This is a genomic window from Paenibacillus sp. OT2-17 (assembly GCF_009827695.1).
Classification (GTDB): domain Bacteria; phylum Bacillota; class Bacilli; order Paenibacillales; family Paenibacillaceae; genus Paenibacillus; species Paenibacillus polymyxa_B.
This window is the reverse complement of record NZ_WUDQ01000013.1, coordinates 1-45,236: the sequence shown is the minus strand read 5'-3', so window position 1 is coordinate 45,236 and position 45,236 is coordinate 1. Positions and strand designations below refer to the sequence as shown.

Here is a 45,236-nt window from a genome sequence, read left to right as displayed (position 1 = left end):
CCTCCTGTACTGACTCAAGCTATTGAATCCACTAAAATTAGCGGACAAATCATGATCGTCAGCATTTTTGAAAAAGAAGCTCCGATCAAGCCTAACAATATCGTTATGAAGGAACGCAATCTGACTGGTATTATCGGCTACCGTGATGTATTCCCAGCTGTCATCAGCTTGATGGAAAAAGGTTATTTCCCTGCCGACAAGCTGGTTACCAAACGTATTAAGCTCGAAGAAGTGATTGAGCAAGGTTTTGAAGGTCTCCTGAAAGAGAAAAATCAGGTTAAAATCCTGGTATCTCCGCAAGCCTAATTTAGAAAACAAACCAGATGTCTGCTCTGTGCAGACATCTTTTTATAAAAAAACGCTCTCCTTCCTGCGACATGTTGTCGTCAAGATGAGTAGCGTTTTTTGATTACCATTTGGATTACTTAGTTACATTTTTCAGAACATCATCAATCATTTGACTGTTTGCAATTGTACCTGTATACAACCAGCTGGAATCCTTACCAAAATCGTATACGCGGCCTTCTTTAACGGCTGGAATTCCCGCCCATACAGGATCTTTTACAATATCTTCTTTACTCACGTTTTTGCTGTTCACGATAAAGATATAATCCGCATCCAGCTCGGCCAGCTTCTCCAGCGATAAATTACTCCAGTTCGCCTTAGCCGTTTTGGAAATCTCCTGTACGACTTGTGGAATCTTGAATCCCAAATCCTTATACAATACATCACCGCTGGATAGATTCTGGTTTACGACATACACGTTTTTATCCGTTACCCATAAAGCCGCCGCAGTTTTTTGTCCCACCGTCTGACTCAGCTTGGCTTTAGCCTCTGCTGCTTTTTTGTCGTAGTTGCTCAATGCCTGCTTCGCTTCATTGCTCTTATTCAGCACCTCACCCACGGTCAGCAGCTCTTCACGCCAATCATTGTTCATATTACTGCCTACCACGTAGGTTGGAGCAATTTTAGAGTATTGATTATATTTGTCGCCTTCCACCATGCTCGCACTGTCCATAATGATCAAATCAGGCTTGAAGTTCAGAACCGCCTCAAACGGAAGATCTGAAGCAATGGTAGGAACGTCCTTCAGTTCTTTTTGCAGGTAACCTTGAACTGAATTTTTGCCTACCGACCATTGGGCTACGGGTTTAACACCTAGGGCCACTAGATGATCCTCCAGATAAGAAGCGATCACACGCTGAGGCTGAGCCGGAACCTTCACCTCATGCCCAAGTGCATCCTTCAGCACCCTTTCCTGTGATGTTGGTTCCGCTGATGTATTATTGTTCCCTTGGGAAGCGCCATCGGTTGCCGCAGGACTGGATGTGCCTGAGCACGCGCTGAGCAGCAGGGTAAAACTAAGCAATAAAATAAATGCCATGGAATGCTTTGCGTTTCTATTCATTCGTAAAATCCCTTCATCATGATTTTGATAATGATTATTATCCTCAATAACAGTATGCAGGGCGCCACTTGCCGAATCAATGGAACATTCGGACATGCTTAATGGATTATCCAGACTGGTATCTCTCACAAAAGCAGATGAATATAGGCTGTCCCGGTAATGAACCGGGGATACCCCCGTATATTTTTTGAATGCCCGGCTAAAGAAATAAACATCCGGGTACCCCACACTGACAGCGATATCCTGTAAAGTCGCATCCGTCTTCCGCAAAAGCTCCTTTGCCTTGTCCATTCGCAGTTGAATCAAGTACATAATCGGGCTACAATCCGTTTGTTTTTTAAATAACCGAGTCAGATGTCTCGGACTGCATTCCAACAATCCGGCCAAACGTTCCAGCGTTATGGACTCCGCGTAATGATCCTGCATAAATCGAATCGCCTGTGTCACGATATCCCGCGCAGAAGTTCGAGCCTTCGGTTCCTGCAATTGCCGCATACATTCATATGCAAAATCATAGAACCGACCCTGAGCCTGAATCTTGGATAGCGCCTCATGATCCTGCCATGCGTACTCCAGTAGTTGCAGCTTTTGGTACAGTATAACCGGATAAGGCGGTACAAAACCATGAGCTATCGAAGGATGATTATACATCGTGTGTCCCGATAGAGAAGTCGCTTTATATAGTACAAGGATATATTCTATCCCGTATTGCGAGGGTTTCATATTCAGTTCAAAGCCTTTGCTGCCATGCAGTACGTACCCTGAATGTGGCGTATCCTTCCAATCACCATCCAAACGCACGCTACCCTGCAATACAAATACAAAAGCCTGCGCTGGAAGACGATACGGTTGAAGCAACGCTTCCGGCTCCAGTCGAATATGCCGGACATCCATGACACGGATCGACGAATGAAGCCATAGGGACAGCAGTTTGTTTAACTCATCAGCTTCATGTCCCTTGCTCATCCCGGTATGGGAACCTGCCTGCTTTTGTCGATCCTGCTTCACGTATCAAAGCCTCCGCTTCATAAATATCATACTTTTTTTCCACACCAACCTTATTATATATCATCTTTTACTGCGTCTACCATGAGACAAATATTCCTGCACGAAACAAGGTGAATATACCATTTCCATGGTACAATTTGTATAAATACAAGATTTAAAATACATAGGGGGTTTGACAGCATGAGCGGTCCCAACATTGCATTGAGTACAGGAGCTAATGCACCATTCGGTAAGGAAGATACGGTGCGGGTCACCATTACATGGAAGCATGCACCTGCCGAACTGGATGTTAGCTATTTTATGGTAGGAGCAGACGGAAAGGTTTCCTCAGATGACTACTTCATTTTTTACAATCAACCCGCTGACCCGCACGGCCATGTACGGTTACAGCGTCCAAATGACAGAACCACTGAGTTTACTGTAGCGCTCCAGGAACTGGAACGAACCGGAGTGGAAAAATGTGTGTTTGCGGCCACACTGGACGGCCCGGGTACTTTTGCCGATGTGGTCGGCTGCTCACTTACTGCTCAAGGCAAGCAATCCCATATCACCTACAGTATCACCGAAGCCACCAAAGAAACGTCACTCGTATTCGCTGAAATATACCGCCATACGTCTGGCTTCAAGCTTCGCGCAGTTGGGCGTGGTTTCAATGGAGGACTAAAGCCGCTCGCCGAAGCTCATGGTGTCACCGTAGAAGAAACGGAATCGCCAGCAGCACCGTCAGCGGATAAAGCCGGCGTGAAGGAGCCTTCTCCTGTGAATAGAAGAATTAATCTGCTTAAACAGAAGGTACAAATTTCACTCCAAAAGAAGCAGATAGACCGTGAAAAAGCACGAGTAGCGGTTGTATTAGACGCTTCTGCTTCCATGGCGAAACTGTACTCTAAGGGAACCGTGCAAAAAGCCTTCGAACGTGTTCTGGCTGTATCGGCCTGCATGGATGACGATGGTGAAATGGATGTATGGTTTTTTGCGGACAAAGCCAAACGTGCTCCAAGCGTCACAGAGAGGAATTTCGAGAATTACGTAAAACGAAATTTCCCAGAAATCGGATACGGAAATATTGGATTTGGTAACAATGAGCCTGAAGTAATGGAGGATATTATTTTAAAATATACAAAAGAGGCACCCAATGAAACAATCCCGACCTACATTATCTTTTTCAGTGACGGCGGCGTATATGAAACGAAAAAAATATCAAAATTGCTGATCAAGTGCTCGGAAACTCCTATTTTCTGGCAATTTGTTGGTCTTGGTAATGCTGATTTTGGAGTCCTTCAAAAGTTGGATAATCTGCGTGGTCGCGTAGTGGATAATGCAGATTTCTTTGCCTTGGATGACATTGAGTCCGTGACAGACGCAGAATTGTACGACCGTCTGCTGAATGAGTTTCCTGGTTGGCTCAAGCAAGTGCGGGCTAAAGGAATATTGCGGAGCTAATTCTTCACCGCAATGCGATACTCCTACATGATCACTTAAATATCCGCCGAGCAGAACAATAAAGGCAGAATGACCGCAGATAGAGCAATCATCAGCGCCAGCATGCTGCCTCTGTTTTCCTCAGTTTGTTCTCTAGCGATTTCAATCTCCCTACCAGATCCTATTTATTTCATTTCCTAATTGGATATTTTCATGTAGTATAAGTCTAATTGAAGTAACCCTGTTTGGGCCATGCTGAAGCTATACACTATATGAAGGAGGATTTCATATTGAAATCAAATGAAGCAACTTTGCACAAAAAGCTGCTCCCACGGCACATTACCTTTATGGCTATGGGTGGAGTTATCGGAACGGGAATTTTTAAAGGAAGTACCGAAACGATTAGCTTGGCGGGACCTGGTGTTATTTTATCCTATGTCTTCGCAGGACTCTTGCTCTTAGTCGTTATGGGCGCAATTGCCGAGATGGCTACCGTCTACCCCAACATGAATATGAAGGATTTTATTCGCAAAGCTTTTGGAGAACGTCTGTCCTTTATTATCGGCTGGTTGTATTGCTTTATGTGGCTGGCCGTCTGTATCATTGAGGTCATTGCTGCGGGGAGCTTCCTGCAATATTGGTTGCCAGATGTTCCTCTATGGGTACTCAGTTTAGTGAGTGCGGCTTTCATTATTGTCGTCAACATGCTGAGTGTCGGCGGTTTTGGGGAGCTGGAATTTTGGCTTGCGGGTATTAAGATTGCCATGATTATTATCTTCATCGCCTTGGGTGGCTGTATACTGTTCGGGATTATTCCCACTGAAACTCCACCTTATCTAAGCAACTACGCGCAGCACGGCGGATTTCTACCTAATGGCTGGTTAGCTATCTTTTCAGCGCTGCTGGTCGTTACCTTTTCATACGGAGGGTCCGAGCTGATTGGACTGACGTTGACGGAGACAGAAAATCCGGAAAAGGTACTACCTAGAGTGGTTAAAAGCTTTATTCTTCGCGTTGTTTTGTTCTATACGTTGCCCATTCTCATCATTTGTGGCTTGATTCCATGGAACCAACTGGATGCGAATACCAGCCCGTTTGTACAGGTATTGTCTTCTGTAGGGCTTCAAGGCTCGGCTCATGTTATGAACTTTATTCTGATCACTGCTGTACTGTCTGCCGCCAATTCGGGAATTTACGGGGCTACACGTATGCTGCATTCGCTGGCTATCAATGGAGAAGGTCCCAAATCACTCGCCCGCTTATCTTCAAACGGGGTTCCGGTAAATAGTCTCAAATTGTGTGCTGTAGTCCTGATTGTCGGTTCCATGGTTGCTTATGTCGCTCAGGACGGGCTGTTCCGTATTTTGATGGCTGTACCTGGCTTCGTCGTGTTGCTCGTCTGGAGCTGCATTTGTCTGTCCCAATTGAAATTGCGCAAATCTTATCCAGTGGAGCCTACTTTCAAGATATGGGGATTCCCTTATGTAACGGCGGTTACAGTGGGATGCCTATGGGTCATTGCGTTTCTATTCTTGCTTGACCCGCAAAATCGCATTAGCATTAGCGTGTGCGTGGCTTTCATGGCATTTCTGGTCATCTGGTCTTTGGTGAAATTCCGGAGAAAGCAGGCGTAAGCAGCACATGATTCAATCTTACCTGTTTCCTGTTTCATATGCCTTTCTTGCGTTTCCTTTTGCTGCCTTATTGTTCACACTGCCTTTCCTAATCGTGCAATATCGAAGGCATGGCTATATTCACAAGGCTAGAGCATGGCTGCTTTACTTGATGCTGTTATACTTAATGAACGCCTTCTTTCTGGTCATACTCCCGCTTCCGGCATCGCGTCATAATGCTGCATTAGCCGGGGGAGCGTTGCAGTTGATGCCATTGCAGTTCGTTCACGACATTATAAGAGAAACATCCGTCTCACCCGCCCATCCCTCCAGCTATGTTCATTTGCTGAAGGAGCGAGCTTTTCTGCAAGTCGTTTTTAACGTTGTGATGACCATGCCTTTCGGTATGTTCTTACGTTATTATTTCCGTGCACGATGGGGATGGTGTCTGATTCTGTCCTTTATCCTCTCCCTCTTCTTTGAGGTGACGCAGCTGACAGGACTGTATGGATTTTTTGACCATGCGTATCGTGTGTTCGATGTAGACGATTTGATGGCTAATACATTAGGCGGTATGCTAGGCTTTCTATTAGGCGAATGGTTTTCACGCTTCCTGCCCCGCTTGGAACATCTGGACAAGCATGTGGACATGGCAACGAAGCGAGTGTCCTATACCCGACGGGGCGTAGCCATTTTCGTGGATTCTATCATATGGACCGGGCTACTCGGAATCATGGAGTCTCTGCATGTGCCTGCTGCTTTCTGGGTTTCCAGTGGGGTATACTTTATGGTGGTTCCTTACCTAACGAATGGACGAACTCCAGGGAAATGGCTGGTGCGTATTCATCTCACAGGGACAGGACAACGGATTTCCCTATGGGAGCTCATAAAGCGTTACAGTCTCTTGTACTGGGTGTATTTTGGACTTAATTACGTACTGGGTGGGCCTGTCCTATGGTCTCAAGTGTCCCCTTGGCTAAGTGTTCTGATTAGCCTTTTGCTGTTAGTGATCAACGGATGGTTCTTTTTCCATCTGGTCATACGCCTATTTAAGAAAGACCCGTTATTTTATGAGGAGCTTAGCCATACTTCACACCAAATTATATGGCCCAAGCACTATCATCATCCTCAAAATGACACCGCTGACTCGGCAGAAACGTCGGGAGCGAATACCGTGAAATGATAACTGAAAGACTGACAACGTGATAAGCACCCGCGATCTACGTTGCATCTAAGCAAATAAAAAAACAGGCGAAGCAAAGGATTTCCTTTGTCCGCCTGTTTTTTATTTTGCGCATAGATATTAGTTCGTTTCCCTTATTTCCACTGTGCAATTTGATCAATAGGCAATCGTGTGGACGGATGACCATCGTTGATACCTTTACCCATGGAAATGAGCATAACAGGGACATAACGATCTTTTTCCAGACCAAAGGCTTCAGCAATTTGATCCTTTTCAAAACCGCCAATAGCGTTAGTATCATAACCATGAGCGCGCGCTACCAGCATAAGCTGCATGGATACCAAACCACCGTCAATCAGGACTGTTTCTTTGTTCACAACTGGATCAAGCGCTGCAAAATGAGCTGCCACTTTTTCCTGTTGCATTTCTTTAATGTCTTTTGGCATATAGCCCAGTTCTACAGCTTCTCCGAAAATTTGTTCGAAATTATCAAAGTTATTCAAATCCCCAAATACAGCGATCACTGCCGAAGATGTTTCTACTTGACGTTGGTTGAAACGGGCCAATGGTGCCAGTGTAGCTTTACCTTCAGGGCTGTCAATGACGAGGAAACGCCAAGGTTGCAGGTTAATGGAAGATGGTGCGCGTGTAGCTTCTGTCAAAATCTCTGTCATTTCCTCGCGGCTAATCTTTACGGACGGATCGTATACTTTGACAGAACGGCGACCCAGTGCAATTTCTTTAAAATCATTTGTTTTGACAATATTGGATGTGTTCGTATTATTCATTCCAATCTCTCCCACTATAAATTAATATTTTCTCATGTTTTCTCACTCATTCTTCGGTTTTCAGCCATTGATATATCGAGCACTGGAGAAGTGATGTAAGGATGTCATTATTTTCCGTAAGAGCCGGTGGCAGGATAGAGGTTGAGACATTTTTCCCAATCTATGGATCGACTTCTATGATCGCACCTTGGATATCCACTCCTGACTCTTGACGGCTTACCCTCCCATATCACGCGGGGTCGTTTCCCTTATGGAAATGATTCCTGCGGCTGCTCCGTGCTTCCTTTGTCTCTGCTTATTCCTGTCCGATGAGAAACATGAATCCGTTTTTTCTTAAGCTGTCTTCTGTAACTGGGCCTCACGTACTGGCCCTAAAACGTCGTTTGCATCAATACCGAACTTGCTTGGTGCCGAGCGTGTGAAGAACGCGAATCAGCTTCACGCACAACGCTACAATCGATTGCTTTTTCTTCAGTGGATTCTGGCTTCTTTTGGTAAAGTATTGGTGCAGTGCCTTAAACTCCGCATTCTTCGCCACCATGAGCATCACGACCAAAACAGTAGCGCTCTTAGCCTTGCGCGTCCTCGTTTAGTTATACTGGATTTTCCTTTTTTCTTCCCCGAGCTGTTCTCTTTGAGATTCAGTCCGGCCAGCCGTATAATCTGCTGTCCATGCTCGTAACCCCTTAGATCCCCCACTTCATCTTCTGACATTAGCGATCAGATAATAATTTTCCTCCCAAACCAATGTTTTCTTTTTCGCTTTCCTTAATCAAAACAATAAAAGCCGACTCGGGTACATTCATTATGGTTGAAGCTGATGTGGTAAGTTCAGTGACCAACGATCTTTTTTGTTCTTTATTTAATTTGCCTGCTTCAATAGTAATTACTGGCATGTAAATTCCTCCTTGATTCCTCTATGGGTATAATGTAATTGGGGTCAGTCCATATCGGATATATGACTATTCATCACTTGCAGCATATCAGCTAGTTGGTGCCGCTGGGTCTCGTCGAAGCTCTGTAGCAGCTGAGCTACAAACTGCGAGCGCTCCTGCTTAAAGATGACAATGCGTGCACGCCCATAATCGGTCAGGCTTACCAAGGTAACCCTGTTGTCCTCTGGCTTCGTTCGTCGTGTGACCATCGCTATCGCTTCAAGCTGCTTCAAATGGCGCGTTACGGCTGCAGCGTCAATGCCAACCTCTTTTTGCAGGAGAGTTTGACTAATCTCCTCCACTTGATACAACTTGCACAATAGCTGCAATCTGGATGCGCTGACTCCTGCGCAACGCTCAAACTTGGAGCTAATCTGCTTGTTCAGCAACAACAGCATGTCAAAAATATACTCAGGCTCGGATGGTGTCTGGGTGATATCAATCTCTCCTCCCTTAAGCATATCGCTGGGCTTCGTGATCCGACCTTTGATCCATCAATTATTGATCTATCAAGTAATATACATCCTCTTTAAAATTAAATCAAGTCCCTGAGAAAAATAAAGCGCTCTTTGCAAATAAAAGCTGAGCGACTCGCACAAGAGCCGCTCAGCTTCAATTTAACTTTATTATGTTCCGTTGTGCTAAATAATCCCGTGTGACAGCATTGCGTCGGCTACACGCACAAATCCTGCGATATTGGCTCCGACAACCAGATTGCCCGGCACGCCGTATTCCTCAGCCGCCTTCACGCTGTTAGCATAGATATTTTTCATAATATCATGCAGCTTGGCATCCACTTCCTCAAAGGTCCATGACAGACGCATGCTGTTCTGCGACATTTCAAGCGCCGAGACCGCTACTCCGCCTGCATTGGCAGCTTTCGCTGGTCCAAACAGAACTCCATTGTCCAAAAACACTTCAATGGCCTGTAGCGAGGATGGCATATTGGCACCTTCGCCTATAGCTTTTACGCCATTGCTTACCAGCAGCTGGGCTGCTTGCTCGTCAATTTCATTCTGTGTGGCGCATGGCAGTGCGATGTCGCATGGGATCGACCAGATCCCCGAACAGCCTTCTGTATAGATTGCGCCTGGACGCTCTTGAGTATACTCGCTAATCCGCAGGCGGTTCACTTCTTTCAGCTGCTTCACCAGCTTCAGATCGATACCGTCTGGATCATAGATGTAGCCATTCGAGTCACTACATGCCACGACTGTAGCGCCAAGCTGCTGTGCTTTTTCAATCGCATAAATGGATACGTTCCCCGAGCCCGACACGACGACGCGTTTTCCTTCAAAGGACGATCCCTGCGCCTGCAGCATCTCGTTTACAAAATAAACACAGCCATAGCCAGTCGCTTCCGTACGTGTGAGACTGCCTCCGTAATGAATCCCTTTACCCGTCAGGACGCCACCTTCATGTCCTCCGCGAATCCGCTTGTATTGTCCGAACATGTAACCGATCTCGCGGCCACCTACTCCAATATCCCCAGCCGGAACGTCGGCATCTGGACCAATATATTTATACAACTCAGTCATGAAGCTTTGTGTAAAACGCATCACTTCGTTATCTGATTTCCCTTTGGGATCAAAATCCGAGCCGCCTTTACCACCACCGATGGGAAGACCCGTCAATGCATTTTTGAAAATCTGCTCAAAACCCAAAAATTTGACGATTCCCAGATATACAGACGGATGGAAGCGAAGTCCACCTTTATAAGGCCCTATCGCACTGTTAAACTGCACACGGAAGCCACGGTTGACCTGTACAACCCCCGCATCATCCACCCAAGGTACACGGAAGGTAATGACTCGCTCCGGCTCCACTAGCCGTTCCAGAAGCCCCTGCTGCATATACTTAGGGTGCTTAGCCAATACCGGAATTAGCGAATCCAATATTTCCTTGACGGCCTGATGGAATTCATTCTCATGAGGATTGCGCGCGATAACCTTCTCAAAAACGGACTGCACATATTCGGCTGCTGCTTGTTGACTCTGCTCTGGACGGATCATGGTCATTATTTAATACACCCCTTTTATAATTAGCCCCTCTGTTAAATGACGGAACGACGTTATTCTGCACCTTCGAGAGTGGAACTTTATGTATTCATAAAATTTAGTTAACTATACATGATTTTTTATAATAATACATCTAATTCGCCTATAAAAAATTTTTGTATCCTTCATTAAATAACTCTATGAACCTCTCATTGTCTGTTAGTTTCCTAAAGCTAAATCCCTTGATTCATGGGCTTTTTTCACGATTTCTGAGGCCCTAACACCTTACCCTACATGGCATTATAATGTGAACAAATTGAAACTAAAACATACATTATGTCTGGAATATGGAAATAAGAAAAAGAGGCTGCGCGCAGGGCGTAGCCTCCTTTCCCATTCTTTTACACATAAAAGGCTTCAAGCTGACGCACAATTTCTGCCTCGTCATGCTCTACCACCTGCTGATGCTGCGATTTGGAGAACAATTGTTCAATTTGCGCTGGGAACTCCTGCTTGATGTCCACCAGACGGATGGCTTCATCAAATTTGGCCGGATGCGCTGTCGCAAAGGTTACACATACTTCGTCCGCGCCATTATACGCCTCATACGCGGCAATACCGCAAGCCGTATGCGGGTCGAGCAAATAATCGTATTCGGCCTTGTATTTCTTGATTAGCTCCAGACACTGCTCATTCGAAGCACCGAGCGCTTCAAAATCCTGCTGTACCCGTTTCAAATCCTCTGCACTGATCACAATCCGTCCCTCGGTTTTGAGGTTATTCATGTATTCAGATACCTTGGCTGCATCTTCTCCAAGGAAGTAATACAGATATCTTTCGAAATTGCTCGCCACCTGAATGTCCATCGAAGGACTGTATGTGCTTTTGAAGTCACCTGGCTTGTATTCACCTGTCTTCACGAAGCGCTCCAAAATATTATTTTCATTGGTTGCAATGATCAGCTTATGGATCGGCAAGCCCATTTTCTTCGCAAGAAAGCCGGAAAAAATATTGCCAAAGTTGCCAGATGGCACACTGATATTGATTTTTTTCGTACCCGCTGACTCTTGCGCCCGGAAATAAGCATAGAAGTAATATACGGTTTGCGCCAAAATGCGCACAAAGTTAATCGAGTTAATCGCCCGCAAATGATGTTTAGCTTTGAAATCCAGATCGGCAAACAGGTCCTTAATGACCTTCTGACAATCGTCAAAGTTCCCTTTTACGGACAGATTCAATACATTTTCATCGTCAACCGTCGTCATTTGCAGCTCTTGTACCTTGCTCACCTTTTGGTGTGGGTGCAAAATACAGATTTTAATGCCTTCCTTGCCACGCACGCCCTGAATCGCTGCCGCCCCAGTATCGCCCGAGGTTGCACCCAAAATGTGAATGATCTCATTCTGCTTTTTGGACACGTAGGAATAAAACTCACCCATAAATTGCAGGGCCACATCCTTGAACGCAAACGTAGGCCCGTGGAACAGCTCCAAAATAGACAGGGAATCGTTGATCTTCTTCACTGGCGTGACTTCCGGGTGACGGAAGCTCGCATAACTGCGCTCGACCAGCTCTCTGTAGCTCAATGTTGCCCATTGCTCCAGCGTAGCTGCCGACACAGTCGGAATCTGCTCCGGTACCATCAGACCTCCATCGTCAGCTAACCCCATGAGCACGGTATCAATAAATCCCTTGGCTTCTACTCGACCTCTAGTGCTTATATATCTCATATACATCCCCCAATAAAAATTCAATTCGAACCTTTTTTCGAATATATTATTGTCTATAATACCCTGTCGCGGTGCTGTAACCAAGCCTTTTTTTCATATTTCAAAGACTTTCTCCTACTTTACCATACCCTGATGCATCAGGCATCTGTAATCGCTAGGCAATCGGAACGTCAGAAACAGGCCGTGAGTCTGAAAAAAGAAGGCTGCTCCAGTCATTAGGAACCTGAAATCGAGAGTGCAGCCAGCTTGAGCGAAGGCGATGTGCAGCTTCCCGTAAAACGCAAATCATTGCCAACTTCCTCTATCTGCTGCAATACATCTAAGAAGTTGCCCGATACAGTGATCTGACTGACTGCTCTGACCACTTGCCCCTGTTCAATCCAGTATCCCAGACAAGCCAGCGAAAAATTACCGGACGCCGTATTCGTACCCGCATGCAGCCCCTGCAGCTCTACGATCATCAGCCCGCGATCCGTCTCGCGAATCATGTCCTCCAACGTAGACGTGCCTGGTTCCACATACAGATTATGATACGACACACCAATTTTGCCGTTATAGCTACCCTTGGAAGCATGAGAGGTACTTTCCACCCCAGCCTTGCGAGCCGTCTTGCGGTTATGGAAATACGTCCGTAGTTCTCCGTCCTTGATGATCTCATTACGATGCGTTGCGCTGCCTTCGGCATCAAACGTACTGCCTGCGGGAACGTTCTCCATCAGCGGATCATCAATCAGCGTAATACGCTCACTTGCCACCTTTTGCCCTAGTTTCCCAGCCAAGCGTGAAAAGCCTTTATCCACCGACTCCGCTGAAAATACCGACGTATACGCAGCCAGCAATTGCGCTGCTGCATCATGACGGAAAATGACCGGATAGTTATCCGATTGGATCGTGTGCGCACCCAGCTTGGAAACAGCCTCTTTTACGGCTTTATGCGCCACATTCGCGATATCGATTTCCTCCACGCTCCGCAGGGAATAATCATGCCAGCCCCCGGTAACGGTCTCGTCATGGTCTGCTGCAATCACATACACATAAGCGCTCGCCAGACTTTTTCGACGATGGCAGTGCAGTCCTTTTGTATTTACTATTAGAACCTCATTTTCACGAATGCTGACCGAGCAATGCCGAGCCATCACAATCCGTGGATCTGCGGCAAGCGCTGTGCGCTCCATTTCTAGCGCCGCTTCGATCAGAATCTCAGGAGCCGTGTCAGCCAACGCTGCGGCATAGGCAGGCTGCTCAGGGTAGCTCTCAGAGCCTGCGAACAACTCATCCTGTTCCTCACTCTCCAATATGTCCGCGTTGCTGCGTGCCTCTTCCAATAAAAAGTCGATCACGTCGGGTTCCAGCTTCTCTGTAGAGGCATAGCCCATTTTCCCGTTAATGACACCTCGGAAGGAAAGTCCACCGTTCTCCACGATGGTATATTGGTCAATTTCTCCCTTCAGTACCTTTACCGAGGTAGAACGTCCATTTACATAGTAGATTTCCATATCCGCGTAGCCGATTTCCCGCCCTTTTGTGAACAACGCTTCCTGAAATTGCTGAATATTCATCGCCTATTCCCCCTTCCGTCCGCCGACGGTCATCTCGGACACTCGAATTGTCGGCTGTCCGCAATTGACCGGAAGACTTCCGCTGACTGAGCCGCACATCCCCTGACCATGATCCAGATTGTTGCCGACCATATCAATATTTTGTAGGGTTTCAATCCCTTTGCCGATTAGCGTTGCGCCTTTGACCGGCTCGGCAATTTTACCGTTGCGAATCATGTATGCCTCTTCAACCGCAAAATTGAACTCGCTCGTCGAGGTATTCACCGAACCACCGCCCAGCGATTTGGCATAGATCCCGTACTCCGTATTGGCAATGATCTCTTCACGCGTAGAATCCCCGTTCGCAATAAACGTATTGTTCATACGGGACGCAGGTGCAAATTTATAGGATTGTCTTCGTCCCGACCCTGTCGCAGGTACACCCATCTGGCGCGAGCCCATGCGGTCGATCAGATATCCTTTTAAAATGCCGTTCTCAATCAGTACGTTGCGCTGTGTCTGCGCCCCTTCATCATCGATATTGAGCGAGCCCCACGCGTTCTGAATCGTTCCATCATCTATAGCCGTGACAAGCGGTGAAGCCACCTGCTGCCCGATCTTATTGGCAAACACTGAGGTTCCATGAGCCACCGCCGTAGATTCCAGCCCATGTCCACATGCCTCGTGAAAAAGAACGCCGCCGAAGCCATTCTCAATCACGACCGGCAGTCTGCCGCTAGGCGCATATCCCGCTTTGACCATCGTGGTCGCAATACGAGCAGCGTGTCTCGCATTTTCTTCGATGTTCAGGTTCTCCAGGAATTCAGTCCCTGCATACGCTCCCGGCCCACGGAACCCGGATTGTCTATGCTCCCCATCAGTCGCAATCGCGCTTATTCTCATACGTGTATACGTACGGGTATCCTCCACCAGTAGCCCGTTGCTATTGGCGATCAAGACGTTCTGGATCGAGTTGCTAATCCCTATGGAGGTTTGCGTGATGGAAGGATCGTATTGGCTTGCCGCCTCATGCGCCCTTCTCATCATGTCAATCTTGGCGCGTTTCTGTGAAGCGTCAGGAATGATCGCAATCGGATGTTGATTAGGGATCGCATGGGGATGGAGTGTAATGGTGTATGTACCTGGCGCTCCACCGCCGCGAATGGCCTTGGCAGCCGATTTGGCCAGTCGGATCAGGCTCTGGTCGCTCATATCGTTGGTGTAGGCGTACACCGAGAAATGCTCCTTCATGATCCGAATGCCAATCCCAAAATCCCGGCCTGACAGCGCCGTATCCACGACGCCTCCGGTCATGCCCAGTTGTCCATTGGTACGGTCCTCGACGAACACCTCTGCAAAGTCTCCGCCCGTCTCCAGCGCGGCTTGCAGCATATCCTGAATCTGTGTTGGATGTATCATCACGTTCCTCCTCGTTTTTGCCATGTTTCTTATTGTACGGTTATTCGTTCAAGATAATATGCGGGTTCATGTTTATTTCCCATAACTTTACTATACATGATGTTGGGAGTGGGTGTAACTATCTGGGTGGCAAGTGGTTTGGAGGAGGTGAAGATTTATGCGTGGGGATGGAGGGATTGAAATGAGAAAACCCGATCAGAACGTGAAGGGTCATGTCGGGTTATTTGAGCAAATTGATTACTGGTTGGGTTGAGCAAGTAAGTGCATCTAAGGACGCTACGTAGACGGATCATTCTTCCGATCGCTGTTGCCCCCCAAATTTTTTTGATTATATTTTAACGGTAAAATCCGGGTTCAAAGGCGAACGCTCCGCTTCTTCAGAACGATTCCGTCCCCTCCGCTGCTATGCTTGGGTTTGCTTCATTTTGTTTGCCAAAATACTTTTTTTCAAACGAACTTTAAATAGTTCTCTTCGTAAATCTAGTTCCATGATATGAAGATGGTCTGCTGCTTCTTTGACGGTTTCCATGTGCAGTACGCTCGCTTTCTGCGAAATAATAGCCAGCGCATCGAAAATGAGCTTTGTGCATGTTTTAAGTCTCTCTATGTGTTCGTCTTCCTGCTGTACCAAGCTCTCGTATTGCTCAGCCGTATTTTCAGATGGGTTTGTATGTTCCACGCTCTTTAGTTTCTTGGGTTGAGTATCCAAATTATCATCTCCTTTTTATTCAAAGTGTAGCAAAGGACGATACTGGATGTGGTACGTGGTTACGTAACAATGAGAGAATAATAGAGAGACCGAATAGAACAAACAGTATGTAAGATAAAATATACTATTACACGGGATCTTTTCATTTGGTATACGTTCTAAATTATGTAGTTGTTCCTTGATTGTTTTTCAGTTTGAAATATTCACTTGCTTAGCCTTTTCATTGGATTACAAACTTGCGCTTTTCTTTGATAAATGAAAAAAATTTCATTTTCCATATACCCGATGATCGTATCTCTCCAAAATCAGGAATTATGACAACGCGTGGAATGTACATGACTAAGAGACCCAGTATACTACTGGGTCTTAGAACTTGGAATTTAAGTAACTTCAAATCATATAAAAAATTTTCTCTCCGTTTCAACTACTTTTATTTAAGCAGTACTGTGTTTATCCCCTTACATCTTAGCAATGACGTTTGAAACTTAAGATATTTTGTGGAATACCTTGTCTCATTGATACTATTTGGCTTACTACATTCCTGCGCTAACGTACACAGTAGCGCTCAAGTAAAAAAAGTATGCCCCTACAAGGCAACACTTGTAATATTACTGTTTTTGAACTACCAAAATATGTTCCTGCATCATTGTCTTTATTTCACTATTTCTTGTAGCTGTGGAATTGATATGGTGTGGCATTCTTTTAAATGAATATTGTCTCTGCAAAGAAGTAATTTGCTTATAATTCAAATCTTTAAACCAATCATTTAGGATTTGAGCCATATTGACATTAATTTCACCTAATACTGTTCTATGCCCAACAATCCATGCTTGTAGTCCACCGATTAACAAGATTCTATCTGTCTCTATTACAACTTTGTATAAATCTTTGAAAAAGTTTATAACCTCAACTATTCTTTTAGGTTGAGATTTCATCTTTCTAATTATTGTTTCTTTAACATAAGGAAGCTTATTATTTAGCTGCTGAGTCCTCCGATAGCGTACTTTATGCCTACTATCAAGTAAATCCAGTATAAATTTAGAAGTCTCATATTTAGCAATTTGCTTAATTTTCTTATCTGAAAGGTGCTTAGCTGAGTTTTTTATTTTTCTATATATATCAAGCCTTACTCTTTCAGTAATCAATATTTTTAATTCTTCGTTATTAAGTGCTTGAATAATATATGAATATCTATTATTATTCTCGATCATCAGTTTTAAGCTATCGAGAGTTTCAGTTATGTTCTTCTTTCTTTCATTTGTAATTCTATTCATTTCCTCTATAAGATTCCTCATAGTTTGTGAGCTTAATATTCTTTCATCATCAAAAGTAAAATCAGATTTCTTCCCTCCTAAGAGGTGTTCGTCACAATTATCAGAATAAACCTTTATTCCCAAATGTACTTCCATTAAATCTTTCATCCATTGCAGTGATAACTTTGAATATTGACCATATGCTACTGTGCTTTTAGAATCCCCATAAGGAGGCGATGTTAGTACCAAGTCAACTCGCTTATCCTTTAAGTAAAATAAATCCTTTGCATTAGCAAGATGTATCTCTGAGATAGTTTGTTCTTTATATTGTTTATTTGCTTTTTCTAACAATTCCAAAAGATTTTTCATCTTTTCTCTAAAGACTTCAACTGCATCAACCTTAAATTTTTCTAAATCAGATGGGGATATTCTGTACAACTTAAATTCCCCATTTCTCGTTAAAGAAACTGTTCTAATAGTGGAACTGAAAGCAATTAATAAGATAAGTGCAAATGTTCCTTTGTGCTTTTTAGTTCTTTTTTTCAAAAATTGATTAATCTTATCCTTAATAAAAGACAGTTCCCTTATATTCTCCCCTTTAAACCAAAACTCAATATTTTCGAATTTTTCAATTATAAATGGAGTGTTTTTATTCAATTGTAAACTTGATAAATCCTCAAGGAGTATACTAATTTGTTGCTCAATGTACCCAGTATTCTCAATTAATAGTACTTTTACTTTAGATAGCATTACTGCAAGAGGATTTAGATCGGAACCAAAAAAATCTAATCCTAACACCTTTGATTCTAGAGCAACAGTTCCGCTCCCAACAAACGGGTCCAGTACAGTTGAAACATTGTAATGCTCTTTTAGGTTTAAAAGTAAAGAATGAACCATATCTGGAACAGCCTTAGCTGGATAAGAATGAATGTTTCCAGTTGAAGAAAAAAATGACGTGTAATTATTCTCTCCTGAGTAATTTAAATCTAAATTCCAAATATCAGATTTCTTACTTTCAACAAAACTTTCTCGATTCAAATTAAACCATCTCCTTGCCTGGAGTTCACTCCAGGATTAAGCCGTACACTTATTCCATATGTACGGCCATTCTACCAATAATTTTATCAAAGATAATTACTTTCTAAAAGCTATTTATGCTCCGGGAATAGATGTTAAGCCTATTCTACTCATGTGGTTAACTTTTGTTTGAATTAGCTGCAACGTCCTTCTAGTTTCTAATCTTCCAACTCTCTTTATTTCAAATTTCCTGTTTTCAAGACTAAGTCTCACTGTATATTTTAATCCAGCCATAATATTGACTAGTCGTTGTGTATGATCATCCAATTTTTCACCAGATAAAGCAGCTGCCACATCTGGTAACATTATATTATCAGGAATATAAGTTGTTAATTTGTCAACATTATCAATCCAATTAGATAAATTATTTTTATAGTACTCGTTAAAATAGTAGGTTTTAAAAGATTCGATATCCGTAATATCATCTGGTAACACAGCCCAACCCTGACTATTTAATGAACATAGATCCAAAATCCTAGAATCAATAGTTAGTAAGGTATTTTTTGTGTCAGGGATTAATAAACAATGTTCTCCATTAAGAAGTACTGGCCATAATCCTTCCCCATCTTCAATTTTCTCTTTAGCTTTTACGTCTGTTTTAGAAAATACTAGACAATCGCAAAGTAGTAACGTTACTAATTTTGCATTTCTACCACATTCTTTAATTTCATTGCCCTTTGGTCTAATTGGTAAATCACAATCAGTAGTCACTAATATCCCATATTTCTTATCACTAGATTCATAAGTGTCAAACACGAATACATCACCAGTCATTATATCAGTATAAGTAGCATTTATAGTATAGTTTATTAATCCATACTCAGGCAGCCCCTCAAAAATACTGGGATCTGTTTTCTTTCTGGCATTATTATTGCGGTATTTTTTAATACCTTGAGCTTTTATTTCCGTAGATATTTTCTCATTTTTTATTTTTGATACTGATAGTAAATTTTCATATATTTGTGGATTACTGCGAACAGCCTCAAATTCAACCTTATTTAAAACACTTTGATGGGTTCTTTCTAAAACATCAAGAAAAATTTCACCTTCAACAAACGAATCTCCATAAAGGACTTCAAAAGTTTCCTCAGGCAATTTTATTAAATTTAGAGTAGCCTTTTGAGTTATCTCATGCTTTTTCTCCAAATAATCATGTAGCGAATATCCAAATGCAGCTTTTTCAAGAGTAGATGTGATAGTTTTTATTAATTCACCATCAGCCTCTCCTTTACTTATGGCCCACAACTGAAAAGGTATTAAATATTTACTTGCTTCATTATCAGGATGAAGACTTAAATTATTCTGCTCTATATATGACTCAACGTAACTTACTTTTGTGTCATGTTTTTTATACATTTCAAGTTTTTCATGAGAATATACAACAGCAATATCATGACAATTAGGGCGAGATGTATTAATATCAATTATCGTTTTAATAACTACATCTTTTTCTTGATCACTTTCTCCCATGTTCATATCCAATAAGAACAAAATCCTTCCATCTACATCTTTAACGTTTGCGAGATCAAATCTATTAGCGAAAGTTTTAACTGAAACCTGTTTGCTTGACTCTACCTTATCAAGAACTGATTTTAACATGATCAAAGGATTACTTTCTCTTTCTTTGTTAATAACTTTAAGAAACATTTTTTTTAGTCTCTCTATTTCCTTTCCAGTGGAATTTAGTATTTCATTCACAGTTGAAAGGTCTTCATTCAATAAATAAGTTTCCTCTGAATCTAATATTTTTATTGCAAACTTAGTTGAAAATTCATTATAATTTAATGTTATTAATTTTTTCTTTTTCTCCTCCACTTCTTCTTCTAACCTTTCATTATTCCACTCATCGTCATACGAAAATATATGTTTAATATCTAGATTTTTCAATAATGTGTCTAGCTCATTCAAATATGGAACTTTCTCCACATCTTCTTTTTTTTCCATCCGATGGATCATCATATAAAAAACCACTCCTAATTTCATTTAAAAGCTAGTATAAACTTATAGTAATTACCGTATTTATTTTTATTAGTTTTATCTAAAGATATATTTGCATTAATTGAACTCATGAGTTCCTTAACTATATACAAGCCCAATCCTCTTCCATCTTGTTTCATACTTTCATATGGTTGGAATAGAATATCTTCTATGTCTCTATGAACGCCTGGGCCTGAGTCATAAACCACCACTGTTTTATTAGGATCATCTACTTCAAAAATAATTTTCTTTTCTTCTCCTCCCATTGAAACCCAGTATAATGAATTTAAAAATAAATTATCAAATATAGTGATTAATAATCCTTTATTAGCTGCTATAACAAAATCATTTCCTACCACATTTACCGACACCTTATTCATTGATGCCTTTTTCGCCATCGGATTATTTCCAATATACAAGTTCTTCAGAAGTTTAGTAATCTCAATTGATTCTAATATAAGACTATTCTTCTTATATGTTGGTTCAAGATGTTCCAATTGTTGTTGCAAATAAACAACTTCTTGTATAATACTATCTTGGTAATCTAATAATTCATCTTTATTATCATTATTTTTCATAATGATATCCTTAGAATTTTTAGCATAATAACGAATATTAGACTCAATACGATGTAATTCATGTGTTAAAGACTCAACAATCATTCCTTGGCCTGCCAAACCTACAAGTGCTTGTAAATCAATAATCCGCTGATTTATGGTGAAATTCTCTTGCTTCCGCTCTTCTTCGTCCTCTTCATTTAGTTTTTCAAGTTGACTGATTTTACCTTCAATTTCTTTTAGCTTTATCTGAAAAGAGTTATCATTCGATACACCCTTTTCACTCAAGTCAGTTGTAACTTGTTTAACATGTGATATGATATTTTGTTTAAGTTCAACCCTATTAGTTAATCTTTCAAAAATTATATTTTCATCAATTGATTCAACCTTCGTCGAGTTCTCTTTAATCTCTTGAACATTAAAATTAGCTCTTAACTTTATATCGTGTCTTGTAACAATTTCAGCAATAATCGAGCGTACTAATGTAAAAAAATTCTTTCCATATTCATCTTCTATAAGTCCAAAACGATTTGTCTGTTCAGTTAATTTTTCACTACTAATGCTGTCAAGTTGAACATAACCAGAAATTGTATGTTCTTTTAATGCATTAGCTTTTAATCTTTGTGATCTTGTAGTTACGCCTAACCAGTCGTAATCTGGACCATAAGGGAATATTCGGAAATCATTTCTAAACAAGTACACTCCTACTGCAGCTTGCCAAATCGACTTTAGTTCCTTAATTGTTTTAAAAGCCATATTATTTTGCTGCAATAATAATAGCGACTCATTATATGCTTCTCCTGATTGATCACTAATAAACAACTTACCATTAAAATCGCCAGGGTAGGCTAATTCCTCTATTCCTATTTTAATATCATAATGTTTTTTGAGTTTAATTTCTTTTAAATACGGGAATTCAATTCCAAACTCGTCAGTTTCTAAATTAATTTCGATTTTCTCATTTTTTTCAAAATATTCTTCTTTTATTTTATGTTTTGTAAAACCACGATCTATCATTCTATTAATAAAATCTTTTAATAATCGATCTATATACCGTTTTTTAAAAAGCAAGTTTATCTTAAGAATTTTATTTTCTAAAAAGAATTCAACCATAATGTCGCTCATTTTATCCAATACATTTTCATCAATTTTACTATTAGAAAATGGAATACCGTCAATCTCAATATTTATTTGGAACCTTTGTTTGTTATTTTGAACAAAAGGATTCACCATTCCAAATATTTCAGTATTTATTCTTGTTTGTAATTTTCTGTTGATATACCAAAAATCAAGATTTCTTATGCCCTCTATAATGATTTTTGTCCCATAACGAGGACTATCATTAAATAAGTATGAACATTTAGCTTTAATGCTGGATAAATCTCCTTCAGACTCTTTAAATTCATTCCAGTTTATTTCTAGTTTATATTGGTTATATTTTTTTGAAAACTCAACATCCTCTTCTGATACAATGCCTTTTATTCTCTCAATACGTGGCGTTGTCACCAAGCTAAGATAATTTCCTAGTCTTTGAATTGACAGCCTTCCTAATCCTTTTTCACCAAGTGTGCGTCTATTAAAATGTGGCGAATATTTAAAAACTTTTTTAAAAGAAGTAGAGATTCTCAGAAAGTTTTGAGTCATTAGACTCTTCGTCATCCCATTTCCGTTATCTTCAATCACTATACGACCTTGACCATGCGGAGTTTGTACAGTGGTATTTATATTAATTTTTACTGATGTACAATCAGCATCATACGAATTCTTAATTAATTCAGCTAGTGCCACAAACTCATCTGAAATTAGTTGTTCTCCCAATTGATAAATAATTCTAGCAGCGACACTAACACCATGTTCCTCTTCAATAGGATCAGTCTCCACTAATTGTACAAGATCATTATTATTACCAAACTCATCCATGGATATCACCGAACCCTCCAGTTTGCTAAATTCATAGAAAATTTTCTCATACCACAAGACTTTAGGTAAATACGAATACACTTACTTTACCATATTCAACCTAGATAGAGTATAACTTCCTTGATAAAATTTGAGACTAATTACCCAGACGAATAGACCGAACGAATTGATTTTTTTTATATTCATGCGATAGTTTCATACGTTCACAAAATACGATCAATGAAGAAATATGAAAAAGAAGTAATAAAAATGTAACACCGAAAATTTCCATAATAATATGATCTACATTAAATAATACAACTGTACTTGTTTGCTATGAAACTTTTTTCCAAACTATCTAACTTAACGTTTACATCTCAATATATTTCGTATATTGAGATGACGGAAGGGACATATGCCCTCTGCTCTACGTTTCCCCCAAATCTTCTACTTCCAACACATTGTAAAAACCATAACGAATGGATCATTCTGTAAACTAAGTCTCTCTTTTAACCGATAAATACATATGCTGGGTTGTTTATTAAATATCACCTCTCGCCCCTTTTTAGCGTACAAACCTTGTTATCATATTTATATTGACTCACTGTTATACTCATCTGCTGCTTCTATAACCAGAGGCGAATTCAAGATGACGTGCTTTACTTGGAAATACCCATCGCATCTAGAAAGGAGTTATGAACTCACTTGAGCGTATTATCAGATGGGATCGGATATGAAAGCCTCCGCTTTTATGGTCCCTTTCAGCCACTACACATCGAACAACTTCAAATAACACGCACCATTAATGATCATGCCTATTTACATATCAGTGGGTTGCTCTCCGAAGAACAAGGAGCTGCATGCATCGGACAGGATATGGAGCAAGAGCCCATTGTGATTCGTCAGTTGGATGATCAGGGACAATCACTGAGAAGGCTGTTCCATGGGATTGTTACGCGCATGTCCGTACATTGCGTGCGAGGCGTGTATACGTTTGAACTGGAGGCCGCTTCCCATTCGTACCAGATGGATATTAAGCGTAAAAGGCGTTCCTATCAAGATATTCATCGCACTTATGATGATCTGGTCACTGCGCTGGTTCGAAAATATCAATACGGAGATGCCATTGATACGGTAAGCAACTATGCCAAACTGGAGACATTTGTTTTACAATATGAGGAGACGGATTGGGCGTTTTTAAAACGTCTCGCTTCTCGCTTTGGCTCCGTACTTGTGCCAGAGGTAACCGCAGCCTCGCCCAAGGTTTTCTTCGGGATGCCTGAAGGCAAGCAGCATAAGGTGGAGCGAGATGTATTTTATCGAGTACGTAAAACATTTCATGAGCTGGATGCGGAAAAGTCAGGCGAACGTGCTGGCTCGTATGTCACCTATATGATCGAAAGTCTGCAATACTATGCGCTGGGCGACCTTATCACGTTACCCATTGGACAAGGCAAAGAACTGGTCGTGGTTCGAGCCGTGACCACACTAACAGATGGCTTGCTGCGTACCCGTTATGATCTTCAAGCCGAACAGGATATCCGGTATGCCCGGTATGAAAACGACCAGGCCACCGGGATTTCACTGACAGGAACGGTGCTGAAGGTACAACAGGATTTTGTACAGCTTCAACTAGAGATTGACCCGAAGCAAGATCCTGCCAAAGCCTGCTGGTTTCCTGTAGCGACTCGATATGTAGCAGAAGAACATAGTGGCTGGTACAATATGCCTGAAATCGGGGAACAGATCGAACTGTATCTGCCAACAAATCGCGAACAGGATGCCTATGTGACGGATTCACTGCGACAACAACGCCACACCAATGGACAGCCGAATGTGAAGGTATGGCAACATGTACAAGGTAGCGGCGTCGAAATGTCTGAGCATGAACTAACTCTATCCACCTCCGGTGAATTTTCCATTACACTGCATGAAGGTAACGGCATTACGATCGACAGTCCAGGGAATGTGCAGATTCAGGGTGGTCATGTGAAGCTCGATGCAGGCGAGGAACTTTCACTCGAAGCTGGAACGGCACTGTATCTAAAAGGCGGAGCCAGCAGCATGGTACTGGATGGTGAAACGGATACCAAAGCTCCGGTGATATATCAGAAAGGTACGGTGAAGGCTCCTGTTTTCGTGGCCGACCTCCCTCCTGTGCCTGAGCCACCATTGATGAGCATCAAAGCATACGAGGCGGCGCAAGCCCCATCAGCAGCTAAGACATCAAGCAGCACTCCTACCGCCAAAGTAACAAGTCCGGCTGCACTTCAACAGGCCAACTCTTTGTTGGGTACGGTGTCCAAGCTATTAGGCTCCATTCCAGTGATGGGAAAAGTGGCTGGTGTTGTTGCGGGAGCATTAAGTGGGCCTGCGGCGGGTGTCATTCTGAAAGCAACCGCAGCGATCCCCGTTCGGAGCAAAGGAACTCCTACGATTGGAGGCGGTAAGGGGAACGGTATTCATCCGTTAAAACACTTGGCTGGTCTAGCATTGCAAGGGTTGATTAATCAATACGAGCATGATCAAGCGAGACAAGCCTACTATAGCAAGTGGATTTTGGGGAAAGTGTTTACGAGCGCACGTCATTTAGCACATTCTGGTGGCCCATTGGAACTGGTGCAGAACTTACTGAAAGAGTCTAATGCCATGGCTCATGCGTATCAGCAGGTTCCGGTAGATCTTAGACAACGCTGGAGAGCCAATTATGACAGCTATATGGCTCAACAAGCAAAGCCAAAGCAAGAAGAGGAATCTCAGTCATGGTGGGAACAAGCATTAGAGAAGCAAGGTGAGGCTGAATTACTGAACGCACAACTACAGTTAGAAGGAGCCCGGATTAGCAGTGAAATGGCATGGGATGCTACACAAGGAGCATACCAAGCTGGTTTAAGAAGTGTATCACATGGTAAACATCAAATTGACTACAACCCAAAACATCCGATTGCAGGTAAAACAGGCGAAGTGATAGGAGATGTGTTCAGCACTGTAGCTGGAGTTGGAGAGATGATGATTGGTACGGGGGGAGAGGTTGGTGGTTTTCTCCTTGATGGATCGGTCGTATTATCTCCGGCTGGTGTGTTGGTGAACGTTGCATCTGCTGGTATGATATATCATGGAGGTGTGATGTCCTACCACGGGGCGTCGAATGCAGGAGAAGATTCTGCTGAGCTTTGGAAAATGATTAAGGAAAAAAATAAACAAGTTTCAACACCTCCTAAGTCCACGGGTACAAAGCCTGGTAAGGGTGAAGGAAACTCAGCACTGCAGAAACCTAGTAATGAAGTGGGCAATGCTTCTCCTCCTGCTACGAAACCTAAACGTCCACGTGAACCCAAAGATACTTATAGTCGTCCTTCTAAGTTCCGAAAAGGAGTTAAGGAAGAAACCTGGGAAAATGCAAAAGATGTTGATGGCAAAGTAAAGGATCCACTCACAGGTGATACACTTGATCCTAAAGAGCCATGGGATATGGGGCACAAACCTGGCTACGAGTTTAGAAAGCACAAAGAAAGTGCGAAAGAACGTGGTATATCAAGAAAACAGTTTTTAGACGAGCATAATAATCCAGATCATTATCGTCCAGAAAATCCAAGTTCTAATAGGAGTCATAAGGACGAAGATCATTCGGATGAGTATAAAGGACCTTAAGATACTAGGGGGACGGAACTAATTGAAAACGAATGCGGAACTTTATATAAATAAGCTTGAGGGAATATTTGGTCAGGAAGACGTTATAAGAAAAGTAGATCCTTCAGATGGGAGTACGCCAATACATGTGTTTTTTTACTATGATTTACCTGAAGAAGGTATGCTAACAGCGGTGACGTATGGTTTATCTGATGGTGAATTTACAGGCTGGAAGAACGCGAAACCAGAACTAATCATAAGTCTAGAAACGCAAGATGAAAGTTGGGGGCTGGCTGCTGCTTATTTTGCTGCTGAATATAGGGGGGTAAAAGGATTCTCTTATGCAGATTTGTTTACTTTAGATGAACCTATATCACAAGAGTCTGATATGACAGGTTATTTTGTTTTTGCCTCTGCAATATTAGAAAAAGAAGAATCGGTGATTGAACTGCCCGATAAGACAATACAGTTAGTTGGGATGTATCCTTTGTACAAAGAGGAATTTGATCTAATGAAAAGAATAGGGATCAAAGAATTTTGGCATAAAAAGGACTATAGCATATACAGTGTTAACAGGGCTAATCTAGCAAGATAATATTTTAAACGTCTTAGTTAAGGTATATTTAAAAGTCTCTAAGGGGATCACCATGGATAGTAGAATTTTTAATGATTTTGAGCTACATGAAAAGGCTTCTGAAAAACTGATTAATAAATTTGAAGGTAAAGTACCTGAGCAATTAATAGAAGTTTGGAAGCAGTATGGCTTTGGTAGTATCCTAAATGGATATTTAAAAATAGTAAACCCAGATGAATTTCATTCTTTGCTAGAAGAGGTGTATGTAAGAAGCAAAGAGGCTCTGGTTTTATTTACTACTTCCATGGGAGATCTACTTATTTGGGAAGATAATAAATATTTACTTTTACTTAATTTTAGAAGAGGAAAGATGCAAGGCATATCATCTGGGTTTGAATTTTTTTCTCTGACCTAGAGGATGATTCATCCCTACAAAACGATCTAGATTGGCTACCATATCCTGATGCCATTGAAAAATACGGAAAACCAGCATTTGATGAATGCTTTGGTTATGTTCCACTTCTAGGATTAGGCGGTTCCGAAAAGATAGAAAATCTAGAAAAGGTCAAACTAATTGAGCACATATATTTGATTACCCAATTCACGGGTCTTGTTGAGTAAGAAAATTGCTTTCAAAATTATTATACTCCTAAAGGCTCATTCCAACTTGATTTATAAGGTGGATAAGTCTTTTACCTGTTCAAGATCAGTAACAAAATAATATAGCCAGCCAATCCCCCATAAATAAACAATGACTTGCTATCCCTCCCGATCAGCGTTAACATACACACACTCAAAAACCACGGGAGGGGAAGCATAACATGTCAAATTGGCCGGATTGGTTTCTCAAGCATTACGCCAGCAGTTTTATCAACAACATGATTTAAACGTAGCAGAATGCCTACAAGCTTCACCAAACTCTGTACCTTAAATATCCCATGTCTACATTTGCTATACAATTTCGAATGATTAAAAGCAAAAACCCACTCAATGAGCGGATTTTCAGTGGGGAGACGTGGGGAGTCGAACCCCTATTCCAAACTTTTTCTGCTATGCATTAATTGTTATTATTGCTCCTCAAGCCTTATGTATCAGACTTGAAGAGCAATTGGTTTGTTACTCATTCCCAAACATTCAAGCATTATTTCTTAATGTCAACATGTAATGTTCCATTGATCGTAGTTGAATTTACTGTAGCTCCCAGAACTTCCGAAACAAATCTAAGAGGAACCATAACCCGATTTGGATATTCCGGCATATCGGGAGCACTTGGCATCATCTTTTCTTCATCGTTCACGTATGCAATTTTGCTACCCACGGTTAATCGTATAATTGTACCATTCTTCGATTTAATTGTAACTTCTTGTTTAAGTCTGTTCCACGAGACAGACTCTCCCAAGCCCTCAGATATGAATTTAATAGGGACATATACTGTGTTGGTGGCTCTCTCTATATACGGACTGACGTCTGTTGTCAAAATGCTATTATTTTCGTTTGTGGATTTCTCTCTAAATGGATCTAATGTCAAAGTGCTGTTATTTACAGAAACTTCAACATTATAACTAAATTTAGATCCCGCATGTGCGCTCTCAACTGAGACAGAAGAAAGGAACACAAAGATAAAAGCTAAGGGCAAAATTATACGTTTTAACATAGTGTATCACCTCTCTCCATTCATCAACCAGAACCTCTTCGCTATTTTTTAGATCAACTGCCCAATGAACTGAATTTCTAATTATTACACTAGGAATATTAAAATATTATATTTTTATCGGACATTGAATGAGTATTTCTCGACATTATTACTGTTCGTATAATCAATTCTTCCGCCATGATTCCATACGTCATCACTTAAATTGGTAACATTTTGAGGATATTTCGCACTGGCGCTGTTGTTAACTAGAAAGCGCATATTATTCCAAACGGCAGATGTGAAGCCGTGCTTAAAAGGAATACCACTATTTGATACTCCATTCATAGCTATGGCAGTCACTCTCTTAACAGACCGTCCAGTCGTCCCCAGTCCATTAAATTTAACCACATAAATATTGGAATAATTAATTTGCTCTCTAATGGTTAAAGTAGGCTCATCAGATTTTCCAGCATAGTAAAATACTTTGTATCCATTTATAGTAGCGCCATTATCAAATCTTTTAGATCTATAAACATAGGTTGTATCTCTAGAATTCGGCTGGCTATAGCCGTTGTCATCTCCTTCGTTGACAGTATGGAGTACCTTTGCATGGAAAACAGGATACCACCCGGCTGGAGTAGTCTTAGATCTCAAACCCTCAAACCCAACTTCCGCGACTCCATCTATTCCTGTATACATATAAGCAGCTTCATTATCATCATCGGCATTTGCAATATCGTAAGTTGGTAGGGTGATAGAATCTGCCATTACACCATTATATACGATGGACGAATTGCTTGCTGGCGTTTGAAGTCGATGAAATGCTCCCGTCTCCTTTCCAGCAGTATTGCCTCTATTCGATAAAGTAGATTGAAGGGTAATTTTATGGTCGCTCACTTTACTCTCGCCCAGCTCATCGCTTTTATAAGTTGCATCGGTAACTTTCTTTTCAAATTGGTCTTTAATATCTCCTTGTTTGGAAGAAGTAGCATCAACCAGATCGCCAGTTTCGTCAATATTCAATATAACCACTTCGGCATCCTGCAACTTTTCGATTTTTTGAATTGTATCCTGTTTAAGTACTCCTTTTTCCATAAGGCTATCAACAGAATGATCAAAATCTTTGTTGCTTAATGTTGATATTCCTTTTGCAGCCGCAGGAGCCGACAATTGGATTTCTTGCTCAATAGCGTCTTTAATGTACTGGCTAAATTCATTCGACGAAGGTTCTTGGCCTTGAGCATTTGCAGCCAAGCTTGGAATGGAAACAGCCATAAGTAGAATAGAAAGAGTAATCTTCGTTTTCTTCAACATAATAATAAATTCACACTCCACATTTTAATGTAATACTATAATCGAAAGCTGGCCAGCGTTTCTTCATTTATGGAAATTTATTCATAAAAATAACTCTATGTGCATTATAGTGGATAAGATTTACAGAATCAATATTTTTATTTTTTTCTTTTATTTGTAATATAAAGGAAACCAGTTTCTGTCATTCTATTCAAAGCTACTTAGTACTAGAGAGAGGCCCCTATAGCAGACATCCTTTACACAAAACAATGACTTGCCATCCCTCCCGATCAGAGTTAACATACACACACTCAAACCACGGGAGGGGAAGCACACAATGTCAAATTGGCCAGATTGGTTTCAAGATCAATTAGAACTAGCCAGTGAACAACAGGCTTCATATTCATCAGAGGGTAAAAATCTATTTACGCAAATGGATCAATTCAAAACCAACCAAAACGAAGATATTCAACATCTGCTATCTGAATGGGAAGAAGCAATAGGCTATCAATTAAGTCAGGACAAACAATCCATCTATATGGAAGGAGTAAAAGACGGGATTCGATTGATTCTTCCCGTCATACAACCCACAGCTATTCGTTAGCTTTTGATCACTTTAGTCTATGATTTTTTTAGTCCAGTATTTCGTCTATGCTCATTCCACTTTTCAAGGTAAAAACAAAATGCGCTGGTGAGAGAATGGTTATCTTCTCCACCAACGCATTAAATAGGTTATCATCAAATTGTTCCAGTATATCTTCCCGTAAGCTTAGTACTTGGATAATTTCATCGACACGTTCCTTAATATTCGCTTTCTGCTCCTCTTCCTTATCCAGTGTCAGTTTCTGTTGTCGTAGCTCGTTGAGTTCATTGGAAAGTCTGTTCGTTTCTTCATCATATACCGTTTCATCAATTTGATTCCGTAGCTTGAGATTCACTAATTCCTTCAAGTCGGATTTCAATTGTTGCATCTGTCCTTCGATGTCTAATAACGATTTTTGCTCTACTCTGCTGGAAAGTACCGATTCAATATTGGCTTTCAACGTCTTCATGAATCTTTCCTTGTTCTCATACATCCGGTTGAACAATCGTACAAACGCGGAATGTAAAACTTGTTCATCAACCGATTTGGCATCACAGGCTACTTTACCTTCATTAACATACGTTTTGCATTGCCATACTACTTTTTTGGATGGGTTATTGCTGTTCCAGGTTCGGCGTTTAAAAATGGCTCCACAGCATCCACAATATACTTTACTGCTCAGTGCATATTTGCTGGAGTATCTTTTACTCTCCCCCATCACACTCCCTTTCAGCTTGGCTCTCCGTTTCTTCTCTTTTTGCACCGCTTCAAATATTTCTTTGGATACAATCGGTTCGTGGTTATCCTCTATAAAATATTGCTGCTCTTGTCCCTTATTCTTGATCCGTTTATGGGTTAGAAAATCAACGGTTACCGTCTTTTGCTGAAGCAAGGCTCCATAATATTTCTCATTGGTCAGAATTAAGGTAATGGAGGAATCCCACCACGTATCGCCACCCGTGACTGTTTTAATGTGATCTCGCATCAAGCCTCTGGCTATCGCCTGATAGCTTTTTCCGTCTAGATACTCCTCATATATGCGCCGCACAATCTCTGCTTCTGGCTCGTTAATCACCAATTCACCATGTTCATCCTTATCATAGCCGAGGAAGCGAGTGGTGTTGCAGAAGACTTTACCGTTTTGGAAGCCTCGTAATATGCCCCATCGACTATTTTCAGAAATGTTTCGACTCTCGTCTTGGGCAAGAGAACTCAGGATGGTCAGTAATACTTCACCTGTTGTATCCAGTGTATTAATGTTCTCTCGTTCAAAGAATACAGCCACTCCGAGACTTTTAAGTTCCCGTACATATTTCAATAAATCCAGTGTATTCCTAGCAAACCTCGAAATCGACTTGACCAGTATAAGATCCAGTTTACCGTTTCGGGCATCCTGTATCATGCGATTAAAGTGCGTTCTATTTTTAGTGCTGGTTCCGGTGATGCCTTCATCTGCGTAAATATCAGCCATTTCCCATTCCAAGTTGTTTTGAATGTACTTTGTATAATGATTGACCTGATTGGTATAGCTCTCCTTTTGCTCCTCGGAATCTGTACTGACCCGGCAATAGGCAGCGACTTTCTTCTTTTGAATAGATTGGATTCCCTCTACGATGTCCATCGTTTTAATGGGAACAACGACGACTTTTTTTGCGGTTGCGGCTTGGGCCATAGGTGTTTCTCCCTTCGATATCTTCTTTATACGGTCACATATTATAATGCGTGCGGTACATCATCAAGTCCATTTCTGCCCATGTGATAGCTACTTGAAAGACTTTTTATTAAGCTCATCAATCGCTATGAACTCTTCTTCTGTAATGACATTTTGTAATCTCAATTGCTTCAATAGGCTTAGACTCAGTAGATAATCAATAGATTTTCGTTGCATATGTATGTGCTCCTTTGAAATAAAAATGGCTCACCACGAAGGCAAGCCAATAGATATAAAACTTAGAATAAATTCTTAAGGCTAATGGTCTTTTCTATGGTAATACTAGGATCGCTTACTAAGGTAGCAGTCAGTACAAGAGCTTTGTTGCTAGATCCACTACTTCTTCCGGCTTTTATGGTTACACTATTTCCTGTGCTGGCTGTCACGCCCCCCATGATCGGAGTTGAATCATCTTGATTTCGTAGGCTCCACTCCACCGACTGGTCAAACACTTCTGTTCCATGATCATAGATATGACTGACGTATGAGACACTCTGACCTGTTTTGAGCATAGGATTACCGGTAATGGCTATCGAATAGATATGCGTTCCTGTTTCGACGACTCTCAATTCAATGGTGCTTTGTACCGTCGGGTGATACGTTAATTTTACGGTGATGCTTGCTTGTCCCAAAGCGATACCCATAACCTGACCTTGCTGGTCTACACTAATTACACTTGGATCACTGGATATATAGGTAATCGCCGGGTTCGCTATCTCATTTTCATTATCCGTAGTAGTCACATTCAACTGTATTGTTTTGTTGAGCAGCACATGAGCTATCGTCCCCTGATTGATTTGTAATGCGTATGTATGAGCAATCTCGTACTTCCATCTGTCTGCAATGTTATTTTCCACGTCATCATAAGCTGTATTTATGCTATCTAATGTGCAGCTTAACTGGATGATGCCATTTAGGATACGATCCATTCCAACTATTTTAAACGGCTGATGAGTCATATAAAATCGTTGACTTAATCTAATACCCCTCGTATCTGCGTTGTCCTGTACAGTAACCATAATGTTTCCATCTGGCATGGAGATAACTTTACCTGTTTCCGTTGAAAACGTTCTGGCTTCTACCACAGCATCAAACCATTTCACTTGTCCATCCCAGTTTAAAGCTAGCCGTTGATTACACTTTTTCATTCTGCCTCGACAAGACTGTTCATTTCGATCCACCTGACTAGTAATTAAATAACGTTCATAACGATAATCCACGATATCACCTGTATGTAATGGTGTTGCTGCACGAATAATTTTTTCATCAGTCATTTGAATGGTATCTGTCGCATCCCGGATCAGAGCAAGCTGCTTTACACTGTTAATATGCACAAGTTCGCCTTTCTCTCGTAGGAAGAAATCAAGCATCGGCTCTAAGCTCCGTGTCATTTCTCTACCTCCAATGCAAAATCTGCCTTACAGCGATACAGGTACAACTCCATATAATCGCTCCATTTCTTCATGTCCAAAATAATAAAAACATCCTTGCCAATACGAATATAGCAGTTCGACAGCAATAAAGATTCCAATGGACAGAAAGCTCGATATGTCGTCTCTAGTATGTAACCATCTTCAAATGAAAAACTTTTGCGATAAGGTTGTACATCTGCCATTACTGACAGAACAGAGTTGAAATGAGTAACATCTAAAATTTCCAGCTTCGTATCATAGAACATTAATCTGTTCCGACCTTGATTTTAGGTAGAGGAAGAGCCAATCGAATACTTGTCGGAATGCCTGTTTCATAGTTAGCTGATCGCTCTCCCTCCTGTTTATTTATAAGTCCAACCGAATCCCTATTCTTATAAAGAAACACCGCATAATCGACCATGACATGATCATATTCCACAGGCAGTGTCGCCACATTACAATAGCCATAAATGTTACTCCTCGCTTTATTCAAATAATGGATCAGGATATCATCCTTGGATATGTCTGTTGGTTCCATGCCTAATAATCGTTTCATCAAATCCATTAGCTCACTCATGTGCTGTCTCCTGTACCTCCTTTACCTGTTCCTTCTCGGTACGCTTCATGCTCTTGGTAGCTTGAGCTTTCGTTTGGGGTACATCTTGCTCCGTCTTATCCTGTTTAGGTTCCTCTACTTGCTCATAATGTCCACTGGCCTGTAACCGCAGTATCAGCTCCTGATCTGTTACTTCCCATGTGCAGTCTGTTTCCTGATTCAAAAACCACATCTTATCACCCTCCAAAAATGAAAATAAGGGCATCCAAAGCAGACACCCTAAACGTGTTTCTTCTATTATAATGTGTTCTCATATCATCCTATTTTTAATTAAGACTAATTGGCTGTGAGTATAGCGAGGGCTTCCGGCTTGATACATTTAGCACCGAATACCTGCAATCCTTTCACTGCATCCGAAAATTGTTTCTCTGGTCTGAAGGCTTCCACTGAATCCACTTGCCCCGCAAACGAAATCGCACTCTTATGACCTGCGATGATTTTATACTTGGCTCCTGTGGTATTCGGCACATTGTTGGATTTGTAAATGGTCATGCCATCAATATCCCCTACATAACCTGTGCGGATAATATTCGGGTCTTTGGTGAAACGAGCATCTTTCAAGAGCAAGCCATAGTACCATGCAGGAACCACTACAAAACGCTCGCTTTCAGGCACATTGTTCTCATCCAGCAGCACGCCTAAATCAATAAGTAAATCATAGGCTGTATCTTTTGTTGGAATAACAGGCGTTGTATCATTGCCGATTGTATTCTCAGCTTTAACCTCCGTATAAAACCCAGCAAGATACTGATCCACCACATTGGCGAGTCCATACGAAGCTTCCACGATTCCACCATCCAGTAGATTCACATTCGCTTGAGCAGCATCTACATCATCCACTTGAAAATTGAAATACTTCGCCTGATCAATCACCAATGTTTTTTGCGTGGCATCCAGTTCCTGTGGATTCCCGATTCCTGCCACCTTATCATAATTGCCAATCGTTACTGCCCCAATGGAATTAATTTTTACGGTGGAGCCTTGGCCTTGAATCTCACCTTCATAATCAGTGTTGACTACATTGCCATACACCAAATTCTTCTTCAGGCTTTCATTTAAACGTGCGCTCCAAATTGTAGGAATAAAATGTTGTACTGTCATATTCTAATCACCCTGTCCTCTTCTATTGATTATTGTTTGTTTTGTAATGCTTGTTTGACTTGATCCCAATGCTGATTAATCTCGTTTGGCGACATTCCTTTAATCGAATCCAATGTAAATGCGCTACCTGTTGAACTAGCCGGAGGCGTATATCCATCCCCTTTAAGCCGTTGCTCGACTTGCTGTTGTATAGCCTGTTGCAGCGATTGTTCCAACATAGCTAAATTCGCTGTCGTTGTGTCTTCATCTGCACCAACAAAAAAATCCACTAACGGAAGTGGAAGTTTCTTTTCGGATGCAATTTTTACCGCTTGGCTAGTTAACCGTTCACGCTGCTTCTCTAGCTTCATATGCTCCACTTCGGCTCGTAACTTCTAGACTTCGATTTCTTTCTCATCCTTAGCCGGGAATCGCTTCTTGATCTCAGCATCCACTGCACTTTCCAAATGATTGGATTTCCACGTTTCCAGCGATTTAGCGGATCGTTTGTCCACCGTGCTATCGAACCAACTTCTTGCATCATGATTAGATTGAATGTATTGCTCTATCCCTTCTACGCTATACGGATTCAATCCCCGAAGATACGATTGCCATTCCTCGTTTGTTTGGTTTTCCTCAATCAACTGCTTTACTTGTTCTAAATTCATTTTCGTTAATCTCCTTTATTGTCCATTCGACTCCACAGAACCAAACACACATATGTATGTATTAATTGAGCCGTTTAATGTCATGCTCAGGACAGCAATGTAACGCTTTAGAAATCACAAAAACGAGGAAAAGGTACAAACATACCAACTCCCCACTTTTGCCTATTTTTAACCCTTAGTTTATTGGACTTTTTAAACCTCTAAAGCGTAACATCAAGCCTGTTATTTTCTCATCTGACGCATTCGCAATTTTGTCTTTTCATTCACATTCTTACCTCTGCATTTGTTACAATATTTCTGCCGATTCGAATTTGCCGAAAATGTTCCTCCACAACGTGTACAGTTCACCCTCGGCTTCGCTGTCTTAGGCTCATTCTCTACATTCCGATCAGACTTATATTCTTGAACCAGCTTCTCGTCCATTGGCAAAACTCCATTTTCAAAATAGGTACAACGGGGAAGAGAATCATATTGAGCGAAAAATACACATGGACTATACTGTAAACAGCAATAGTTTGGGATACTGTGCTTCGCTCCGAGATAGCATGCACAATTATTCTTCACTAACCGTTTAATTGTATTTTTATTTTGCATTGGACATCTCCTTACCCGCACCAACTAATCGTTGCTGCTCCGCATGAAATTTATTGAATTCCAACTTTGGATTCTCGACAAACGGAAGCAATGTGAGCAGCGTTTCCTGTGAAACCACTTCTTTCAGTTTAACGATCACATCAGCCATCCCGACCAAGTCTGTCGGCAAATTACGAGTAAACTTCACCGCGATATCCCGGTAATCATATTGCACGCCTTCTTTAATGTGCAGGAAGGTAAAGAAATTCCGTAAACGCTGCTTGATCGCTTTTTCCATTAACGCTTCACGCATTGCCACTCGATTCTCCAAATTCAAAAGTTTATTTCTCAGCGCTAAGGAAGATGTATTGCTGGCCCAGTTTTTCATTGAAGTTGACCTGATCCATCATGTCGAAGATTTTGCGTTCAATATTATCCAACTCGTTCTTCACAAAAGAATCATTAATCTCTTTCGTAAGCCAGCTTACTTTCCCACCAGCCGGAACCTGAATAATGCCCATCTTTTTCATATTCAATAAGTCCTCAGCTTCAAGCTTGGCATTCTCAATCACCAGATAGGCGTTGCGATGATCTGCAATTTCATTGACCAAATCTGAATTCAACGCATTATAAGCATCAAATAAAGAAATCACATCATGAAAGCCACTTTTTCTCTCTGTATTAGCTGGACAGGAGATAAGCGGGACTCTTCCAAAGATGTGATTGTGTTTGCCGATATATTTTAATTCAGGTGCTTGGTTTGTCCTACTCCGATTGTGTTTGTCATCGTTGCCGATTGTATAGTGCAGAATTTCATGGTCGGTATACACGTCAAGGTACACTTGCTTATCAAACCTTCTCGTAAATTTATGTAGACCAAGCAATACATTTCGTTCTGCTGTTCCATCTTCCAGTACATAGGCATTCATAGGAGATAATACCGTAGCTGAAAACTGGCCATCCGAATCAAGATAGTTCAATTCATAGCTCTCGCCAAAGATTTCGGATTGTTTCCGAAGCTGTAGATTATGCTCTTTGTCCCAATGACTCATATGTATATCTATATTATGTATAGCTGTGTCCTGATCCGACTTGGACACATAATTTACTGGTTTACCAAGCAGATAGCCCACTTCATTATCTACAAACTTACGTGGGAAATTGAAGATAAGCTTTTGATTGCTGCGGCTTTCTTGCATCGCATAGCTCTTGAGAATGGCATGCTGACCATTGTAGTAATCCGCATATTTCTGTTTGGCTAATGTAGCCGATTGGAGTTCATTTAGACATTCTAATATGATGGACTCAGTTATTTGCAAATAGATTCTTCCTTTCAAAATGGGCAATGTAACTGTTGCTTGAATAAAGAAAAGAACCACCTTTACTAAGGTAGTTCCTTGTTGAATTAACGTGTCCCCGTTAGTTGAATCTCCTTTCACCGTTGATACTCTGCTTAAGTGAAGTATGGGAAGTGATCGCGCATAAAATGAGTTAACGCATCCTTCAAATTTCTATGCTGTTTCATATATTGGAACAAGATGGCCGGGGTAAGCGCGGTTTTAGAGTCCTCAATACTAATAGTCCAGGATGGTGGTTCCTCAGGGTTATAACTAAATTCAGTAACAATGCCATAGGCTACACCTAGCTCGTCAATCCTCTCGTGTAAGATCTGATAGATCTCACCACTCAATTGATGAATATCACTCTGTTCCAGAGCCTTCTCCTCATTCCAGCCGTCCATAGAATATTAACCTCCTTACATACCCGTGATTAAGCCAAACCGGGATTATAACAAGCATCTATTGGCATCGATATACTATTACAAGCTCGTCAACTATCGTTTCCAATTAGTGTAATAAGAAAAAATCACTTTATACAACTGTATTACTTATAACCTTCAGAAAACCGTTCTTTTCAGCGGTATAAATTAACTCTTCAATGGATCGATTTGCGGTATCGCTAAATAAGTACCACTCATCTTTAGATACGTCATGAATCAAAATCTCTGGGTATCCTGTTAAAGGTTCAGATGGAAAAGAACGAAATAAAGAATAAACATCAAAACGAACTAAGCTGTTCCCTTTTGGGTCTAGAAAATCATATTGTGCATTTTTATAATAGGACCCAAGTGTGTCACTAGTACCTCTCCAAGAGTAGTCTGCAGGTGCTTCGACCTTTTTACCTTTGTTTTTTACAAAAATATTATAGATCGTTTTGTTATATGTATTTCCATTAATTTTCCGAACTACGCCGCCCATAGTCATATGGTATTCATGTTGCAATGCTTTTACTTGTACACCGTCTATGAACAATGGTTCAGTATTAACAGCCACTGCAAAGTTGCTGTAATTGACATTGCATCCAAACGTCTCTGCAATAAAACGAAGTGGAACAAACATGCGCTTATTTTTCATGTATGGTTTTACATCAAGCAGCCTCTTTTTACCGTTCTTCTCCGCTGTACTACTGTTCAGTGTTAATATGACTTTCATATCGCTTTTAGCGAGAATAACCTCGGAATTGGACCATTCGACGCTAGCTCCCAAATTCTCACTAATAACACGTAGAGGTACCATTGTACGTTTGTTCTTAATTTCGGGCTTCACATCGGATGCAATAGCAACACCGTCAACTTTGATTTGATTTTCTGCTGCATAAGTAGTTGACGATGAAATAAATAAAAAGATTACAAGAAAAACCCCAAAGAATGCTTTTTTCATAAATGATAGCTCCCTTTTTGGTTAAATTTGTTGCGCAGTAACTCACTCCATATTAAGACGCAACTGGATAAAATTTGTTGCGCTTTCCTACTCGTTAGCTTACCGAGATCGGATCAAAATAATGAATGAATATCTAGCAGAAGCTTCAAAATAACAAGCTGCGATCATAAAATTTCAGACTCTTGACCGACTGAATCAATTGGACAGCCCCATATAAACTGTCTGACGCGTCATCATATGTACAATTGCGATTGTAGTCCTTCACCTGATGATTGTATCTGAGGTTATCTGCATTGAACAGAATATGTCCCTTCTTGATTTCCGGTTCCAAGCTCATAATACGTTCATGCTTCTGCCCTCTGGAATGCACACTTTCTACGGGCGTATGTATCTTCGCTTTCCATAACTCTTCTTCAAACTTTTGCTTCATATAGCTTTGTGCCTGATTCACTTCAAAACCCAGTTTATCTACAGGGTAAAGCTTCAATTTTTCAATGGCTACTTGAAACAAATCGTCCGGCAACAGTTTATAGATATTGCCATCGACCACATACATTTGCTTCGTTTTTCGGTGTTGCCCAATAATTGATACCGCAGAGTAGTCATTTTTCTTCCCGGCTTTAATGGCTGGATCAATATACATCGCCATTTCCATTTCCTCAAGCTCAGGCAATCTGTCCCAATACATCAGATTCTGAAATATGTATTCGTCTGTTGAACGCGGATCGTTTTGTAATTCTTTATAGAAGCTCTTTTCACCCATGGCTTGCTTCTTGCACATCAAATAATAATAGTCCAAATACTCGCTCCACAGGATTTCCGTACCCTTCAGCATTTCCTCCTCATGAGCCATAAAAAAAAACAAAGCCGTATTGATCCTGTCCTCGTCCTGCAAGTTATTATATTGTCGCTCCCACTCTGACCATAAATCATCCCGTTCTGAAAATTGAAGCACGGCTGCTTTACGAACACTTCTCACACCTGAGATTTTCCCTTTGAGTAGATCGGCCATAATGTCCTCTTCGTTCAAGATGGTTCCACAGATCAGGATATTGGTATCCCTTGTGCCAATAGGCAGAATGACATCCGTAAACGTATTTTTAATTTGTTCTCGTTTGGCTTCGGATCGTGCGGTATCTTCCTTAAGCAAATCATCCATTAATACCAGCGTAGGGCGATGATGCTTATAGTGAATACCTCTCAGACTACCGTCAATCCCATGAATCATAATGCAGGAGTCCAGTCCACCTTTACTCTTCAGCCATATTTCATTGTTGTTCCAGCGGCTCCCTTTACGAATCCCGAAATCCTCAATCAGCATCTGATTGGTTTCCAGCTCATCTTTGATCATATCGAGAAACGGAAGAGCGATTTGTTCTGTAGCAGATATAATCAATGTAAACTGTGATTTATCATAAAGTGTGGCATACAGCGGAAATAAAAAAGAACTAATCGTTGACTTTCCATGCTCCCTTGGGAGACCGAAAGCCGTAATCAGTTCTGTATCCGCAAGCATATGTTTTAATTCCGTGAATAGCTCTTTGTGAAACTGTCCAAATACTCGATCAAAATATTTAGGGAAATAGGCCAAAGCAAAAAATTCAATGTCCATCTCCCCTATAAGCTTTCTTAGTTCAGAGAAAGAGAACGTTCCGATCAGTCGTTTCATTTTCGATGGTTTAAAATGCTTCTCCATATACTGCTTAAGCAGCTCAGCCTGTCGCTGTTCTTCTTGCTTTATTGTTTCAATGGGTATAGCTCCTTTCTCATATATACCGTAAAATCATCACAAAAATTTCTGCACCCTTTGCTGGCGACTCCGTTTATCTACATAGAAGAACCCCTCCATCCACGACAAAAAGAGTGGCTCTCACCACTCGATATTTGCCAAAGCTTCAGTCATATCCTGCTGTGTTGTTAAGGTATAGATATTGGTGGTCGCTACGTGATCATGCCCAAGGATTTGCTGGATAGTCGTCAGTGGAGTCGTTTTTACCAACTTATAGCCAAGCGTATGTCTGAGCATATGTGGTGTGACCTTCACGTTGATTCTATCTCCATATTTGTTCAGAATTAGGTTAACCGCATTTCGCTCCAATGGCCCACGCTGCCCAATAAATAGATATTATGATTCAACTTGTGGTCTGGCTTCAAGATATCGGGTAATGGCTTTTCGTACATCCTTATTGATCGGTATGGTTCGGAAGGAGTTACCCTTGCCAAGTACCTTTAATAATCCTTTACGTTCACTTATTTCAATATCCTTCAATTGGATGCCAACCAGTTCGCTTACCCGTATCCCCGTTCCAAACAGTAATTCAATCATGCAGATATGCATTCGATTGCCCATACGGTGAATTTCATTCCGCAGCTTCCACAAATCTTTTTCCGCTAACCCTTTCTATTGCCGAACAACCTTATTCCTGACTGTTTCGATATGTATTTCTTCCTTAATATAGCCTTGCTGGTGCATCCACTGTGCAAATACGTTGATACTGGCGATCTTACGGTTGATGGTCAGTATCGCTTGGTTGGTGCTTTGCAAATACTTCTTGTACTCCACGCCATCCAGTTCAATCCACTGATCCAGTCCATATTCCGTTTTCCTTTGATACCAGACTATGAACTGCAATACGTCCCTAATGTAGCACGAAACTGTGTTCTCGCTCCGATCCTTGCTCCGTATATGTGCTTCAAACCCTTGAATATAGTCCATATTCGCCCCACCCTTCGCTTGTGTGTCACATCATACCGTTGATGTGGGGGAAAGTCCACTCCATACATAACTTATCTTATGCACTTAGTTTGGGCAATTTGGGGCTAATTCAAGGCTAAAACTGGCGTTTATCTATACAAATACTGACGGCATAACGTTATGAGTGCGAATCATCTGGCTCTATGTATCCTTCCTCCATCTCGACCGATTCCTCGATAGCTTCATAGTCGGCATCCACTACATCGGCTTCAATCATATCCAGAAATAGCTGCTTACGCTCCTGTTCCAGTGCTTTCGTATTTACCAGCAATTCACGTCGATCATTCCACTCGTTGGGTGCGCGGTTCTTTAAGTAGAAGATCATCGCTGTCGGATTAGGAGGCTGATACCGTTTCACTTTCTCAATACGAGTCTTCTTTTTTCCATTTTTGTCCTCTTCAATAATCGTTTTTATTTCTTCATATTCATACCCTGTAGCAGCCCTCAAAAGTGAATTTTCTACGTGGGATATAGGGACAGATCTGCTCCATTTGACTAGTTCAGCGAGCATCGGATGTTTATCTATATACTCGTACCAAGTCGTTTTACCTATGTCGAGTTTCTTGATGATGTCCTCTGCGTTCATGCCTTCTTCGAACCATACCTGAATCTCCGCTAGTCTAGGATATACATGGGTTTCCCACTTGGTTGGACGTTCCAATGCTTCCGCAAATTTGGGATGCTTCCTACGATAATCGCCTAATGTCCAAATATGAATGTTCAATCGCTTTGCAATCTCCTCATCCGTGGCTCCTTCACGTACCCATACGGGAATATCCTTCAGTCTTGGCACAACAAATTGATCATACTTTGTCAGTATCTTCGGTTTATTTCTTTTGGAAATGTTATTGTTTTTGCTCATTCTGCTCACCTCCATCACGAAAAAAAGCCTATGCGAATGTGCATAGACCTTCATTTTTAAAGTTGTGTTCCATTTACAGATTGCATCTCAGGGAATTTCCGTTGATACGTTTTGAACAGTACATACTTTTGTAAACCTTTGGATTGATGCAAGGCTTGTTGTGCCAGTTTTAATGCTGCTGCATAATGATTTGATTTCAACTCCAATTCGGAAAGAATCGCATTTTTCATCCAAGGCGTTGGAATGTCGTGAATGATTTTGTGAGCTTCCGCATTATTTCCTTCTTCCATACATACGATAGCTCGATAGTAATTTTTATATGCCCGTGGTTTGATGAATTCGATTTCTTCTTTAACCGTCAAAATTTCTTTTTTATAGAAAGCAAAAACGGTTTTATATAACGCTTGTTTGTGAATTCCTTTATACTTTTGGAGCAATAGTCGAGTTGAGTCTTCTACTTCTTCATCGATTTCATTGGCTAGAGCATAAAATAGATGGTATTCTAGTTTATTCTTACGCGACATTAAAAACTTCTCTATTCTCTTCAAATTAGAATCCCATAATACAGTAAAAAGAATAGGAACATATAGTACGAGAAACATCAGGATAAAAATGATTATAAAAGCTAACACATTATTGATATGTAAATGATCCACAATCATCCACATGACAATGACAAATACAAATACGACAAGATTTCTTATATTCCAGATCATATAGCTTCCCCTTTTCATGCTGTTGAACATGTTGATTTGTCTTATCAGAGTTAATTCAACAAATTTGAATGTAATTCCTTCTTTTCCCTATAAGTAGTAGCTATTAGACCAGCACGAAAAAAGGGAACAGCCAACTATCGGCCATTCCCCATATGTATTCCAGCTTACTCTTCAATGTTGATGGGAATTTCGTAAGCAAAAATCTCAAAAATAGTCCGAAAACCACCCTTTCGACGACCTGACAACTCTTATTTTCAGTCAATTTCACGGACATGGAACTGATCATAGGCTGACAGCTCGATCAATATCCTTGTTATTTCAGACTTGTTGTACCCAACAGTCTCCCCAATCTCCTCTGGTTTTCCATCAAGCAAATAGATGGTCTGTAAACGATATATAGTGTTCTCTTTGTCTCACCAAAGATCATAACACTTTTCTTTTCCGTCAGAATCGGTATAAGTAATGGTATAGGCAGATCCATAATCAAGCTCGGCAATAATTTTATGTATCTTATCATCCATTTCCTTATCCTACCCCCAACGCTTTAAACACTGCATCGGTCGGATCTGAGTAAAATACGGGCTGAACCTTTATCAGCAGATCAGCAGGAACCGTTTGAAAATCCACTACGGAAGAGGCTGGTATCAATACCTTTTTCGCTCCCGCGTCTACACAAACCTGAAGCGTATTGGCGAACTCCTCAACTTTTGCAATAGTACCGCCGACCGTCATGTTACCAAGTACGACCATGGATTCTTGAACGGGTCGCTCTAATGCACCTGAGCATAATCCTATCAATTCAGCTATAGCTAATTCATCCGTCAATCCGATGCCCTGCAAGTCGCTTATATGCATCAAATAATCCTTGGTCTTCGTGGTAATCGAGCCGCTGATACTTTTACTGTTTGAAGTAAAGTAACGAAAGGCAGTATCCAGGCTTTCTTTAGCTCCTCGATGAGATCCGACACCCGACTTCTCGAATTTCCCTGACCCCGAAACGACCTGGTTCTCAAGTTTGTATACCCCAATCATGCCAGAATCGCCATGCCCTACAGTATAAACATGTCCAGCTTTTCCAAGCCCTTCAGGTATAAGTTTGCCTCCGCCCTGTTCTGGAACGGAAACATACTCCTCACTCAACGTTTCCTTATCAATGTAGGAGAAATGAACATCGTAGAACTCCATGCCTCCGATTTTCTTGAGCTGTTCTTTTACTCGTCTTCTTCCTTCAAGGGCATATTTCAAAGTTTCCTCGATGTCATCTCTTGTATACTCTCCGTTTGGATAAAGGAGCTTCACCAATCCTGAAACTGTTTTACGAACCGCTATTACATCTCGTTGATTCAGATTATTACCCAGCTTAAAGTAGCGATCAATGGCATCTGCAAACGAGCGTTTTCGCATTTCCCTGAAGTATTCAGCCATGTAATCAACAATGAAACCGTACTTATCCGTAAAGAAGTCAGGACGCATCTTCGGAACTTCCCAGCCTGGCAAGTAGTAATGCATCCGATCAAAAAACGCTGAATCGTTTGCCATTGCTTCTGGGAATGGTGCGAACAAGTGCGAAGTCTTGATCAACGAATCAAGGCTCTGGTTGATATTGCCGACGAAAACCATCGAAGCAGAAGCCGCCTTCTCTTCTCTGCCACGTGCAAAGGATCCTGAAGCCATGTAATCCTTCATGATCTGAATGCCGTCTTTATCCTTAAACGTTATGCCAGCTACCTCGTCAAACGCCACCGTGTCCCATAATCCTACAAGCCCAACCTTCTTACTGGACATGTTATAGAACAGATTCGCTACCGTCGATTGGCCACCAGACACAAGGATTGAATTAGGCGAAATCTCCTTGTAAATATGCGACTTACCTGTCCCTCGTGGACCAAGTTCACAC

The 45,236-nt window shown here is 41.2% G+C and carries 36 protein-coding genes and 5 pseudogenes; 8 read left to right on the top strand and 33 right to left on the bottom strand.

Going from position 1 to position 45,236, the window contains the following annotated elements; translation table 11 throughout:
• Positions 1-306 (top strand): zinc-binding dehydrogenase (locus GRP75_RS05695; protein ID WP_337194210.1); only part of this gene is annotated, 306 nt, incomplete at its 5' end.
• Between the two features lie 115 nt (positions 307-421).
• Here GRP75_RS05695 and GRP75_RS05690 read toward each other — a convergent pair.
• On the bottom strand, positions 422-2,416 hold the full coding sequence (locus GRP75_RS05690; RefSeq protein WP_160788811.1) for an ABC transporter substrate-binding protein: 1,995 nt from the start codon (positions 2,414-2,416) through the stop codon (positions 422-424).
• Between the two features lie 180 nt (positions 2,417-2,596).
• On the opposite strand from GRP75_RS05690, the gene GRP75_RS05685 reads away from it, so the two are divergent.
• From GRP75_RS05685 to GRP75_RS05675, 3 genes are all read left to right on the top strand, one after another.
• Positions 2,597-3,859: a VWA domain-containing protein gene (locus GRP75_RS05685; protein ID WP_160788810.1), complete on the top strand. Its 1,263-nt coding sequence runs from the start codon at positions 2,597-2,599 to the stop codon at positions 3,857-3,859.
• 269 nt (positions 3,860-4,128) lie between these two features.
• Positions 4,129-5,472 carry an amino acid permease gene (locus GRP75_RS05680; RefSeq protein WP_028542243.1) on the top strand — a complete coding sequence of 448 codons (1,344 nt, stop codon included), beginning with the start codon at positions 4,129-4,131 and terminating at the stop codon, positions 5,470-5,472.
• 7 nt (positions 5,473-5,479) lie between these two features.
• A complete protein-coding gene (locus GRP75_RS05675; RefSeq protein ID WP_160788809.1) occupies positions 5,480-6,634 on the top strand; it encodes a VanZ family protein in 1,155 nt (384 codons plus the stop codon).
• Positions 6,635-6,768: 134 nt separating this feature from the next.
• Here GRP75_RS05675 and GRP75_RS05670 read toward each other — a convergent pair whose 3' ends face one another.
• The 12 genes and pseudogenes from GRP75_RS05670 to GRP75_RS05615 all read right to left on the bottom strand — a co-directional run bounded on the left by GRP75_RS05670 (position 6,769) and on the right by GRP75_RS05615 (position 22,534).
• Positions 6,769-7,422 (bottom strand): nitroreductase family protein, encoded by a 654-nt coding sequence (locus GRP75_RS05670; RefSeq protein ID WP_028542242.1) that lies wholly within the window; start codon positions 7,420-7,422, stop codon positions 6,769-6,771.
• 333 nt (positions 7,423-7,755) lie between these two features.
• Positions 7,756-8,124 (bottom strand): annotated as a pseudogene (locus GRP75_RS05665) (transposase); the annotation flags it as partial.
• 11 nt (positions 8,125-8,135) lie between these two features.
• Entirely contained in the window at positions 8,136-8,318 is a 183-nt protein-coding gene (gene dmpI / locus GRP75_RS05660; RefSeq protein ID WP_023989746.1) for a 4-oxalocrotonate tautomerase DmpI, read from the bottom strand.
• Positions 8,319-8,362: 44 nt separating this feature from the next.
• The gene (locus GRP75_RS05655; protein ID WP_160788813.1) at positions 8,363-8,755 is read right to left on the bottom strand and encodes a MarR family winged helix-turn-helix transcriptional regulator; all 393 of its coding nucleotides are present in this window, start codon (positions 8,753-8,755) and stop codon (positions 8,363-8,365) included.
• 243 nt (positions 8,756-8,998) lie between these two features.
• Positions 8,999-10,375, bottom strand: coding sequence for an NADP-specific glutamate dehydrogenase (gdhA, locus tag GRP75_RS05650; RefSeq protein WP_025718156.1), 1,377 nt, complete (start codon positions 10,373-10,375; stop codon positions 8,999-9,001).
• 380 nt (positions 10,376-10,755) lie between these two features.
• Positions 10,756-12,084 (bottom strand): threonine synthase, encoded by a 1,329-nt coding sequence (thrC, locus tag GRP75_RS05645; RefSeq protein ID WP_160788808.1) that lies wholly within the window; start codon positions 12,082-12,084, stop codon positions 10,756-10,758.
• A 215-nt stretch (positions 12,085-12,299) separates the two neighbouring features.
• The gene (locus tag GRP75_RS05640; RefSeq protein WP_160788807.1) at positions 12,300-13,643 is read right to left on the bottom strand and encodes a TldD/PmbA family protein; all 1,344 of its coding nucleotides are present in this window, start codon (positions 13,641-13,643) and stop codon (positions 12,300-12,302) included.
• A gap of 3 nt (positions 13,644-13,646) precedes the next feature.
• The gene (locus tag GRP75_RS05635) at positions 13,647-15,041 is read right to left on the bottom strand and encodes a TldD/PmbA family protein (RefSeq protein WP_160788806.1); all 1,395 of its coding nucleotides are present in this window, start codon (positions 15,039-15,041) and stop codon (positions 13,647-13,649) included.
• Between the two features lie 403 nt (positions 15,042-15,444).
• Positions 15,445-15,750, bottom strand: a complete 306-nt coding sequence (locus tag GRP75_RS05630) for a hypothetical protein (RefSeq protein ID WP_160788805.1) — start codon at positions 15,748-15,750, stop codon at positions 15,445-15,447.
• A 608-nt stretch (positions 15,751-16,358) separates the two neighbouring features.
• The gene (locus GRP75_RS05625; protein ID WP_160788804.1) at positions 16,359-18,041 is read right to left on the bottom strand and encodes a DNA adenine methylase; all 1,683 of its coding nucleotides are present in this window, start codon (positions 18,039-18,041) and stop codon (positions 16,359-16,361) included.
• Between the two features lie 114 nt (positions 18,042-18,155).
• Positions 18,156-20,024: a hypothetical protein gene (locus GRP75_RS05620; RefSeq protein WP_160788803.1), complete on the bottom strand. Its 1,869-nt coding sequence runs from the start codon at positions 20,022-20,024 to the stop codon at positions 18,156-18,158.
• A gap of 35 nt (positions 20,025-20,059) precedes the next feature.
• Positions 20,060-22,534 carry a sensor histidine kinase gene (locus GRP75_RS05615; RefSeq protein ID WP_160788802.1) on the bottom strand — a complete coding sequence of 825 codons (2,475 nt, stop codon included), beginning with the start codon at positions 22,532-22,534 and terminating at the stop codon, positions 20,060-20,062.
• 684 nt (positions 22,535-23,218) lie between these two features.
• On the opposite strand from GRP75_RS05615, the gene GRP75_RS05610 reads away from it, so the two are divergent.
• The 3 genes and pseudogenes from GRP75_RS05610 (at position 23,219) to GRP75_RS05600 (ending at position 27,338) form a co-directional block, all read left to right on the top strand.
• Positions 23,219-26,164, top strand: coding sequence for a GH-E family nuclease (locus GRP75_RS05610; RefSeq protein ID WP_160788801.1), 2,946 nt, complete (start codon positions 23,219-23,221; stop codon positions 26,162-26,164).
• Between the two features lie 22 nt (positions 26,165-26,186).
• Complete coding sequence (locus GRP75_RS05605) at positions 26,187-26,738, top strand: suppressor of fused domain protein (RefSeq protein ID WP_160788800.1); 552 nt, start codon at positions 26,187-26,189, stop codon at positions 26,736-26,738.
• Between the two features lie 52 nt (positions 26,739-26,790).
• Positions 26,791-27,338, top strand: a pseudogene (locus tag GRP75_RS05600) (T6SS immunity protein Tdi1 domain-containing protein).
• A 520-nt stretch (positions 27,339-27,858) separates the two neighbouring features.
• Here GRP75_RS05600 and GRP75_RS05595 read toward each other — a convergent pair.
• Complete coding sequence (locus GRP75_RS05595) at positions 27,859-28,371, bottom strand: stalk domain-containing protein (RefSeq protein ID WP_031462000.1); 513 nt, start codon at positions 28,369-28,371, stop codon at positions 27,859-27,861.
• Positions 28,372-28,485: 114 nt separating this feature from the next.
• Positions 28,486-29,664, bottom strand: a complete 1,179-nt coding sequence (locus tag GRP75_RS05590; protein ID WP_069080203.1) for a hypothetical protein — start codon at positions 29,662-29,664, stop codon at positions 28,486-28,488.
• 316 nt (positions 29,665-29,980) lie between these two features.
• Between GRP75_RS05590 and GRP75_RS29145 the strand changes: the two genes are divergently transcribed.
• Entirely contained in the window at positions 29,981-30,247 is a 267-nt protein-coding gene (locus GRP75_RS29145) for a hypothetical protein (protein WP_202403997.1), read from the top strand.
• Positions 30,248-30,275: 28 nt separating this feature from the next.
• Here GRP75_RS29145 and GRP75_RS05580 read toward each other — a convergent pair whose 3' ends face one another.
• The 18 genes and pseudogenes from GRP75_RS05580 to brxL form a co-directional block, all read right to left on the bottom strand.
• On the bottom strand, positions 30,276-31,898 hold the full coding sequence (locus tag GRP75_RS05580) for a recombinase family protein (RefSeq protein WP_160788799.1): 1,623 nt from the start codon (positions 31,896-31,898) through the stop codon (positions 30,276-30,278).
• A gap of 90 nt (positions 31,899-31,988) precedes the next feature.
• Entirely contained in the window at positions 31,989-32,114 is a 126-nt protein-coding gene (locus tag GRP75_RS30420; protein WP_256873800.1) for an SHOCT domain-containing protein, read from the bottom strand.
• A gap of 62 nt (positions 32,115-32,176) precedes the next feature.
• Positions 32,177-33,328 carry an Ig-like domain-containing protein gene (locus tag GRP75_RS05575; protein ID WP_160788798.1) on the bottom strand — a complete coding sequence of 384 codons (1,152 nt, stop codon included), beginning with the start codon at positions 33,326-33,328 and terminating at the stop codon, positions 32,177-32,179.
• Positions 33,325-33,615 carry a hypothetical protein gene (locus GRP75_RS05570; protein ID WP_061830781.1) on the bottom strand — a complete coding sequence of 97 codons (291 nt, stop codon included), beginning with the start codon at positions 33,613-33,615 and terminating at the stop codon, positions 33,325-33,327. Before GRP75_RS05570 ends, GRP75_RS05575 begins: the two co-directional genes overlap by 4 nt.
• The gene (locus tag GRP75_RS05565) at positions 33,615-33,926 is read right to left on the bottom strand and encodes a phage head-tail connector protein (protein ID WP_160788797.1); all 312 of its coding nucleotides are present in this window, start codon (positions 33,924-33,926) and stop codon (positions 33,615-33,617) included. Before GRP75_RS05565 ends, GRP75_RS05570 begins: the two co-directional genes overlap by 1 nt.
• Positions 33,919-34,137: a hypothetical protein gene (locus GRP75_RS05560; RefSeq protein WP_063212562.1), complete on the bottom strand. Its 219-nt coding sequence runs from the start codon at positions 34,135-34,137 to the stop codon at positions 33,919-33,921. The genes GRP75_RS05565 and GRP75_RS05560 overlap by 8 nt, the downstream gene beginning before the upstream one ends.
• Before the next feature lie 104 nt (positions 34,138-34,241).
• Positions 34,242-35,066, bottom strand: coding sequence for a phage major capsid protein (locus GRP75_RS05555; RefSeq protein WP_160788796.1), 825 nt, complete (start codon positions 35,064-35,066; stop codon positions 34,242-34,244).
• Positions 35,067-35,095: 29 nt separating this feature from the next.
• A pseudogene (locus tag GRP75_RS29530) lies at positions 35,096-35,428 on the bottom strand (DUF4355 domain-containing protein); the annotation flags it as partial.
• A gap of 12 nt (positions 35,429-35,440) precedes the next feature.
• Positions 35,441-35,713 (bottom strand): hypothetical protein, encoded by a 273-nt coding sequence (locus GRP75_RS29525; RefSeq protein ID WP_237448931.1) that lies wholly within the window; start codon positions 35,711-35,713, stop codon positions 35,441-35,443.
• A gap of 583 nt (positions 35,714-36,296) precedes the next feature.
• Positions 36,297-37,485: pseudogene (locus tag GRP75_RS05545) on the bottom strand (phage portal protein).
• A 254-nt stretch (positions 37,486-37,739) separates the two neighbouring features.
• On the bottom strand, positions 37,740-38,027 hold the full coding sequence (locus tag GRP75_RS05540; protein WP_202403996.1) for a hypothetical protein: 288 nt from the start codon (positions 38,025-38,027) through the stop codon (positions 37,740-37,742).
• A 130-nt stretch (positions 38,028-38,157) separates the two neighbouring features.
• A complete protein-coding gene (locus GRP75_RS05535) occupies positions 38,158-39,006 on the bottom strand; it encodes a copper amine oxidase N-terminal domain-containing protein (RefSeq protein WP_160788795.1) in 849 nt (282 codons plus the stop codon).
• A gap of 145 nt (positions 39,007-39,151) precedes the next feature.
• Positions 39,152-40,618, bottom strand: coding sequence for a phage terminase large subunit (gene terL, locus GRP75_RS05530; protein WP_237448930.1), 1,467 nt, complete (start codon positions 40,616-40,618; stop codon positions 39,152-39,154).
• A 258-nt stretch (positions 40,619-40,876) separates the two neighbouring features.
• Positions 40,877-41,332, bottom strand: a pseudogene (locus GRP75_RS29520) (tyrosine-type recombinase/integrase).
• A gap of 75 nt (positions 41,333-41,407) precedes the next feature.
• Complete coding sequence (locus tag GRP75_RS29515) at positions 41,408-41,722, bottom strand: site-specific integrase (protein WP_237448929.1); 315 nt, start codon at positions 41,720-41,722, stop codon at positions 41,408-41,410.
• 157 nt (positions 41,723-41,879) lie between these two features.
• The gene (locus tag GRP75_RS05520) at positions 41,880-42,623 is read right to left on the bottom strand and encodes a transposase (protein WP_160788793.1); all 744 of its coding nucleotides are present in this window, start codon (positions 42,621-42,623) and stop codon (positions 41,880-41,882) included.
• A 56-nt stretch (positions 42,624-42,679) separates the two neighbouring features.
• Positions 42,680-43,339 carry a hypothetical protein gene (locus GRP75_RS05515; RefSeq protein ID WP_160788792.1) on the bottom strand — a complete coding sequence of 220 codons (660 nt, stop codon included), beginning with the start codon at positions 43,337-43,339 and terminating at the stop codon, positions 42,680-42,682.
• Between the two features lie 525 nt (positions 43,340-43,864).
• A partial coding sequence (gene brxL, locus GRP75_RS05510; protein WP_160788791.1) for a protease Lon-related BREX system protein BrxL occupies positions 43,865-45,236 on the bottom strand: 1,372 nt, incomplete at its 5' end.

Coding starts and splice junctions, on each gene's coding strand:
- GRP75_RS05685 (WP_160788810.1), top strand. CDS start 2,597: ATGAGCGGTCCCAACATTGCATTGAGTACAGGAGCTAATGCACCATTC.
- GRP75_RS05675 (WP_160788809.1), top strand. CDS start 5,480: ATGATTCAATCTTACCTGTTTCCTGTTTCATATGCCTTTCTTGCGTTT.
- GRP75_RS05670 (WP_028542242.1), bottom strand. CDS start 7,422: ATGAATAATACGAACACATCCAATATTGTCAAAACAAATGATTTTAAA.
- dmpI (WP_023989746.1), bottom strand. CDS start 8,318: ATGCCAGTAATTACTATTGAAGCAGGCAAATTAAATAAAGAACAAAAA.
- GRP75_RS05655 (WP_160788813.1), bottom strand. CDS start 8,755: ATGCTGTTGTTGCTGAACAAGCAGATTAGCTCCAAGTTTGAGCGTTGC.
- gdhA (WP_025718156.1), bottom strand. CDS start 10,375: ATGACCATGATCCGTCCAGAGCAGAGTCAACAAGCAGCAGCCGAATAT.
- thrC (WP_160788808.1), bottom strand. CDS start 12,084: ATGAGATATATAAGCACTAGAGGTCGAGTAGAAGCCAAGGGATTTATT.
- GRP75_RS05640 (WP_160788807.1), bottom strand. CDS start 13,643: ATGAATATTCAGCAATTTCAGGAAGCGTTGTTCACAAAAGGGCGGGAA.
- GRP75_RS05635 (WP_160788806.1), bottom strand. CDS start 15,041: ATGATACATCCAACACAGATTCAGGATATGCTGCAAGCCGCGCTGGAG.
- GRP75_RS05620 (WP_160788803.1), bottom strand. CDS start 20,024: ATGGAAAAAAAAGAAGATGTGGAGAAAGTTCCATATTTGAATGAGCTA.
- GRP75_RS05615 (WP_160788802.1), bottom strand. CDS start 22,534: ATGGATGAGTTTGGTAATAATAATGATCTTGTACAATTAGTGGAGACT.
- GRP75_RS05595 (WP_031462000.1), bottom strand. CDS start 28,371: ATGTTAAAACGTATAATTTTGCCCTTAGCTTTTATCTTTGTGTTCCTT.
- GRP75_RS05590 (WP_069080203.1), bottom strand. CDS start 29,664: ATGTTGAAGAAAACGAAGATTACTCTTTCTATTCTACTTATGGCTGTT.
- GRP75_RS29145 (WP_202403997.1), top strand. CDS start 29,981: ATGTCAAATTGGCCAGATTGGTTTCAAGATCAATTAGAACTAGCCAGT.
- GRP75_RS05580 (WP_160788799.1), bottom strand. CDS start 31,898: ATGGCCCAAGCCGCAACCGCAAAAAAAGTCGTCGTTGTTCCCATTAAA.
- GRP75_RS30420 (WP_256873800.1), bottom strand. CDS start 32,114: ATGCAACGAAAATCTATTGATTATCTACTGAGTCTAAGCCTATTGAAG.
- GRP75_RS05575 (WP_160788798.1), bottom strand. CDS start 33,328: ATGACACGGAGCTTAGAGCCGATGCTTGATTTCTTCCTACGAGAGAAA.
- GRP75_RS05570 (WP_061830781.1), bottom strand. CDS start 33,615: ATGTTCTATGATACGAAGCTGGAAATTTTAGATGTTACTCATTTCAAC.
- GRP75_RS05565 (WP_160788797.1), bottom strand. CDS start 33,926: ATGAGTGAGCTAATGGATTTGATGAAACGATTATTAGGCATGGAACCA.
- GRP75_RS05560 (WP_063212562.1), bottom strand. CDS start 34,137: ATGTGGTTTTTGAATCAGGAAACAGACTGCACATGGGAAGTAACAGAT.
- GRP75_RS05555 (WP_160788796.1), bottom strand. CDS start 35,066: ATGACAGTACAACATTTTATTCCTACAATTTGGAGCGCACGTTTAAAT.
- GRP75_RS29525 (WP_237448931.1), bottom strand. CDS start 35,713: ATGAATTTAGAACAAGTAAAGCAGTTGATTGAGGAAAACCAAACAAAC.
- GRP75_RS05540 (WP_202403996.1), bottom strand. CDS start 38,027: ATGGACGGCTGGAATGAGGAGAAGGCTCTGGAACAGAGTGATATTCAT.
- GRP75_RS05535 (WP_160788795.1), bottom strand. CDS start 39,006: ATGAAAAAAGCATTCTTTGGGGTTTTTCTTGTAATCTTTTTATTTATT.
- terL (WP_237448930.1), bottom strand. CDS start 40,618: ATGGACATTGAATTTTTTGCTTTGGCCTATTTCCCTAAATATTTTGAT.
- GRP75_RS29515 (WP_237448929.1), bottom strand. CDS start 41,722: ATGGACTATATTCAAGGGTTTGAAGCACATATACGGAGCAAGGATCGG.
- GRP75_RS05520 (WP_160788793.1), bottom strand. CDS start 42,623: ATGAGCAAAAACAATAACATTTCCAAAAGAAATAAACCGAAGATACTG.
- GRP75_RS05515 (WP_160788792.1), bottom strand. CDS start 43,339: ATGATCTGGAATATAAGAAATCTTGTCGTATTTGTATTTGTCATTGTC.